Origin of the sequence: Amycolatopsis sp. NPDC047767 (assembly GCF_040704195.1) — a bacterium.
Classification (GTDB): domain Bacteria; phylum Actinomycetota; class Actinomycetes; order Mycobacteriales; family Pseudonocardiaceae; genus Amycolatopsis.
On record NZ_JBEYSJ010000015.1, the window covers coordinates 1 to 57,671 of the forward strand.

A 57,671-nucleotide genomic window follows, 5' to 3' on the forward strand; every position below is an offset into this window, starting at 1 on the left:
CTCGGTCAGCACCTCGAAGCCCGTCGGCCGGGGTCGACGAACGGCTCGGCCTGACGGTCGCGGTGTGCGCGGTTTCGTCCTCTTCGTGTTCACCGGTGGCGGCCCTCTGCCGGATGCCCATGTTGTTGCCCAGCGGGAAAGGGCCAGCGGCAGCCGGCGGCGCAGCACGTCGCGGGGCAGGTTCTCCCGGGTGGCCACCGAGGCGAACTCGCCGGTGAACTCGGTGAGGAAGTCGGTGTTCTTCAGGATGTCGAGCAGGTCGATCGTGCCCCACCGGCGGGCCACCTCGGCCTTCGGAGCAGCCAGATTGGACGGTTCGCCGCCGGCCCTGGGCCACGGGGTGTCCAGCAGGCCGATTCCGCTGGGATAGTGCGGTGATGCGCCAGTGTCCAGAATGCGGAGCCCCGGTCCTTCCGCACTCGTGCGACACGCTGTTCCAGAGGTTGCTGGCGCTGGATCATTCCCGGCAGGCGCCCTGGGGCCCGCTGCACGGCGTCGCGGTGGCCTGCTTCTTCCTTCAGCATCCGTCCCGCCAGCCCGCCTCGGCTCGGCCGGTGTACTGGGGAATGCTGCACGTCTACCTCCGGGACGGGCCGGCTGGGCTGGCTGCTCTGACCCAACGAGCCCGCCGGCTCAACTCCCACCGCGGCGGGGGAAGAACGCCCCGCGTCAGCGACTTCCCGGACACCCCACCGATCCCCGACATCGACCCGCCCTCGACCTTCGACACCACCATCGTCGACGTTGCCGGGGACGGCACATTCCGCGCCGAGCACTACGCGGACTCGGTCCGCGCCTGGGTGACCGACACCGTGAAAACCTGGACGCAACCGAGCTGACGACCGCCAGGCTCGGCCGGCGAAAACGCTCGAGTTGAACTACCTGGTGGTCACCGTCGCGCTGCTGATGCTCGTGCGGACGTGGGCCTGGCGACGTTCCATCGCCAGGTGCTCCGTGATCCACCCACGCAACGGAACCGGTTGTGGCAAACCGATTTCAGCGGGTTCGAGACGACCGGAGGCGGGATCTGGCGGATCTGCGAACCGATTGTGACCACGTCGAGGTCACCGGATCAGCCGGCGAGGTGATCGGTAAAGCGGCGGTGCCGATCGCGGTGGTCTCCGACAACGCCACCACGAGCGGATGAACCGCCAGTAAGTCACAGCCGAAGACGTTGTAGGAGGTCCCGTGGAGTCACCGGCACGACGTCGATACGACATCGTCCACTGTTCGGTCGTCGGCCACGCGCACTACGGTCTCCTGGTCGAGTCCCAGGACGGTGAACGCGGTTTTGTGGACCGCGCACACATCACCGACAAGCCCGGCGAACCGTGGCCGGCGACGGGGCGGCAGCTGCGGTGCGTGGTCCTGGGATACACCAAGGACAACAGGCTCCGAGCAGCGGCGACACCCTCCTACGTCGAAACGGTAGCCGCAGCAGACGACCCTGCCGCAGCGGCGAACGCTGGGAGTCGATGAACGTACGGGCCACCACGAGGCGAGTGAATCCGGCGTCGGTCGGGATGCCGCCTGCAACGCTGGGTTGGGAACTCGACCACCTACCTTGCAGGGCCTCCAAGGCGGCCAAGATCTCGACGCAGGACGAATCAGGTCTGCCGACCGGCCCGATGCTTGTGACGGTGATCTTTATCTGTCACTGGTGAGCGGTATCCGTCACCAGCTCGGCACTTGTCCCGAGGGACGTGCCGCGATGGGCAGGAACTTGTGCAAGCAGGTGGTAAAGCGTAGACACTGGGGATGGGCACAGGCGGGGCCCTACCGGGCCGCGATCCGCCCGACGCGGTCCTGCTGCACCAGAGCACGCGCGCTCGGGTGACCCGAGTGTCCCCGCCGGAGGGCGGTGCTGTCGTTCGCAAGGAGCCGCTGGGGCCGGATGCGCGGCGGCGGCTGCGGCACGAGGTGGCGATCCTGGAGCGGCTGCGCGGTGTCGAGGGCGTCGCGCAGCTGCTGGATGCGCCGCGGTACCCGGGATCGATCGTGCTGGTGGACGCCGGTGACACCACTCTTTCCGGGCCGGCCGAGCCGCCGGCCATCGATGAGCTGATCCGGCTGGCGGCCAAACTGGCCCACGCGGTCGCGGGAATGCACCGCCGCGGAGTGCTGCACCGCGACATCACCCCGGCCAACATCGTCGTCTCCCGGGGCGGGGACCCGTGCCTGGTGGACTTCGCGCTGGCGACGTCGGTCGCCGAGATCCGTCCCGAGTTCACCCACCATAGTGAGATCGTCGGGTCGCTCGCCTACCTCGCCCCCGAGCAGACCGGGCGCACCGGCCGTTCGGTCGACCAGCGCGCGGACCTGTATGCGTTGGGTGCGACGCTTTACGAGCTGGCCACGGGCCGGCCGCCGTTCGGTTCCGGCGACCCGCTGCGCCTGACCCACGATCACCTGGCGCGGGTGCCAGTACCGCCGGCCCAGCTGAACCCGGCGATCCCCGCTCCGCTGTCCGAGATCGTGATGCGGCTGCTGGAAAAGGAACCCGACCACCGCTACCAATCCGCCGAGGGCCTGGCGCACGACCTGCACCAGGTCCGCGACGTCCAGGCGCATCCGGCGGCTCGGGTACGCATCGGCGAGCACGACGTTCCGCAGCGGCTGCTGCCGCCCTCACGGCTGGTGGGACGCGATGCCGAGGTGGCAGCGCTGGAGGTGGCGTTCGAGGAGGCGCTGGCCGGTCGGTGTCAGGGTGTGCTGGTCGGCGGGGCGCCGGGAGTGGGCAAGACCGCGCTGGTCGATCAGCTGCGGTCGGTGGTGACGGGCCGGGACGGCTGGTTCGTGGCCGGCAAGTTCGACCAGTACCGGCGGGATATCGAGTTCAACGCGGGATATCAGGCGTTCCGGGCGTTGGGCCGGCTGTTGCTGGCCGAGCCGGAGGACGTGCTCGCCGCGATTCGTGAACGGATCGTCGATTCGGTCGGGGCGGCCGCGGGTCTGTTGAGCGCGGTGGTGCCGGAGTTCGCCGTGCTGCTGGGGGTGCCGCCGTATGCGGGGGATCCGCTGACCGCGCAGGCGCGCATGCAGCAAGCCGGTGTGCAGGGGCTGCGGGCGATCGCGTCGCGGAACCGGCCGGTGGTGGTGTTCCTCGATGACTTGCAGTGGGGCGGGCGCACCCCGCTCGGTTTCGTCGATCTCGTGCTGTCGGAGGAACCGGTGGAAGGCCTGTTGCTGGTCGGCGCCTACCGTGACGTCGAGGTGGACGCGGCGCATCCGCTGACCGCGCTGATGTCGCGGTGGCGCGAGCAGGCCGGCGTGCGCTGGCTGGGGTTGGAAAATCTGGCGGTGCCGAGCCTGGTCGCCATGGTGGCGGAGATGCTGCGCGCGGATCGCGCGACCGTGGCGGGACTGGCCGAGATGATCAGCGAGCGCACGTCCGGCAACCTGTACGAGACGGTGGAGCTGCTCAACGCGCTGCAGCGGGAGGGCGTGCTCGCGGCGACCGCCGCCGGGTGGCGGTGGGATGACGCGGCGGTGCGGGCTCGGCTGGGCCAGTCCGAAGTGGCCGGGCTGCTGGCGGCGCGGGTCGCGGCGCTGCCGCCGTCCTCGCGGGCGCTGGTCGAGGCGATGGCGTGCCTGGGCGGGCGAGCCGAGGTGAGTCTGCTGCAGACCGCCACCGCCGCGCAGGCGGGCGCGGTGGACCAGCAGCTGGCGCCCGCCCTCGACGAGGGCGTCCTGGTGGTCGAGCCGGGACTGCGGGAGGCCGTGCGGTTTCGCCACGACCGCACCCGTGAAGTCATCCTGAGCGAGCTGGACCCGCCTCGGCGCGGCGCCCTGCAGCTGGCGATCGCGCGACGGTTGGCCGGGGTACCGGAGCTGTTCGCGGTGGCGGCCGAGCAGTACCTGCCGGTGATCGACGCCGTCACCGACGCGGCGGAGCGCCGGCAGGTGGTGGGGCTGCTGCGCCGCGCCGCCGACCAAGCGGCGTTGATCGGCGAGTACACGCTGGTGAACGCGCTGCTGGTCGCCGCGCTACGACTGATCGGCCCGGCCGAGACCGCCACACTGATCGAGGTGCGCACCGGCCGCCACGCCGCCCTCTACAGCCTCGGGAGGCTGGACGAGGCGGACGCGGAGTACCACACGATCGCGCGGCTGTGTCCCGACGCGATCCGACGCGCCGACGCGACAGCGGTGCAGGTGCGCAGCCTGACCCACCGCAAACGCTTCACTGAGGCGATCGATCTGGGCCTGAAGTCGCTGGGCGCGTGCGGCATCACCATCCCGGCCGCCGACCAGCTCGCCGCCGATCTCGACCACCAGTACGAGTACCTGTACCGGTGGCTGGAAACCGACACCGCCGAGGATCTGGTCCGGCCGGAGATCACCGACCCCACGCTGCTCGCTGCTGCCCGCCTCCTCGACGCGACCCTGCCGCCGGTCTCTTTCCTCGCCGACCACACCAGGCTCGCCTGGCTGACCCTGGAAGCCCTGCGGATCTGGCTCGAGCACGGACCCGGACGTACCCTGGTCTGCCCCGCCTGCTTCGCCTCGTACTACACCGTGGTGCAGCGCGGCGACAGCGCCGGATATCGGGCGTTGCGGCGGCTCCGGGCATGGGGCGAAGCCCGCGGCTACGAGCCCGAGACCTCGTACGCGCACTACTACTTCGCCATCCTCAGTTGCTGGTTCGAGCCCCTCGAAAACGGTCTCCACGCCATGCTGCGTGCCCGCGAGGGACTGATCGCAGGTGGCGACCTGGCGTACACCGGCTACACCTATCACTCGATCGAGTACTTCTTGCTCGACTGCCCGCCAACCCTCGACCACCTCGTCGAACAGCTGGAGGCGGGCGTCGCCTTTGCCCGGCGCACCGGCAACGAACAGATCGGCCAGGTGCTCGACGGTCACCGATGGCTGGCCGGTGTGCTGCGTGGCGGAAGCCCGGACGCGATCGGTACGGCGGATCCCACCGACAGGTACGCCGACAATCCGATGGCGCTTTTGTACGCGCATCTCAGCCGGGCGCTCGCCACCGCCGTCTTCGGCGATCCATCCGGCCTGGCACAGCACACCGCGGCGGCGATGCCGCTACTGCCGGCCATCCTGGGCCACTACACGACCGCCGTGGCCCGCCTGCTGCGTGGGTTGGCCCTGGCCGGGCAAGCCCGCAACACTGCCGGTGACGAGCGCGCCGCTCTGCTGGCCGAGCTGGACGAGACGACGCGGTGGCTGGCTGCACGTGCCGCAGCCGCGCCGGACAACTTCCTGCATCTGCAGCGGTGGCTGGAGGCCGAGCGGGCGTGGGTGGTGGGGGATGCCCGGGCCGCCGAGCTGGCGTTCGACGCCGCTCGCCGCGAGGTCGCCGGCCGTGCGCGGCCCTGGCACCGGGCGTTGATCACCGAACGCGCAGCCCGCTTCTACCTGGCCCGCGGCCTGGACCGCGTCGGCGGTGAGCTGCTCGCCCAGGCCCGCCAGACCTATGCCGCCTGGGGCGCGAGCGCGAAGGTCGACCAACTCGACTGGGCCTACCCCAGACTGCGGCCACACTCCGACGTGACCACTGGGCCGAGCGGAGATCCGCCCGCTCATCTGGCGCAGCAAACCGGCCCGGTCACCACCGGCACCCTGGACCTGCTGGGCATCCTGGCCGCCTCCCAGGCCCTGAGCTCCGAGACCAGCATCGAACGCCTGCGAACTCGCGTCATCGAGGTCCTCAGCGCGCTGACCGGCGCCACCGGTGTGCAGCTGCTGCTGTGGAACCCCGAACGCGACGACTGGCTGCTCCCCGCTCCCGACAGCGAGACCGGCACCACCGAGAGCCAAGACACCACTCAGATCGGACGCACCGCCCCGAGCGCCGCCGGGGAACCCATGGTCCCGCTGTCTGTGCTCCGCTATGTCCAACGCCTCGGCGAATCGGTGCTGGTCGCCGACGCCACCGAGGACGACCGCTTCGCCCGTGACCCGTACTTCTCCGACTTCGACCGCTGCGCCCTCCTGGCCGTGCCCATCCTCAGCCGCGGCAGCCTGCGGGCGGTGTTGCTGCTGGAGAACCGGCTGATCCGCGCCGCGTTCACTGCCGAGCGGCTCGACGCGGTCAGCCTCATCGCCGGGCAACTGGCCGTCTCGCTGGACAACGCGCAGCTCTACGCCGAGCTGACAACCTCACGCGCCCGCGTCGTCACCACCGCCGACCAGATCCGCCGCCGCATCGAGCGCGATCTTCACGACGGCGCGCAACAACGGCTGGTCTCCCTCGCTCTCCACGCCCGCACGGCACAAGCATCAGCACGTCTCGACGACACCGACCTCCGAGCCCAGCTGGACAATCTCGCCACCGAAGCGATCACCGCACTCGACGAACTGCGCGAGCTCGCCCGCGGCATCCACCCGGCCGTCCTCGCCAACGGTGGGCTGCACTCCGCGCTCAAAGCCCTGTCCCGCCGCTCGTCGGTCCCGGTCGAGCTGGACGTGACCATCCCGCAGCGGCTGCCCGAACAATTCGAGATCGCCGCCTACTACCTGGTCGCGGAAGCTCTGACCAACACCGCCAAGCACGCGCACGCCACCACTGTCGGCGTCACGATCGACACCACCGACCACGAGACCGGCGACGTCCTGCGCGTCCGCGTCCGCGATGACGGCCGCGGCGGCGCCGACCTCACCCGCGGCACCGGCCTCGTCGGGCTCAAGGACCGGGCCGAAGCACTCGGCGGCCGACTGGTGATCCACAGCGCCTCCGGCGCAGGCACCACCCTGCATGCCGAACTCCCGTTGCCACACGCCCACAAGGCCCGGGACCACCGAAGATGACCTGAGCCGCAAGGTCGGGGCTTCTCGCTGTCAGATCGGGGTGCGAACGGTCCCGGCAGGACCTGCTGGGCGGTGACAGAAACCATGCGCACCAGGTGAAACCTGTCGCCCACACGACGACCAAACCGCGACGTCGCTGTCGTCGCATGATGACATGGCGTGTCTCGCCGCAAATTCGGGTTATGGTCTGTGTCCGAGGCCGATCTTGCACCCTAACCACAACGCTCCCGATCCCGAGCTGACCTGCAGGTTCTCACCCGCCGACCCCGAAGGTGCCCCACGCCCCATGGGGGTAAAGGTCCACTGCGCGGTCGAGATAGGCGAGCTCGCCTGAACAAGTGAATTTCTGCCGCAAGGCGTCGCTCAAGACGGCGGTCGCGGCGGCCGGCCGATGCTGTCGTCCGGGCCGGGATCGGCCAGTGGGCGGAGTAGCGCGATCGCTCGTCGATGGCGCGTTCGTTCCGGCTTAGCTCGAAACAAATTATGAGAGCGAAGGCGAGCAGGTTGGCGCTCGTCGGATCCGCCGCGTCGCGCTCCCGATCCTACGGTCTCTCGCACCACGACGATCCATCTTTCGAGGGCGAGCGCTAGCCAAATCAGGCGACCGATGCGGTCCGCGGCACCCTGCCGAGCCGCGTCGGCAACCTGTTCCCCGGCGTCGACAAGGTCGTCCAGAACCAAAGTGTCGCCGGGTGGCCGAGTGCGCGGGCCGAGCCGTCTGCACCAGGCAGAAAAGCACAGCTTGCCTCGACGAGCCGGACTTCATGCTGAATATTTCGGTTCACCGCTTGAATCTACCGCGAACTGCAAACCTGGAGCTCAACATCCTTTGGTGGTTGATTGATTGCGGGCGGGATGATCAGCGACAAGCACTCTAGGACACGAACTGATACTCGCCTCCCGATGGAACTCTTCAAGAATGCAAGGATTCAGGTATGTCGACTAGACTAAACCAGTCCCAACACCTCACTGCTCCACCCCAGTGACTGCGGTGAATGCCACGCAGGACGCTCACCTTTAATGGCGAGTTGACGTCCTTCATTGAAGTATTTACGGTGCATTTCTCCGAGTGCAAGAACTCGCTGAATCAGTGACCTAGCCTCCTCCAAGAGACCTCGACTAACGAGAAATTCCACCAAGTCCTGCGCAAATTCTGTCGGGCTAAGGAGATCGTCCGAAATGGCAGTCGCCAGACGCTCAGGGCTTTCGGACGATCCAAACCACGGCAACGCGACTTCTTTCACTTGCCCATACAGCCGATCGACTGCCTCAACCCTGCCGACAGGAACCGTGATGATCGCCCTGTAATCCCGGCAGATATCAAGGAAGCTAGTGGCACATAAAATTCCTTCCATCGCCCCTGGACGTTGCGCAGTACGGTCCGCATTCAACAGTCTCCATGCTCGAAGTTCATCATCGAAGACCTCCAAAGCGACGATTCCAAACGCGATGAATTTACCGGCCCTGTTCCAGTGACTAGGCTCGAGCTCCATACGCTCAAGTCGACCATCAAGTCGGCGCTCCAGACTGGTCCGACTTTTGCGCCAACGAAATCCGTCGGGCTCCAACCGATGGGCCATCCACTCGCCGGCAGCCAGGAAGACATCCCTGGGCCGATCCAGCCCAATCAGCCGCTCGGCAAGACGCGCAACCTGCTCATTAGTAGCCATCCCGCCACTATGCCGCATGCGCCAGAACTGACACACACAGGAGGAGTCGCCCACCCGAAGGAATAATGCTCTTGAGCAGCATCGCGAAGCACGCATGAGAACTTGATTCATCAAGGGTTACACACGCCACACCGCCAATGATCGATCTCGACCGGCATCCTCATCGTAGTGCCCTGCTCAATTCCATATTTCCGCAATTTGCTTGCGTCAAGAACTGCCCCACTCCGGGAAACCTCTGGATATCCGACCGCTTGATGATCGGTCATAGCGCCAGTTCCCAATTTGGATTCAACTGAAAACCAGTTACCATTTGCGTCTTTTACGACGAAGTCCGCGATGAAAACATCGCCATTGCTGTTCTTGAATCGCATCGCGCTGACCGCGCCGGTTCGGTGGAGGTGACCGCCCCGCGAGTCACCGGCAGGCGCGTCGACCCTGAAACGAGCAGACGCCAGCGGTTCGCCTCGGCGACCTGCCGTGCCGAGGCTGGCTGTCGGCGAAGGCAAACTGGCGTTCTACGACAATCCCGCCGAGCCCTGGGGTCATCTACGCACAGCCACCCCGGTCGAGCTGGCGTTCACCACGGTGCGGCCCGCACGAACATCACCAAGGGCCCGGCTTCATGGGCGGCAGGGTTGGCAATCGGGTTCAACCTCATCGAGTCTGCCCAGGCCCGTCGCCGGCTCCGGCTATGTGGCCAATGCGCGTGACCGCAAGGGTCTTGAACCCCCACACCGCTGAGCAGCGCATCTTCTCACCACAAGCTACAGCTTGCAGACAAAACTCCTGGTCAGAGAACTGCCGATGTGTCCGAGGCCGGACACCTCCTGGGCACAGAGTTCGAGCGCGTGTCGGGGACGGCTGGGCCGGGGTCCGAGGAACGTGTCCCACCCGTCCCAACCGTTGTTTTCGCAGCTGGAATCTCAGTGCGAGGCGTCCCGCTGCTGGGACGGGCCGGGACGGCTGGGCCGGGTTCGCCCAGGTCACATATATGTCAACAAACGACACTCCGCCTCGGGGGCCAGGACCAGTTCATTCCGCGCTCGGATGTTGCGGTGGTGGAAGCGGCGGTGGCTTCGCATCCAGGGGCAGAGATCCACGTGTAGGAGGACGCCGGGCACGCGTTACACAACCGGGTGGCGCCGATGTTCCACCGACCTGAGGCGGCCGCCCGGGCGTGGGAGCTGACAATGGAGTTCCTGCAGCGGGCTCTGCCGGGCAAGCCTCCGACTGCGTCACGACTGGAACGAGGTACCGCCGGCCCTCGAGTGGCGATGGGACGGGAGGATCACGGCCCGACCACACTTCCCCACTCGCCCTCTGAACAGAGCGAAGCCCCCGCCGACCGTAAGATCATCGCCCTGGGGAGCCCGCCGATAAGCAGGAACCTGGTGGTCGTCGGCGCCGGAATCGTCGGCGCGTCGGTGGCGTATCACGCCGCTCGGGCCGGTGCTGGCGTGACGCTGGTCGACGGTGGGTGGGTGGGCGCCGGTGTGACGGCGGAATCGTTCGCCTGGATCGGAGCGGCGGGGGTGCGCACCGGTCCGGCCGCCGGGCTGCGGGTGACCGCGGCGGCGGAGTACCGCCGGCTCGGGGCCGAGCTGCCGGGACTCCCCGTGACCTGGTCCGGCTCACTGTCCTGGGGCGCGGCGGACACCGCGCCGGAGGCCGGGCCTGGGCAGGAGATCGTGGACGCGGAGACGGTGGCGACACTCGAGCCCACCCTGCGCCGGCCCCCGGAGTGGGCCGTCTGGGCGCCCGGTGACGGTGCCGCCGACCCGGTGGGCGTGACCGAGCGGCTGGTCGCGGGCGCCCGCGACCACGGTGCCCGGGTTCATCCGGACACGCCGGTCATCGCCGTCCGGCGGGACGCCGCGGGGCGGGTTGCCGGGGTCGAGACGGCCGCGGGACCCCTCGCCGGCGCGACCGTGGTGCTCGCGGCCGGAGTGGCCACGGCCGCGCTGGCCGCGCCGCTCGGCATTCGCGTCCCGGTCGAACCGTCGCCGGCGACGCTCTTCCGGCTCCGCGCCCCGGCCGGGCTGGTCCGCACCGTGGTCCACAACGGGGACTTCGATCTCCGGCAGGTCGCCGCGCACCGGCTCCACGCCGCCGCGGACTCGCCCAAGCGGACGCTCGCCGCCGTCCGCTCCACCTTCCGCGGCGCCGCGGACGTCGAGCTGCTCAGCGCACGCGTCGGAGTGCGCCCCATGCCGGCCGACGGCGAGCCGATCATCGGCCCGGTCCCCGAAGTGCCCGGCCTCTACCTGGCGGTGATGCACTCGGCGGTCACGCTCGCCGCGGCCGTGGGCCGCCTGGTCGCGCAGGAGCTGGTCGACGCAACCGTCGAGCCTGCGCTGGCGGGCTGCCGCCTCGACCGCTTCTAGTGTCTGCGTGCTCTCGTCGATCAAGTCCTGGAATTCCTTGAGGGAAACGGAATTCGCGCCTGGACTTCAACGGCCGCGGCGGTGGGAGTCCGTCGCGCCAGGTGAACAAAGCTCGGTGGCGTCCGGATGTCGCCATGATCGAGACAGCGGTGGGCTCGCATCCGATGTTCAGCCGCTGCCCGTGCGGGAGCTGACGGTGGAGTTCTTACGTCGAACGTTGCCGGCCTGAAGGCAGGTTCAACCGGCCGCGGATCGCTCCAGGTTCGCCTGGTGCGGGCGCGCGAGCCAGTCCTGTTCGAGCCGCACGTCCACCGGCTCCTCGCCTCGCCGCAGAGCCTCGAGATACGCACGGTCGGCGGCAAAGCGGGCCGCCACCTCAGGCCCCGAAGCGACGGCTCCGTGGCCGGGCACCACGACGTCGACGTGGCGAGCCGCCTCGTCGAGCCGGTCGAGGGCCGCCGCGTAGGCGGCCGGCTGGCCGGGGCGGCGGGGGTCCAGCAGGGGGATCAGGACGTCGGACAGCATGTCGCCGGCGAGGAGGACGCCGCGGTCCGCGAGGAGAACCGCGGCGTGGCCGGGGGCGTGCGCGTCGTGCTCGACGAGGGCGCCCGGCAGCGGGCCCCCGTCCGCGGGCAGCGCGGTGACCAGCGCGACCAGGTCGAGCGGGACGCCCGACGTGCTCTCCGCCGCCATCGCCTGCGCGCGCTCGCGGGCACCGCTCGCGACCTCGGCGCAGGCGGCCGTGGCGTAGCGCGGCACGTCGCCGAAACGGGAGTGCCAGAGCAGGTGGTCCCAATGGGGATGCGTCGCGAAGCCGGCAACGACCGGAATCCCGAGCCGCGCCACGTCATCGGCGAGCTCGTCCAGCTCGGCGCCGCTGATGCCGGGGTCGACGAGGACCAGCCCGCCGTCCCCGCGCACGACCGTCGCGTTGCTCCAGACCCACTCGCTCTGCCGCACCCAGACGCCGTCGGCCACCTGATTCAGCATCGGTCCACTGTGTCAGGTGCCCAGTCCGGAAGCGAGGGTGAAGCCGGCCGTCAGGGTGGAGACTTCCGGAGTGGACATGGCTGACGTCGGAGCCCGCTTGGCGGAGCGGTTCGGTCCCGCGGCCGCGGATTGGCTCGCTGAGGTTCCGGCACTCGCCGCGCGGCTGTCCTCCCGGTGGGGCCTCGCGCTCGGAGAGTTTTTCGCGAGCGGCGCCTCCTCAGTGGTCATGCGCTGCCGATGGCCCGACGGGACGCCGGCGGTTCTCAAGCTCAGCCCGGATCGGGCGCTGCTGACCAAACAGGTGCGGATGCTGCGCGTGTTCGCGCCATCGGGTCGGGTGCCGGTCGTCTTGGCCGCAGACGGCGAAGCCGGGGCGATGGTCATGGAGGAGGTCGTGCCCGGCACCGAGGCCGAAAGCCTGCCTCGGCAAGCGATGCCGCAGCGGTGGGGCGAATTGCTTGCCGCGCTGCACGCCGTGGCCCCGCCCGCGGACTGGCCGTGGGACCTGCATGGCCGGTGTGACGAGGCCTTCGCCCGGATCGGCCGGAAGCTGTCCGACCCGGCCGTCGGTGCGCGGATCGATCAGGACACCTGGCAGCGCGCGGTTCGGCGCGGCGAGACGCTGCTGGCCACGCAGACCAGGCTCGTGTTGGTGCACGGCGACCTGCATCTCGGCAACGTCCTCGACGGCGGCCCGTCGCGGGGACTGGTCGCGATCGACCCGAAGGCGTGCGTCGGCGATCCGTGCTTCGATGCCGTCGACTACGTGGTGGCCGGGTGCCGGGCACGAGGGTGTCGCGGTCCGTTGCCGCCAGGTCGCGGCCGCGTGCGGGCTCGACGAAAACCGGCTGTACGCCTGGAGCCAGGTGATCGCACCGATGGCAGCCATCGCGCGCCTCACCCGAGGCGGTCCGGAGCCGGAGATCGAGGCACTGCTCGCCCTGGCCCGTTGATCAAGACAGGACGTTCACAACCAGCCGCGGCGTTCGGCCAGGCTGCCGGCCTGAAAGCGGGTCGACGCGCCCAGCTCGGTCATCAGGCGTTGGAGCCGGCGGTAGGTCGTGCGGGTGCTCCAGCCGTTCACGCGGGCGATGGCCGTGTCGGTCAAGCCCGCCATCATCATCGTGAGCAGGGCGCGCGTTTCGTCGTCCGGGCGGGGACCGCCGCCGAACGGGCCCGGTGTCACGGCGGACGCGTCGAGCGGCGCGGCCTGGGCCCACTCACCCTCGAAGAGGGCCTCCAGCGCCGTGAGGAGGGGGGAGCGGCGGACGAGGTAGGCGACCTGCAGGCCGCTGTGGCTGAGGTCGAAGGGGATGAGGGCGTCCTGGTCGTCGCGGATGATGAGTTTGATGGGGAGGGTGCGGCGGGTCCGGGCTTCTTCGCCGCCGCGGACGGCGGGCAGGATGTCGGTCTCCAGTTTCTGGGGCCAGGCCACCGCGTCGAGGCTGTAGATCACGCGGTGCGCGACGCCGTCGTTCTGGTGGCGGGCGATCTGCGCCTGGGTGTTGCGGGCGGCGCCCTCGCCGCCGGGCGGCTCGTAGTAGGGCGGCGTGTCGAACACGCGGACCTGGTGCAGCGCCTCGGATTCCAGGTGCGCGACGGCCGCGGCGATCGTTTCGCGGTCGGTGAGCTGCTCGATCACGAGCTCGGGGCTCGTCCGGTGCGCGCTGCGGTGGATCTCCGACAGCGAGTGCACCTTCGCGCGCGCCGCGCTCAGTTCGCGTTCCCGCTGCTGCACGAGCTGGTTGATCGCGATGTCCGGCGGAGCGGCCAGGTACCGCGCCGGGTTGCCGCTCGCGGCCACCAGGTGCTTGTCGACGAGGGCGTCGAGCGTCCGCTGCAACGGGCCGGCCGGGCTCGACAGGTGGTCGGCGAGCGCGGCGACCGTCGACCCGGGCAGGGCGACGAGCGCTTCATAGACCCGTTCCTCGTCGGCGGACAACCCCAGGACCCCGAGCTCCATGCGAATGTCCTACCCGAGTTGTCGAGATTGTGCCAGGTGGCAGTGAGCAGCCACGCAGGGATCTTGTGACGGGTTCCGGCGGCTGGCACTGTTCGGCCGTTCCGGTGTGGCAAGTGCGCTCGCCGGTCTGCCCCTGCGCAGAAAGGAATCCCCTCGTTGAGAACTTCACGCAAGCGTCGGGCCGTCGCGGCGGCCGCGTGCCTCGCGTCGTCGCTCAGCACGATCCTGGTCGCCGGCCCGGCCTCGGCCGCCGCCGGCAGATCGTCGGGGCCCACGGCCCCGTCAACCCACACCGTCACCCTGGTCACCGGTGATGTCGTCACGGTGAACACGACCGGCGACGCCGGTGACAGCGGGGGGACGATCTCGGTCAAGGGCCCGGACGGCGGCCCCTCCGACGCGCGGATCCTCGAGTCGGCGGGCGACGTGTACGTCTACCCGTCCTCGGCGATGTCCTACCTCGCCAAGGGAATCCTCGACCGGCGCCTCTTCGACGTCACGGACCTGATCGCCGCCGGCTACGACGACGCGCACCGCGCCGACCTGCCCCTGATCGTCTCGTACACCAACACTTCCCCGGGATTCCGCGCGAACACCGCGCCCCGCGGCTCGGCCCTGGTGCGGCCGCTGGCGAGCGTCGACGGCGCCGCCGTCACCGAGAACCACGCGCAGGCGCGGGACTTCTGGACCGCGGTGACAGGGGGTGCGTCATCTTCCTTCGCGGCCGCACCGGCGTTCGCCGGCGGCATCAAGCAGATCTGGCTCGACGGCAAGGTCTACGCCGACCTGGCCGAGTCGACCGCGCAGATCGGCGCGCCCGAGGTCTGGACCGGTGGCGACACCGGCCAGGGCGTCGACGTCGCGGTGCTCGACACCGGCGTGGACGAGGGCCACCCCGACCTGGCCGGACGCATCGTCGACACGCGCAGCTTCGTTCCCGGCGAGGACGTCAAGGACCTCCACGGCCACGGCACCCACGTCGCCTCCACCATCGCCGGCACGGGCGCCGCGTCCGGCGGCACCGAAAAGGGTGTCGCCCCGGGCGCTCGGCTGCACATCGGCAAGGTGCTCGCGAACTCCGGTTCCGGCAGCGACTCCGAGATCCTCGCCGGCATGGAGTGGGCGGCCGTCGACGAGCACGCCAAGATCATCAACATGAGCCTGGGCACGCAGGAGCCCTCCGACGGCACAGACCCGATGTCCCAGGCGGTGGACCGGCTCAGCGCGCAGACCGGCGCGCTGTTCGTGATCGCCGCGGGCAACACCTCCGGCGCCGGCACCGTCAGCTCGCCCGGCGCCGCCGACGCGGCGCTGACCGTGGGCGCCGTGGACAGCACCGACCACCTCGCCGACTTCTCGAGCCAGGGCCCCCGCGTCGGCGACGGCGCGCTCAAGCCGGAGATCACCGCCCCCGGCGTCGACATCCTCGCCGCGCGGTCGCAGTACGCGGCCGAAGGCGAGGGCTTCTACCAAACGCTCAGCGGCACGTCGATGTCCACGCCGCACGTGGTCGGCGCCGCCGCGCTGCTCGCCGCGGAGCACCCCGAGCTCACCGGCGCCCAGCTGAAGGACCTGCTGACCAGCACCTCGAAGCAGACGCCCGACTACACCGCGTTCCAGGCCGGCAGCGGCCGCGTGGACGTCGCGGCCGCCGCCCGCGCCGGGATCTTCGCCTCCGCCACCGCGTACGCCGGGCAGAACGGCTCGGACGCGGTCAGCCGCCCGGTGACGTACACGAATTTCGGTGCCACGCCGGTGAACCTCGCCCTGTCGGTCGCCGCGCCCGGCGTGCCGAAGGGCCTGTTCACGCTGTCGGCCGACCACGTCACCGTGCCCGCGCACGGCACCGCCGCGGTCACCGTGACCATCGACCCGCACGCCGCGCCCACCGGGTCCGACGGCTTCACCGGCCAGATCCTGGCCACCGGTCCCGACGGCGCCGTCGCCGCGCACACCGCCGTCTCGCTCGGCGCGCTGACGCACCTGCTGACCATCAACGTGAAGGACTCCGCCGGACAACCCGCGTCGGCCTTCGTCATCGTGCTCCGCGCGGGCGACCCGAACCCGATCCCGGTGCCGGTCGACGGCAGCGTCAGCTTCTACACGCCCGACGACCAGTACTCGGCGCTCGGTTTCCTGACCGTGCCGGGTGTCCACGGGCCGAACTCCCAGGGCGTGGCGCTGCTCGGCGATCCCGACTTCACGTTCGATGGGGACCGCACGATCACCCTCGACGCCGGCCACGTGCGGCTGGTCGACGAGACCACCCCGCAGCCCGGCGTCCCCAGCTACCTGCGGCTCGAGTACTCACGGATGCTCAACCAGGACGGCCGCTGGCACGACTTCGGCCTCGCCGACGCGGGCGTCGACAGCCTGTGGATCCAGCCGCAGGGCAAGGTGACACACGGCGACTTCGTCGTCGGCGCGCGGTGGCGCAAGGAACAGCCGGCGCTCACGGTTTCTGCGCGGGGCACCGACTACACCGACGTCCTGCGGCAGGCGGGAGTCACCCCGCTGCCCGACGGAACCCGGAACCTGCCGCTCGTCTTCGCGGGCAACGGCGCGCCGTCGGACTACGCCGGCCTCAACGCACGGGGCAAGGCGGTGGTCATCCGGCGTACCGCGTCGGCGAACCCGGCCGGGCTGGCCCAGGCCGCGGCCGACGCCGGCGCCAAGCTGCTGCTGGTGGCCAACGACCGGCCCGGGCGCCAGAGCCTGTTCTTCGGCACGGACTCGCTGCACCCGAGCCCCGTCGACGTCGGGCTCCTCAGCCTCGACGAGGGCACCAAGCTGATCGCGCAGGCGAAGCAGCGCAACGCGACGCTGCGGACGGAGTCGCACCCGGCGCCGGGGTACCTCTACGACCTCATGCACACGTGGGACAACGACCTGCCCAAGGACATGGTCGTCCACGCGACGGGCAAGAACCTCGCGCGCGTCGACGAGACGTTCGCGGGTGCCGTCCCCAGCGGCGGCGGTGAGGAGTGGCGGTACGACTTCCCGTCGTACTCCGAGTGGGGCATCGGGACCTACGTCGCGATGGCCGCCAGCGGCCACCGCACCGACTGGGTCACCACCGACGGCGCGAACCGCTGGGGCCACGAGGTGACCGACGGCGTGCTGGGCGAGTGGGGCGTCGCGCGGACGTACCGGCCCGGCACCGTGACCGACGACGACTGGTTCACCCCGATCCAGCGGCCGTACCTGAACAACAACTACCTCGGCCCGACGCGCACCGGCGACCAGATGCGGATCGACGTGCCGGGCTACGGCAACGCCGACCACGTCGGCGCGATCTCCGACGCACAGCACTCGAGCCAGACCGTGACGCTGTTCCAGGGCGACACGAAGCTGGGCGAATCCGACAACGGGCTCATCATGTATCCCACCGCACCCAGCTCCGGGCCGCGGCAGTACCGCCTCGTCGTGGCGAACCAGCGCGACGCGGCGCTGAGCCCCTACTCGTCCTCGACCACGACGGCGTGGACGTTCACCTCGGCCGCCCCGAAGGTCTCCGGTGAACAGGACCTGTTGCCGCTGCTGCAGATCCGCTACGACCTCGACGCCACCGGACCCGTGGCCCGCAACTCGAAGCTCGGCGTCACCGTCGAGCAGCGCACCCCGGTGTCCGTGGGCCTGACCCCGGTCTCGATCGCGGGCGGCGGCACCGTCCGCGCACCGCGCGTGGAGGTCTCCTACGACGACGGCACCACCTGGACCCGCCTCTCCGACGACCACCGAGGCGGTTACCGGCTGGACGCCCCGAAGAAGGCTCGGTTCGCCTCGCTGCGGGTGACCGGTTCGGATTCAGCGGGCAACTCCGTCACGCAGACGATCGTGCGGGCTTTCGGGCTTCGCTGACCGTTTTCCTGCGGCCCGCCCCTCGTTCGGGGCGGGCCGCAGGAGCGCGCTCGGGCTCCCCTGCGCCTAGGCTCGGGGGTCGACGCCGGACCCGGAGGTACCCATGCCCTACACCGTCGACTTCACCACCGTCTCCACCGACGGCCTGGCGTCCTCGCCGGTCGCCGCCGCCCTCGCCGGCCTGCGTGCGAACGAGGCCCGGTACTTCAAGAACAAGTACGACCACGTCTTCACCGTCGAGCCCGCCGCCGACGCCGCGGCGACCGTCGAGTGGGTCCACCGGATCCTTTCGGAGGAACGCGGCATCGTCATCGCCTCCCCGCCGCTGGAAGCGTCCGAGTTCCAGGTCGAGAACATCCGGATGGCCTACGTCTTCTACGAGAACGGGCTGTCGATCAACGTCATGTACACGATCGACGAGTCCGGCAAGCGGGCCGTCGGATTCAAGCTGTCCGACGGGATGGAGATTCCGGAGGAGCTCTCGGCGTTCAAGTTCGCCCGCCAGAAGTCCAAACTGGCGGGGACGATCCGCGGGTCTTACTTCGTGATCAAGAACGAGTACTGACCCGAGAGACGACCACTGTTCTCACCGCGCGCCGGATCGGTCTCAGCCGGTCCTCCGCCGACCGATCAGCGGAGGACCAAGGTCAACTGCGGTCCGAAGTCCAGCCCCCTGAAGTCCACCGGACCGCGCAGCGTCGGAAGGAAGCGGACGGTGGTGCCGGTGGTGCCGTCATCGCGGATCGGGGTCAGATCGGTCGTGGGGACGCCGTGCTCGTAGCGCTGCCTCCACGATCCGTTCGCGCGGCGGTTCACGTGCTCGAGCCATTCGCTCAGCGCTGCCACCACCGACATGCCCCGGCGCGGATGCCCGTCGGGCAGAGTGGCGGCCGCCGGGTGGTCGAAGAACCGCAGGTCCTTGGTGGCCATGACCGGCTTCTTGACTGTTCGCCCGGCTTTGTCGACGCGCGTGTCGGTGCCGCGGCCGTCGTCGGCTACAGAGATCGAACCATCTGCGTGCCCGGTGACCACGGCGATCCCGCCGCCGCGGGCCTCTGCCTCCTCCGCGGCGTAGGCCAAGACCTCAAGCACCAGATGCCGCGCACCGCCCGGGGCGAACTCGGCCGGCGCCGAGCGGATGGCGTCGAGATGTGCGGTGTCCACCGTGCCGGCCCAGTCGTGGGTGGTGTTGCGCAAGTCGACCACAGTTCAAGCGTATGGCGTCAGTTCCGATCATGTCGGCGCAGCGCCGAAACCCCGCGTCAGCGCTGGCTGCACAGGTCCTGCTCCCCCGCCGCGCACGCGTAGTACTCGAAGCCCGCCATCGCGTTGCGGGCCTCGGGCGTCAGCAGGTAGTCGCGGAACGCGGACGCCAGGGAGCCCGATTCCAAGGGGCCGCGGCTGAACACGTACTCGACCGTCCAAAAGGGATAGCCGCCGCGGATGTCGTCGAGGGTGGCGTCGCGGCCGTCGAGGCTGATCTTCTTCACGGCGGTCGACTGGGCGACGTCGGAGACGTCCGCGTAGCCGATGGCGTCGCCGAGGGTGGCGATGCGGTCGATGAGGTCACCGGTTGAGCCTTGTTCGCAGATGATCGGCGACGAGGCCGCGAGGCCGGGGCGCAGGTCGCGGCAGGAGTCGGACGTGGCGGGGGCCTGGCCGATCGGCGCGGAGGGCGTGCCGAGAAGGTACTTCTCCAGCGTGCGGCGCGTACCGGACGAAGTGGAACGGCCGGCGACGCGAATCACGCCCGTGTCGCGCGGGTTGCCGGTGATGTCGCTCCAGACGCGGGCGCCGCCGGTGAAGATCTTCCGCACGTCGGCGACCGACAGGCTGTCGACGGGCACGTTTTTGCTCACCACCAACGTGAACGGGACGATCGCGAGCTTCTGCGGCACGAACCGGGTGAAGTCGGGCTCGTCGAACTTGCCGTCGGACAGGGCGAGGTCGATGGTGCCGTCGTGCAGGCGCTGCAGGCCTTCGACGCTGCCGGGCGTGCCGACCTTCACGGCCGACCCCGGGCAGTACGCCTCGTACGAGCCGGCCAGCTCCGTCGCGGCCCGGCCGAACGCGCTGGACCCCTCCACGCTCAGCGAGCCCGCCTCGCACGCCACGCCCCGCGGCAGCTTGGTGAACGGCGCGACGTTGTTGAGCAGCAACACCACCGCGAGCGCGCCGGCGCAGATCGCCGTCAGGCCGCCCCACGCGAGCGTGCCCGGGCCGACCTTTTCCTTGCCCTCGCGGGTGGTGATCCGGCCGTCGCGCAGGACACCTTCGACGGCGATCTGGTGCTTCTCCCCCGGAATCGTCCCGGAGAGCACGATCACGAGCTTGTACGACGCTTCCCGTTCGAGCAGGACCTCCGGCAGCTGCACCCGGTCTTCGTCGATCGTGAACCCGGGCAGCTTGCTGATCACCCGCTGCAGCTCGACGGGCTCGAACTCGGTGGCGTCGACGGAGATCACCTGCCGCCCCGGGAAGTGCAGGGCGAGCGGGGACACGTAGTCCTCCGCCGCGATCGTCGAGCCGCCGGTGTTCTTCACCCGCACCACGACCACACCCGGGTCGCTCACCGCCGCGTGTTCGCCTTCCAGGCGCACGGTTTCGCCGATGTCGACGCCGAACGGCGCGTCGATCCGCACCCGGCACGACAGGATCTTCCGCCGGCGCACCCGCACGTAGCTCACGCTCGTGGCCAGCGCGGCCACCACCGCCGCGATGGACAGGCCGAGGATGCCGTCGCTGCTGATCGCGGTCTCGGCAACCCATTGCCGCTGCGTGATCCCGAGGACGACGGCCACGAGCACCACCACGGCCAAAACCACCGCGGCGGCGATGCGCGGCCCCCGGCTCGGCTTCGGCGCGGCGCGGTTGATCACCGCGTTGTCCAGCCGGCGGGCGCCGGGCGACGTCGAGGGGTCGGCCTGCTCCGCGCGGCTGATCCGCTCGACGGCCACCGACACCTGCTCCTCGACCCAGTCGGGATCGTCGGTCATCTCCGGGTAGGCCGTCCGGTACAGGCTGCGGGCGATCTCGTCGACGGTCTGCGGCGGCTGCGGGTCATGGGCGGGCATCGGTTTTCCCCTCCGCTTTCACCGCGGCCTCCTCGCACACCGGGCACTTTCCGGACATTCCGTCGAGCACGTAGGAGGCCTCCAGCACGGCCTGCCACATCGCCTGCCGCGGCCCGTGCGTGCGATCGGACTCCGCGGCGTTGAGGAACTTCTCGACGATGATCTCCCAGTGGTCCTGCGCGCGGGCCCAATCCCCGTCGTGGCGCAGGGCGAACCGGATGCCGAAGTAGTGCGGCACCTCGAACCCGTGCCGCCGGTACTGCAGGCGGTCGAGCAGCGGGATGAGCGCGATGCGGCGCGCGTTGCCGCGGCCGCGCATCCGCCCGATGTTGCGGTTGTCCGTCACCTCGGTCACCACGTAACCCGCGACGGCACCCGCGAACCCGGTCACCACGAGCCAGCCGGCGAGCGACAGCGGCAGGGCGAGCGCGGGGCTCGAGGTGTCCCACGGCGAGTCGATCTGCACGGTCACGTCGTAGGCGACCCGGCCGCCGATGACCACGGCGTTGACCACGAACAGGCCCGCGAACGCGGCGAGGAAGTAATAGCCCCGCACGCGCAGCCAGTACTGGATGCCCCGGAACCGGCCGACACCCCGGCGGCGGCGCCGAAGCAGCGCCCGGATCGACTCGCGCGGGAGCGGTGGATCGACGTTGGTCGTTTCGGTGAGTTGCCTGGTCATGTGCCGCGCGGCCACGCTCGAGCTGAGCGTGCGCCCCCTCCGCCACCCATGGTCGAAAATCTACCGGACGGCGGCGGTCAGTCAAAGAAGCGTGGCAGGAGGCTGCCACGCGGAAATACCGAGCAGGAATGGAGAAGCACTGGTCACGGGTGCGCGCCTACCGTTCCGGACATGACCTCAATCGACACGATCACCCTCGAAGTGACCGATCCCACCGCCGCCGAACGCTTCTACGCCGACGCCTTCGGGCTCGGCTCCCGCCTGCGGGTGCGGGCGTCGCACGAACCGTCCGACGGCTTCCGCGGCTTCACCCTCTCGCTCACGGTTTCCCAGCCCGCCAACGTCGACGCCCTCATCTCGTCGGCCCTCACCGCCGGCGCCACGACGCTCAAGGCGCCCGCGAAATCGATGTGGGGCTACGGCGGCGTCGTCCAGGCCCCCGACGGCACGATCTGGAAGGTCGCGACGTCCGCCAAGAAGGACACCGGCCCGGCCTCGCGGGAGTTCGACGCCATCGTGTTGCTGCTCGGCGTCGACGATGTGGTGGCGAGCAAGAAGTTCTACGCCTCGCGCGGGTTGACCGTGGGCAAGAGCTTCGGGCGCATGTACGTGGAGTTCGAGACCGGCCCGGTGAAGCTCGCCCTGTACCGCCGCCGCGCCCTGGCGAAGGACGCCGGCGTGGCCCCCGCCGGCACCGGCTCGCACCGCATCGCGGTGACCGGCGGAGTGGAAGCCTTCACGGACCCGGACGGTTTCGCGTGGGAAACCACCGCGTCGGCCGAGGTGCGGTGATGTGCCGTTATCGGCTGTACGCGATGGCTCAGCCGCCGGGGCGAGAGGGTGCCGAGGAAAGCTTGGCGGCGACCGGCCAGGGCAAGGAACCGAACCAGGCGAACTGTCCCGACAGGGAAGGGGAAATCCCGGACCGCGCGTCCGCTTTGGACGGTGTGCCGTCCTGACCGGCCTTCGATTCCGGGCACACGTCGGCGCCCGCAACCCGGCCCGGGGCCGAACCCCGAGCCGGGCACCCGGTCACTGCTCCACGAAATCCGCGAACATTCCCGCCTCGTACGACCCTCCCGGCATGCCCACGATGACGTTCATCCGGTTGGCCGCGTTGATCAGCCCGACGAGGCACACCAGCGCGGCGAGCTGCTCGTCGTCGAAGTGCTTGCGGGCGTGGGCCCACGTGTCGTCCGAGAGGCCGGTGGAGTCGGCGAGGCGGGTGGCCTCCTCGGTGAGCGCGAGGGCCGCGCGTTCGGCGTCGGTGTAGACCGTGGTTTCGCGCCAGGCCGCGACGAGGGCGAGGCGCACGGGGGTTTCGCCGGCCGCGACGGCGTCCTTGGTGTGCATGTCGAGGCAGAAGCCGCAGCCGTTGATCTGGCTGGCGCGGATCTTGACCAGCTCCTGCACCTCGCGGGGCAGCCGCGAGCGGTCGAGCAGCGAGCTGACACCGGCGAAGCGCTTGGCGAACTTGCCGCCGATCTCGGTGTCCATCGGGTTCATGCGGGTCATGGGGTCGTCCTCACTCGTCGTTTCGCGAATTGATGCCCACCAGATGCCGGCGACCCGGCCGTTGTGACATGTCACGAAACACAACCGGGCGGCATCTGGTGGGGGACACTGTCGAAACCGAAGGGGGAAGCGCATGGCCGACCGCAGCACGGAGCTGTTCCTCACGCACCGCAACCTGCTGTTCACCATCGCCTACGAGATGCTCGGCTCGGCCGCCGACGCGGAGGACGTGCTGCAGGAGACCTGGCTGCGGTGGGTCGACGTCGACTTCGACGGGGTGCAGAACCACCGCGCGTACCTCGTGCGCATCACCACGCGCCAGGCCCTGGGCCGGCTGCGGACGCTCGGGCGCCGCAAGGAGTCCTACGTCGGGCCGTGGCTGCCGGAGCCGCTGCTGACGGCGCCGGACGTCGCCGAGGACGTGGAGCTCGCCGACAGCGTGTCGATGGCCATGCTGCTCGTGCTGGAGACGCTCACGCCGACCGAACGCGCGGTGTTCGTGCTGCGCGAGGTGTTCGACCTGGGCTACGGCGAGATCGCCGACGCCGTCGGCAAGAGCGGCGCCGCCGTGCGGCAGATCGCGCACCGGGCGCGGGAGCACGTGGCCGCCCGCCGGCCGCGCGGGCCCGTCTCGCGCACCGCCACCCGCGACGCCCTCGACGCCTTCCAGCACGCCATCGAAACCGGCGACCTGCAGCACCTGCTCGACATCCTCTCCCCGGACGTCGTCTTCCTCGGCGACGGCGGCGGCGTCAAGCAGGCCGTCCTCAAGCCCGTCGTCGGCGCCGAACGCGTCGCGCGCATCCTGGGCGCCGGCCTGGGCCACCTCGCCACGGCCACCCGCCTGCCCACGCAGGTCAACGGCCACCCCGCCCTCACCGTCCACTTCGACGGCGCCCTCGACACGGTCCTGGCCCTGCGCATCGACGACGGGCTCGTCACCGGCATCTACGCGGTGCGGAACCCGGAGAAGCTGTCGCACATGGACCAGGAACAGAGCCTGCAGAGATGAGGTCGTGAACCATGGCCTGGGTCTACGCCCTGAACGCCGAATGCGGCCCCCACGAGGACCGCGCCCAGGCCCTCGCGCGCCATTTCGCCGACTGGCCGACGCGGGTCTTCCCGGACGGCGACGACTGGTGGTGCGGCGTGCTTCCCGAGGGGTTGAGCCGGTCTGGCGCCAAGTCCGCGGCCGAGGCGGAGGCCATGACCGCGGCCGGGCACGCGCTCTACGACCGGCTCCGGACCGCCCCGCCCGTGTGCCGTTTCGCCCTGGCCGGCGTCGAGACCGACCTGTTCCGGACCTTCGCGGAGCTGCGGGGCGAGGACCTGCGGCGGTTTCCCGGGCTCGTGGTCGACGATGACCTCTGGCGGCAGGAAGGCGCCCCGGCGGAGTTCGGCGAGTTCTCCCCCGGCTATCGCTGGCTCCCCTACCCGGGCGAGGTCCGGCCGTGAGCGAACCTTCGGCTTTTGTCGGTCCCCCCGGGTAAGTTCGATGACATGGCAACAATGGTGACGTTCCACGCCCACCCCGACGACGAGTGCATCGTGACCGGGGGCGTGATGCGCAAGGCCGCCGACGACGGGCACCGCGTGGTGCTGGTGGTCGCGACGCGAGGTGAGGTGGGCGAGGTGCCCGACGGGTTCCTCGCGGACGGCGAGCAGCTGTGGGAGCGCCGCGTGCGCGAGACCCACGCGGCGGCCGAGGTGCTCGGCGTCAAGCGCGTGGAGTTCCTGGGCTACCGCGACTCCGGGATGATGGGCGAGCCGACCAACGACGAGCCGGGCGCGTTCTGGCGGGCGTCGGTCGAGGAGGCGGCCCAGCGGCTGGCCGAGATCCTGCGTGAGGAAGAAGCCGAGGTCCTCACGGTGTACGACGACTACGGCAACTACGGCCACCCCGACCACATCCAGGTCCACCGCGTCGGCGTGCGGGCCGCCGAGCTGGCGGGCACGCCGCGGGTCTACCAGGCCACCACGAACCGCGACCACATGCGCCGCGGGCTGGAGCTGGCCGTGGAGATGGGGGCGATGCCGCGGGAGGAGGTGCCGGACGTCGACGCGCAGGAGAAGCTCGGCAAGCCCGAGGCGGAGATCACGGCGGCGGTCGACGTCAAGCCGTACCTCGCGGCGAAGCGCGCGGCCATGCGGGCGCACCCGAGCCAGATCAGCGAGGAGTCGTGGTTCCTCGCGATGCCCGACGAGGCGTTCGGCCACGCGTTCGGCGTCGAGTGGTTCATCCGCGAGGGCCACGGACCCGGCGTCACGGAAACGGACCTGATGGCGGGCCTATGACACGGCGGCGGTGACGTCCAGCTCCACCAGCTGGCCCGGATAACCCAGGCACGTCACGCCCAGCAGCGTGCTCGCGGTGCTGAACGCCGGCCCGATCGCCGAGCCGGTGAACCGGTCCCACACGGCGGAGAGCACGGCGCGGTCGGCCGTGGCCACGTAAATCACCGTACGGACCACGTCGTCGGCCACCGCGCCGGCAGCCGCGAGCGCCGTGGCGGTGTTGGCGACGACCTGGTCCACCTGCGCGAGCACGTCACCGTCGACCACGGCGCCGTCCAGCCCGAGCGGACACTGGCCGGCGAGGTGCACGGTCGTGCGGCCCGAGACGGTGGTCACGTGGTGGTAGCCGGGCGTCGCGTGCAGGGCGGGCGGGTTCTGCCGTTGAATGGTCACGGGGCCGCATGGTGGTGCACCCGCCGCGCGGCCGGCCAGCGATTTTCGGGGCTCGGGAGGGCAGATGCGCAGGACCGTGGACTGGGCCGACGGCGCCGTCGTGATCATCGACCAGGTCGCGCTGCCGGGCGCGTACCGGACGCTGGAGCTGCGGACGGTCGACGACCTCGTCGACGCGATCCAGCGGCTCGCCGTGCGGGGCGCTCCCGCGCTGGGTGCCGCGGGGGCGCTGGGTGTCGCGCTGGCGGCGTTCGCCGGCGACAACGTGCAAGCCGAAGCCGAACGCCTCGCGACCGCCCGCCCGACGGCCGTCAACCTCCGCTGGGGCGTCACCCGCGCCCTCGGCAAGCTCGGCGAAGGCCCCGAAGCCGTCGTCGCCGAGGCGCTCGCGATGCTCGACGAGGACGAGCACCTCAACCGCACCGCGTCGGGCCACGCGGCGGACGTCGTGCTGCGCGAGACCACCCGCCGCCCGCTGCGGCTGCTGAGCCACTGCAACGCGGGCCACCTCGCCACCGTCGGGTGGGGCACGGCGCTCGGCGTCGTCTGGCACCTGCACGAACGGGGCCTCGTCGAGTCCGTGCTGGTCGACGAAACCCGGCCTCTGCTGCAGGGCTCCCGCCTCACCGCGTGGGAGCTCGCCCAGGCCGGCGTGCCCTACCGCGTCCAGCCTGACAGTGCCGCCGCTCTCGCTATGTCGCGCGGCCTCGTCGACTGCGTCCTCGTCGGCGCCGACCGCATCGCCGCGAACGGTGACGTCGCCAACAAGATCGGCACCTACGGCCTCGCGATCGCCGCCGCCCACCACGGCGTGCCGTTCGTCGTGGTCGCTCCGGAGTCCACTGTGGACGCCTCGATCGCCACGGGCGCGGACATCGAGATCGAGGAACGCCGGCCTTCGGAGCTCACCCGGTTCGGTGGCGTCCGAATCGCCCCCGACGGCGCCGAGGTCTTCAACCCGGCCTTCGACGTGACTCCCGCCGCACTCATCACGGCCGTGGTGACCGAAAACGGCGTCCGGACTCCTCAGCCGACGTCGTAGACCGCGACGGTTCCCTTTCCTGCCACGACGATTCGGCCCGGGCCGAGCATGTGCAGCCCCACGGCCCGGCCGGCCACACGGGTCCGCGTGAGACGGGTGCCGTCGGAGGCCCAGCGTTCGAGGTGGCCTGCGTTGTCGAGCGTCACCAGGCCGTCGGCCACCGCGACCGAGCCGACCAGGCGTTCGCCGCTCGTCGGGCGGGGGACGGCGGCCGCGGGTGCCGGGTGGGTACGCCACGAGGTGGGGTCCAGCGTGCGGCCGCCGACCACGGCACCGGACCGGGTCCACCGCAGCTCCCCCGTCGCGCGGTCCAGGGCGCGCAGCGGGGTGTCGCCGCGCCGGCCGCCGACGAGGACGAGGTTCGGGGAGGCCACGACGTGGCCCGCAGGCCACCCGACGTCGCGGGTCCAGCGCGGTTCGCCATTCGCCCAGGAGAGGCAGAACAGGCGGCCGGGCAGCTGGGGCAGGGCGAACACGTCGGGGCCGTCCACGACAACGGCGCGCGGCCACGTGCCGAGCGGTGCGTCCCAGCGGACCGTGCCGTCGGAGCCCGCGAGGCGGACGAGGCGAGTGGACCGTTCGTGCGCCAGAACGTCAGCGTCGGCGACGGCGAACCCCTCGGTCACGGGTCGCTGGTGCAGCGGCCGTTCCCACCTCAGCTTGAACACGGCCACATCGGACCAGCCGACCGACCGCCCGGCAAGGCAATTACCCCACGAGCGACCGGTACAGCTGCAGATGCGCCCGCGCCGCAGCCGCCCACGTGTGGCGCTCGGCCAAGGCCACCCCCGCCGCGCGGTCTTCCGTCCCGGAATCCAGCGCGGCCCGGATCGAGGCCGCGAAGCCGTGCGGCGTGGAGGCGAACCGCGCCACCCCACCGAAAACTTCGCGCAACACCGGCAGATCCCGCGTCACCAACGGAACTCCGGCGGCGAGGGCTTCCATCGCCGCCAGACCGAAGCCCTCCTTCGTCGAAGGAAAGGCGAAAACCGCCGCCGAACGCACCAGTGACGGCAGCACGTCATGCTCAACCGGCCCCAGCACCACCGGATCCACGCCCAGCTCGGCCGCCCGCTTGTCCCAGCGCTCGCGGTAGTCGCGGTAGTCGAAGAGCGTCTCGCCGCCCGCGATCACCAAGCGCACCGGAGGGTCGAGCAGCGCGACGGCCTCCAGCAGATCCAGCGAACCCTTGCGGGGCTCGATCCCGCCGACCGCGAGCACGTACCGGCCGAACCGTTCCCGCCAATCCCCGTACGGCGCCGAAGAAAACCGTGCGGCATCAACGCCGTTGGGGATCACCGTGGCCTCGATCCCCCAGCCCGCACGCACCTCCTCGGCCACCGACGCCGACACGCACACGTGCGCGAACGGCCGGGTGATCGCCCGCTCGTGACACGCGGCCAGCTCGGGCGTGGTGAACGTGTCGAGGTGATGCACCGTCCGCACGCAGCGGTCCACGGCGTTGGCCGAAATGCAGTCCTGCGCGTGCACGATGTCGTACGCACCGGCCGGAAAAGCCGCGCGCAACACCTCGATCGAGCGCACGATCCGCGCGCCCACCGACTCACCCGGCACGTCGGGAAGCGGCACCACCGCCGTCGTCACCCGCGGGTCCACCGGCCGGAAGAAGCCGCTGTCACCGCCGCGACCGAGCGTCCACACGGTCACGTCCTCACCCAGCGCGGCCAGTGCCTCGGCCAGCGCCAGCGTGTGCACCACGCCGCCGCGGGGTTTCGTCGAATAGCTCAGCAACGCGATGCGCAACGTCAGCCCTCCCGGTACGCGAAAGGTTTGCGTTCCCCCAGGTGGTGCAGCACGCGGCGGGCGTTCGCGACTTCCCCCGCCACGTCGACCTCGGCCACCGCGAGGCCCGCCTTCGACCAGGTGCGCGCGAGGATCTCGCCGCCGGGGCCGACGACCTTGGCCTGGCCGAGGAACCGCATGCCGCCCATCGCGCCGGTCTGGTTGGACGACACGAGCACGACCTGGTTCTCGGCGGCGCGCGCCTGGTCGTACAGGTCGAACAGCCGCGACTGGCGGTCCTGCGCCATCCGCGGAGCCCGGTCGGTGATGCTTGTCGGCCACGCCGAGAGGCACGCGACGATCTCCGCACCGTCCACCGCGAGCGAGCGCGCCGACTCCGGGAACGTCTTGTCGTAGTCGATCAGCATCCCGACGCGCCCGACCGGGGTGTCGAACGCGGCGAAGGAATCCCCCGCGTCGTACGCAACGCTTTCCCCCGGCGGCTGGTGCACCTTCCGGTGGTGGCCGAGCACGCCGTCGCCCGTCACGCACACGGCGGCGTTGTAGCGGCGCGCGCCGTCGGCCTCGCAGTAGCCCACGCACACGGTCATCTCCGCGGCCAGCGCCTGCACCGTTTTCAGCTCGGGGCACCCGGGTTCGAGCGCCGGCGGCAGCGCGTCCGGGTCGGGGTGGCGCAGGTCGGCGAGGTAGCCGCCGAGCGCCGCGTCGGGCAGCACCAGCAGGTCCGCGCCGCTCTGGCGCGCGTGGTCGATCAACGTGGCGATGCGCCGCAGGTCGAACTCGAGGTCACGCCCGAAGTGCGCGGCCACCGCGGCGATCCGGAGCCGGCCCATTCACCCGCCCACCGCATACGCGGCGGGCCGGCGGTCGGCCAGGTGCGCCATCGCGCGCCGCGCGCCCGCCAACGCGGCGGCGACGTCCACCTCGGCGATCGCCAGGCCTTCGGCCACGCCCGTGTCGGCCAGTACGTCACCACCCGGGTCGACGATCTTCGCGCTCGCCACGAACCGCAGGTCACCGAAGGTGCCCGACTGGTTCGCCGAGACCCACACGATCTGGTTCTCCAGCGCCCGCGCCCGGTCGAACAGGTCGAAGCGGCGCTTCCAGCGGTCCTCGGCGAGGTCGGCGCTCGGGTTGGTCCGGCTGCCCGGCCACGCCGACATGCAGACGACCACCTCGGCCCCGTCCAGGGCCAGCGCCCGCGCCGACTCCGGAAACGCCTTGTCGTAGCAGATCATCATGCCCAGCCGGCCCACCGGCGTGTCGAACGCGGCGAACCCGCTGCCCGCGCCGTAGCTCGCGTCCTCCGACAACGGCTGGTGCACCTTCCGGTGGTGCCCCAGCACGCCGTCGCCGGTCACGCACACGGCCGAGTTGTAGCGCCGGTCGCCGTCGCGCTCGCAGTACCCGGCCGTGACGACGAGGTCGCCCGCCAGCTCGGCCAGCCGGCGGATTTCCGGGCCCGCCGGGTCGAGCGCGGGCGGTCCCTCCGCGTCGCCGTCGAGGTTCGCGAGGTACCCGCCGAGCGCCGCCTCGGGCAGCGCCAGCAATCCGACGCCCTCGGCCCTGGCTTCCGCGATCAGCTTCTCGATCCGCGCGAAGTCGCTCTCGACATCGCGGTCGAAGGGGGCCGCCACCGCGGCCATCCGCACCGTGCTCATGTTCTCTCCTCGGTCATGCTGCCTCCCCCAACCCCGTGACCCCGCCGTCCACGACGGTCGTCACCTCGCCGTCCGGCCACCGCAGCCGCACGCCGGATCCCGCCACGAGCTCACCGCATCCGGCGGTGACGGCGGCGCGGGCCGGAGCGGGCGCCCCGGCCGTGAGCATCGCGAAGCCCGGGAAACACGTGAACCAGTCGCCCACCGTCGTCCCGGCCGGGCGTGGCACCTTCGCGACGTCGAGCACCGCACCGCAACCCGACGCCTCGGCGAGCATCCCGAGCGTGCCGGCGAGGCCCGCCATCGACACGTCCTTGGCCGCCGCGGGCCGCGCCCGGGCGACGGCGCCGAGCAGGTCCCGCAGCTCCGGCGTGCGCCGTGAGCTCGTCGAATCCCATTGCCGCCCGGTGTATCCGGGCCGCCAGCGGCCCTCGAGGTCGGCGGTCAGGTACACCGTCTGGCCGGGTTTCCCGCCGCCGCCCGGCACCGGCTCGGCCGCGCGGCCCAGCGCGGTCACGGCCAGCGAAGCCGGCACGCCGAACTGCGTGTGCCCGCCCAGCACCGGCACGCCGTACGCATTGCTCGCCTTCCGGAGTCCGGAAAGGACTCTCGCGGCGAACGACGCGTCCCGCGCACCCAGCGCGTCCAGCAGCGCAACGGGTTCCGCGCCCATCGCGGCCAGGTCGTTCACGTTCACCAGCACCGAGCACCAGCCGGCCCATTCCGGGTCGCGCTCGACCATCGACGGCACGATCGCGTCGCACGCCGCCACCAGGTCGCTGTCCGGAATCGGCACACCGTCGTCACCGAAGAACCCCGGGCTGCCGGTGAGCCCGGGCAGCAGTGTCCCCAGTGGACGTTTGGTGGCCTGCGCCAGCGCGGCCACGCGGCCGATGGGCCAGCGCATCAGCACGTGCTCCACACCCGCGACCGTCACCGGCCGGACGTTCTGCCAGCCCAGGCGCGTGAACATCCGCTCGTTCTGCACCTGCACGGTCGCCTCGAAGCGCAACGCGCCTTCCGTTTCGGCGCGGGCGCACGCGGCTCGCACGAGTGCGCGTCCGACACCGTGCGGGCTGCCCGGCGCGACGACCAGCCGCCCGCCGGTCCACCAGCCGAAGTCCGGACCGTCCTGTGCCGGGCCGAGCCGGACGCCGCCGAGCACGGTGCCGGCGGCGTCGCGCGCGACGAGCACCAGCGTCCGCGGGTCGGTGTCGCGGTCGTCGACGTCGTGGTGGTCGAACAGGCCTTGGCGCTCCACGAACGTCGCGTGCCGCAGCGCGCGGTAGGCCGTCAGTCCACCGTGGTCGGCCGGTTCGATCCGGAACGCGGGCGGGGCAACGGCGCTGCGAGAATCACCGAGCAACGCCAGGATGTCGTGGTCCACGTCAGCCTCCCGCCGCGCTCAGCACGCTGCACGCTCCGCAAGCCGCGCAGCCGGCGCCCTGGTCGGCCCCGACCATGCCCGCGGCCCGCAGCAGTTCCGCCACCCGGCGCGTCACGTCCCGCACCAGTGCGGGCGAGGGAGCCACCGCGCCGTCGCGCCGGGCGAGCGTGCCGAGCATCGGCCGCATCGGCACCACGAACGGGTACACGCCCCGCTCGATCAGCCGGCCGGCGCCGTCGACGAGCTCGTCCGGGTCCTCGCCCAGGCCGATCAGCAGGTACGTCGACACGCGGTTGGGGCCGAACACGCGCACGGCCTCGTCCCACGCCGCCTCGTACTCCGCCATCGGCACGCTCGACTTGCCGGGCATCCACCGCCGGCGCACGTCGTCGTCGAGCGACTCCACGTGGATGCCGATCGACGTCACGCCCGCCTCGTGCAGCTCGGTCAGCACGGCGAGGTCGCCGGGCGGCTCGATCTGCACCTGGATCGGCAGGCCGGGCACGGCTTCGAGCACCGCGCGGACGCAGCGCACGAGGTGGCGCGCGCCGCGATCCGGCCCGGCCGTGGTGCCGGTGGTGAGCACCATCTGCTTCACTCCGTCGAGCCGCACCGCCGCTTCCGCGACCTCGGCGAGCTGCGCCGGGGTCTTGGCCGCGACCGTCGAATCGGCGCGCAGCGACTCTTCGATGGTGCAGAACCGGCAGCGCTGGTCTTCGACGTAGCGGATGCACGTCTGCACGACCGTGCTCGCGAGCACGTCCTTCCCGTGCAGCAGCGCGATCTTGCGGTACGGCACGCCGTCCGCGGTGGACAGATCGTAGAACTTCGGCCGCGCCACGGGCTCGACGCTCAGGCCGAGGTCGAGCGAGCCACGGAAGACGCGGCCTTCCCTTACTCGGTAAGGACTTTCGTCGTTGAGCGGCAGCGTGGCGTTGGCACCGTCGACGACCAGGTGCCCGTCGTCACTCGGCCCGGCGCCTTTGCTGCGCTGCACGGGTGCGTCCATCCGCACCCCGCGGACGGCCATGTCGGCGCGGGTGTCCAGACTGTCTTCGGTGTCGATGTCAGTGGTGCCAACGCGCACGCCCGCCTCCTAGAACATGTACGTGGAGTTGATGATCGCGCCCTTGCGCGCGTAGTGGATCAACGCGTCCTGCACGTCGAGCGGGTGTGCCGGGATCACGCCTTCGATCAGGTCTTCTTCGCGCGCGCCGTGCAGCGAAAGCCCGAAGCGGCAGCAGTAGACCTTGCCACCCTCGGCGATGAACGTCTTGAGCTGGTCGTTGATGTTCAGCTCACCGGGGAACGCGGCGTTGCCGGTGGTGGGGAACCCGCGCGTGGCCAGGCAGTTGAGCGAACCCGGGCCGTAGAAGTAGATCGCGGTCTCGAAACCCTTGCGCAGCGCGCGGGTCGCCTGCAGGATCGCGACGAAGCTCACCGACGACTCGTGCGCGATGCCGTGCACGAGGGTGAAGTACGTCTCCCCGTTCTCCGCCTGGTAGTCGGGGAAGATCTTGGTGGCGCCGTAGAGGTTCGAACCCTGCGGCAAGGAGGGGTGCGGAATCTCGTCGAGGCTGGTCTTCTCGAGGTCGGTCAGCTCGGCCATCGGTCATTTCCCTTTCTTCGGTCCGTACAGCACCTCGAACGTGCTCCGGAAAACGTGGTCGGCCAGCTCGCCGTCGCCGACCACCGCGGTCAGCTTCGCGAGCTCGCCCTCGTAGTCGCCCCACGGCTGGTCGGAGGCGAAGAGCACGCGGTCGTGCCCGATGCCCCGCCGGGAGATCTCCTCGGCGAGCCAGCGCGGGGTGAAGCCGATCGCCCAGGACAGGTCGGTGTAGACCTGTTTGCCGGCGGCGATCCAGTCGAAGAAGCGGCCGCCGGCGAGCTTGATGTGCCCGCTCATCCCGCCGCCGAAGTGCACGAGGTGCAGCTTCGCGTCGTCGGCGTAGACGTCCACGAGCTTGCCCACTTCGTCCACATCGGACGCGGCGCCGGGCGAGGTGTGCACGTGGACGACGAGGTCGTGCTCGCGAGCGGTGGCGAAGATCTTGTCGAGCTGGGGTTTGCAATCCGGGTCGCTCGCGCGGCCGCCGAGGAGGAAGCTGAGCTTGAGCGCGCGGACACCGGGTTCACCGGCCAGCTTGAGCGCCTGGTCGGTTCTCGCGGCGTCTTCTTTTCGCGGCGACACCCACAGGGCCGCCGCGATCCGATCGTCCTTCTCGGACGCTTCGACGCAGAGCTCATTGAAGGAGAACGCGATCTCCGGGTCGGGCACCCCGTAGTTGGGGATCACGAGGGCGCGTTCGGTGCCTTCGCGGTCCAGATCGGACAGCAGCTCGTCGATGGTCGCCCGCGCACCGAGGTCCGGGGCGACGGGCGGGCCGCCGTAGAACGGGTACGCGGGCAGCACGCCGAGGTGGCGGTGGGCGTCGGCGATCCAGCGCATCACGCGACCGTCCTCGGGGCGACCCAGTCGTCGGCCGGCGCGGTGTTGCGGGGCGTGCCGGAGATCCAGCGGACGTCGGCCGCGCGCTCGCCCGCGACGATCCGGCGCGCCAGGTACTCCGCGTCGGCGCCGACGCCGCAGAAGCGGCCGGAGCCCCAGGTGTGCTGCCACGGCAGGCCGAGGAAGAACAGCCCCGGGCAGCTCGTGACGCCGCGGCGGTGCGTCGGGTAGCCCTTGCCGTCGAACACGGGGACGTCGATCCAGCGGTGGTCGCGGCCGAAACCGGTGCTCCAGACGACGGCGGAGATCCTGGTGGCGTCGAGGGTCCGCGGCTCGTCGTCCGGCTGCCAGACGGGGGTGTAGCGCGGTTCGGCCGGGGCGTCGATGTTCTTCTTGGTGAGGTAGGCGTCGATCGAGTCCTTGATGCCTTCGGACACGGCGTCGGCCGCGTCGAGGTTGCGGCGCAGATCGGGGGCGAAGGTCAGCGTGTGGTCGCGGACGTCGGTGAGGCGCCCGTAGAGCTGCATGCCCTCACGGGCGAAGGCGCGCAGGTCGATGTCGTGGCCGCCGTCGCGCCCGGTGACGTAGTGGTTGGCGCGGAACCGGACGGCGTCGGCGTCGGCGAACTCGTCGATTCCCCTGGCGTAGTAACCCATGTCGTCGAGCCAGGCCACCACGTCGCGGCCCCGGTAACGCCGCGCCACCCGAGGCGCCGACCCCACCGCGAGGTGCACACGGCGGCCGGCGAGGTGCAGGTCCTCGGCGATCTGGCAGCCGGACTGGCCGGTGCCCACCACGAGGATTTCGCCGTCGGGCAGCTGCTGCGGGTTGCGGTACTGGGAACTGTGCAGCTGCGTCGTGGCCGCCGGCAACCGCTCGGCCAGCCGCGGCGTCAGCGGCACCTGGTACGGGCCGGTCGCCACCACGACGTGGTCCGCCGTCAGCTCACCCTGCGTGGTGGCCACCCGGAACCCGCCCCCGGGCACCCTCGTCAGGCGCGTCGCCTCGACCCCCTCGACGATCGGCACGTCGAAGGATTTCTTGTAGTCTTCGAGGTAGGCGACGATGTCGTCGCGCACCATGAACCCGTCCGGATCATCACCCGGATAGGGGAAACCGGGAAGCCGGCACTGCCAGTTGGGCGTCACCAGGCAGAAGCTGTCCCACCGGCGGTCGCGCCACTCGTGCCCCGCGCTCTCGCGCTCGAGCACCACGTGCCCGACCCCGGCGGTCGTCAGGCACTGGGACATCGAGAGCCCCGCCTGTCCGCCGCCGACCACGATCACCGGCCGGTGCAGGCCGTCGAGCTGGAAGTTCATGCCGCACAGTGCACCGCCGGGCGAAGTCCGAACCGTTTCATCCGGAACACTGCCGTGTTACATGCGCCCCGCCGCGTTACGGTTCACCGGGGTGCGCGTTAACACGATTTCGGGCGGGGATAGGAAAAAGGGCCCCTCCGCAGCAAGCGGAAGGGCCCTTCACCGAGCTCACCTCAAGGCCGAGGGCCTACGACCTCCGCGCCGTCCGTGATGGTGATGGCCATGGCCGGGCAGGAGTCGGCGGCGTCGAGCGCCGTTTCGTCCGGGGCGATGGTGTCGGACAGCGGGTGGGCGACCGGGCCGTCCAGTTCGAAGAGCTCCGGCATCAGCGAGGCGCACATGCCGGAGCCGATGCACGTGTGTTCGTCGACTTCCACTTTCCAGGTCATCGTCACCACCCGATCGGCATGGAGCGTGGTCCGCGGACCAGCATCTGGGTCTTCCACACGATATCGCCGGCGAGGTGGAGAGTCGGCATTTCGCGCGTCAGAGCCTTCAGCGCCTCCTGCAGCTCCAGGCGGGCGAGCGGCGCGCCGAGGCAGTGGTGCACGCCGTGGCCGAAGCCGAGGTGGTGGGTGTCCTCGCGGTCGAACACGAGGGTGTCGGCGTCGGCGAACTGGAGGCGGTCGCGGTTGGCCGCGCCGATCGCGACGAGCACCGGTTCGCCCTCGCGGACGAGCACGTCGCCGACCTGCACGTCTTCGGTGGCGTAGCGCGCGAAGCCGGCGCCGGCGCCCAGCGGGACGAAGCGCAGCAGCTCCTCGACGGCGGCGTTGATCAGTGACGGGTCCTCGACGAGCCTCTTCCACTGCTCCGGCTGGTCGAGCAGCGCGTAGACGAAGTTCGGGATCTGGCTCGCCGTGGTCTCGTGGCCGGCGATCAGGATCCCGACACACAGGTCGACCAGCTCCAGCTCCGTGAGCCGGTCACGCACGTCGCGCGCCTCGATCAGCGCCGTCATCAAGTCGTCCTGCGGCTGCTCACGGTGCTGCGCGATCAGGCCCGACATGTACTCACGCAGCTCCGCGCGGTTGCGCTCGAACTCCTCGGCGGTCAGTCCGCTCGAGGTCAGCGCGGCGTCGCTCCACACGCGGAACTTCGCGCGGTCCTCGGTCGGCACGCCGAGCAGCTCGCAGATCACCGCGACGGGGATCGGCAGCGCGTACGCGTCGACCAGGTCGGCGGGCTGCCCGGCCGCCTTCATGTCCTCGATCAGCCCGGTCGCCAGCTCCTCGACACGCGGCCGCAGCAGCTCCACGCGCCGGACGGTGAACGCCTTCGCGACGAGCGTGCGAAGCCGCGTGTGGTCCGGCGGGTCCATGGTGAGGATGCCGCCCGAACGCCGGTGCGCGGCCATCCGCGGCTCGTCCTTCTGTTCCGACATCGCGCGCGAGAACCGCCGGTCGCCCAGCACGAGCCGGGCGTCGGCGAACCGCGTGGCGAGCCAGGCCGGCTCACCGTGCGGCATCTGCACGCGGATCATGCCCTCCGCGTCACGGGCGGCGGCATACGCCGCGTTGAGCGCGAGCCCCGCCTCTTCGTTGAACGGGTACGCAAGCGGCTCCGACTGCGTGGTGGTCATGCGGGGAACTCCCAATCTGACGGAAAGTCCGGTTTGTAAGCACCTGCTTACAAACAAGGTACCGAGTCGGCCCCGACTTGTCAGCCGCTGCGCAGCGGAAGATCGAAGTTCCGGTTCAGTCGTAGGAGACCCAGACCTGCAGCCAGTGGCTGCTCTCAGCGGCCTTGAGGATCTCGATGCTGACGTCGATCGGCCCGGTGTCGGGGTGCCGCAGCCGGGTGACGCCGGCCCGGCGATAGGCGACCGGGTGAGCAGTCCACCGGGTGCTGAAGTCCGGCACCGCGGTCAGCTCGTCGACCAACGCCGCGCCTGCAGCGTCGACGCCCTGGTCGGCCTGAATCGCCCGCAGCCAGCCGACCAGCTCGTCGGCGGTGCTCGCCCAATCCTCGCCGAAAACCCGGCGCGCACTCGGGTGCAGGAAGTGGTAGCGCAGCAGGTTGGGTGAATCGTGGTCGAGGAATCCCAACGGCCGGACGATCGACTCCCACGCGCCGTTCCAGGCGATCACGTCGCACGTCCCGCCGAGCAGGCACGCCGGGGTCTGACCGAGCCGGTCCAGCAGCACCCGCAGGCTCGGGCGGACTTCGTCTTCGGGCCGGTGCCGGGGCAGCAGGCCCTCCCCCTGACGCCGGACGGCCAGGGCAGCCAGATGCCGCTTCTCGTCCTCGGACAGGCGCAGCGCCTCGGCCAGCGCAGTCAGTATCCCGATGGACGGGTTGGTGTCGCGGCCCTGCTCCAGCCGCTCCAGGTACTCGACGCTGATGCCGGCGAGGGTGGCCAGCTCCTCGCGCCGCAGCCCGGGCGTCCGCCGCCGGCCGTGGGAGACCAGACCCACGTCCTCGGGTTTGATCTGTTCCCGCCGTGCCCGGAGGAATGCCGCCAACTCGGCCACGCCATCGACCATGGTCAGATGATGCCCGTCGACCTGCTCGGTCCGCACCAACCAAACGTGTGACGAAAGCGACCGCCCCGCAACGACATCGCCTTCTGCGGACTGGGGTTGCCGGATTTTCGAAGAACAATTTCCCGCGTCGTACCGGCCGTCGAAATCCCGGAGCCGAACAAGATCGGCCCCGGGATTTCGGAGACAGGCCGGAGTCTACGCGATCGCTCCGATCTGGATGTTCCATTCGCGGACCGCGACCGTAGCCTGCCCGGCGCGGACGATCGGGCTGTCCCGGTACCGCGTCTCCACTTCATCCGGTGACAGGCCGCGAAGCACTGCCATGCCGCCCACGCCGTCGGTGAACCCGCCGGTGAGGCCGAGTAGACCGTCGGCCCGCAGCCGCTCCAGGAATTCCTTCTGTGCACCGGCGACGTCCGGAGTGGGCGGACCGTCGACGAAGGTGAGGGTCACGACAACGTGCGCCATCATCGAACTCCTTCGGGCGAGCCGGAAGCCGCGGGAAATCGCGGAGTGAGCCAGTCGACGACCGTCTGCAGCGCCTTTTCGCGCTGCACGACCGGAAAACCGAAGTGGTCGCCGTCGTGAAACCGGATTGTCTTGTCCGCGGCCGGGCTGGCGTCGTACTGGGCCTGGGTGTCGTCCGGGAACCCGAGGTTGTCCCCGGTGAAACCGACGAGCAGCAACGGCACGTCCACCGACTTCAGCGACTCGACCAGCACGGCCCGGGTGGACAGTCCTGACCACGTGCTCAGCCACGCCCGCGGGGTGACCAGCCGGCCGAAGCCGCCGGGCGCGTAGTTGATCTCATCCGGTCGCGGGCCGAGGATCGAAGCCGCCCTCCGGGTGGACCGCTCGGCGTGCAGCCGCACGTCCAGGTACGCCGGGTCGGCCTCGGTCCGGTGCACGACCAGGTAGTGCCCGACGGTCGCGCGGCGGGTGATCCGGGTTCGTTCCTCGATCGGCAGGTCCGCGAAGCCGGGGGCGTCGCGCATCTCGCGGTAGCGCCGCTGCTCGGCGATCAACCCCCGAGCCCGGGCGTCCAACCGAGCCACCCGCGCCCGCTGGGCCGCGCGGTACCGCTGCAGGAACTCCTCCGAGTACGTGCTCGGCGCCGGGGGCTCGCGGTAGCCGTTCGCGGCGTTGTACATGTCCAGATCGGGATCGACGGCAAGCGGGTCCCCCTCGTCGATCACCGACGGGTCGATCGCCCTGAGCATGAACGAACCCTGACCGGGGTGGGCCCCGAGCAGGACGACGCCGTCCGCCTTCGGCATGGCGACCTCGTTGAGGTCCAGCGGTTCCCCCGCGGCGGTGTCACGCAGCCGATCGGGAGGCGGTGTGCTCGCCTGCTGCTGGTAAAACGCCATCAACGAACCGCCGCCGCTGTTGCCGAGGAGGATCACCCGGTCGAATCCGCGCTCGTCGCGCAGGTGGGTCAGCGCGGCGGCGAGGTCGAGGAGCAGCCGCTCGTGCTCGCAGTCGACGTCGTTGTTCAGCGTCCGGGTCTGGTGGGCGTAGAAGGCGTATCCCGCCTCCACGATCGCTGGTGCGGCGTAGAACCGGCTCAGGTCGCCGCGCGGGTGCGACACCACCATCACGGTTTTTTCGCCGCCCCGGGCGTAGAGCACGCCGCGCGAGGCGGCGCCGTCAGCGGCGCGGATGGGCACGACCGTCGACGCGGTACCGGCGGGCAGCCGGTCGAAGTCGACCACGCCGATGCCGACCGTGCCGACCCGGGGCTGCTCGTCGGCCGCGGAGGCCTCGCCGGAACCCGTCACTTGGCCGTCACCCCTTCGCGAATCTGGTCCCCGTCCCGCTTGAACCTCAGGGCACCCGGGTCCACGTGCAGCTGGCCCTTCGTGTCCACGATGATGTACTGCATGTCCACCGACCCCCCGCCGCCGCGGATGGTCTCGCGGGCCTTCTCGGCGACGTCGGCCGGGAGGCCGTGGTGCATGCCCTGCGGGGTCAGCGAAATGCTGGCCGGGGCGACCGGCAGGCCCATTGCCGTGCCGCCGTGGACGAAGATGAACTCGTCGTAGTCCATGTTGCGGTGGTACGGCGGCACCGGCTCGGCGTCCGGAGCGGTCTCGTACGGCCGCTGCACCATGTTGCCCACCAACGAGCTGGGCGAGGCGAAGATGCCGTACGCGCTCGGCATGATGTGGATCCGGTCGCTCATCACCGGCCGGTAGTCCCGGATGTTCATCTTCATCGGGAACAGATCGCCCTTCCACCCCTCCACATCGATGGGGTCGAAGTCGTAGAAGATGGAGGTGTACTCGTTGCGCAACTTGAGCCGCAGCGGGTACTCGCCCGCGTCGTTGCGGCCGTCGCCGAGCTCGTCGAGCTGCGGGGTCGGGACGACGAAAAGATCGGTGTCGAACGGCGCCCGGCGGCCGATCGGGCCGGCGTCGGCGAGCCCGAGTTCCTCGGTCGACTCGATGAGCAGCAGGTAGTTGTCGGAGGTCTCCGGGCGGATCCGGTAAGTGACGCCCTTGGGCACCAGCACCCAGTCTCCGGGCTCGTACGGCAGCGGCCCGAACTCGGTGTAGAAAGTGCCGGTTCCCCGATGGACGAAGTAGATCTCGTCGCCGTCGGCGTTGCGCACCGAGAACGGCATGTCGGCGCTTCGCCGGCTCACCCAGATCGACACCGCGTCGTTGTGGAACAACCGCATCGGGCCGCCCGCCGGGTCGGCCAGGTCCGTCGGCTCCAGCCGCGCGCCGTCGATGTCGACGTGGTTGGTGTTGCCTTCCACGCGCGTCCACTTCGTCGGCTCGTGGCGACGGTACAGCTGCGTGTCCCGGCCGGCGAAACCCTGCCGCGTCAGCATGTCCTCGTGCAGACCGTCGAGCGCGTCGTAACCGGTGATCGCTTGGCGCAGGACCGTGCCTCTGCGCTGCTGGATCCACGAGGTCATGGGTGTGTAGTTCACGAGCGGTCCTTCCGATCGGCTGGTTGATCGTCGAGAAGGACGATGACGCCGGCGCACAACACGGGACAACGCTCTGCGAATACCCGTACCTGCAGGGAGACCCTCGGGGCGGCCACGTCAGCATCTCCCCCCGGATACGACTATCGGCAGGGCGTTCCACCACGGGTCGATGAGCGGCATCGTCGAAATCCGGGCCGTCCCCGTGGCCCGTGACCCGAAGGAGCAATGAGCCCGGTGAGTGACTACCGCATCGGCCTGCTGGTGCCGAGTTCCAACACGACGATGGAGACCGAGGTCCCCGAGGTGTTGCGCCGGGTGGCGGCCGCGACCGGCGACCGGTTCACGTTCCACTCCAGCCGGATGCGCATGAACACGGTCAGCGCCGAGGAGCTGGCCAGGATGAACGCCGACGCGGACCGGGCGGTGGTCGAACTGGCCGACGCCCGCATGGATGTGATGGCCTACGCGTGCCTCGTCGCGATCATGGCCCAGGGCCGTGGCGCGCATCGGGAAATCGAGCAGCGCCTCACCCGTACCTCGGCCGAAGCCGGCGACGCCGTCGAGGTCGTGTCCAGCGCCGGAGCGCTGGTCGCCGGCCTGCATCGGCTCGGCGCGCGCAAGGTCTCGCTGATCACGCCCTACCTCAAGCCGCTGACCGCGCGAGTCGTCGACTACATCGAGGGCGAAGGCATCGAAGTGCAGGACGCGATCAGTCTCGAAGTCGACGACAACCTGGCCGTCGGACGCCTCGACCCGTCCCGGCTGCCGGAGATCGCGGGCAGGCTCGACACCCGTGGAGCGGACGCCGTCGTGCTGAGCGCGTGCGTGCAGATGCCCTCGCTGGCGGCGATTCCCGCCGCGGAGAAGGTGGTCGAGCTCCCGGTCGTCACCGCCGCGACCGCCACGTCGTGGCAGGTGCTGTCCGCGCTCGGCGTCCACGTCCCGGTGCCGGCGGCCGGCGCGCTGTTCCGCGACTGACCGAACCCGCACCGCACAAGCACCCGGCCCCGACGTGGGGTCCTCACGAGGAGAAGCGAACGATGACCACATCCCCCACCACGCAGATCCGAGACGGGGCCCCGGGCCGTCTCGGCGATCCCGCTCGGTCGCTCGCGACCGATCCCCGCGTCGACCCCCGGGTCGTCGCCGCACTGGCGCCGTTCGGGGCAGCAGAGCCGGCTTCGCCACCGCCGGTCGGCCCCAGCAGCTCGCGGGCCGAGCTGCTGGAGTTCGCGGAGGGCATGGAATCCGGAACAGAGGCCATGTTCGACGCGCTGATGACGGGGCTGCCCGAGGTCGAAGGCGTCGAGACCGAGACGCTGACGATCACCGCGACCGCCGGGCACACCATCGAGCTGTACGTGACTCGCCCGGTCGGCGTGTCGCACCCGCTGCCCTGCGTCTTCCACCTCCACGGCGGCGGCATGGTCATCGCGTCGGCCGCCAACTCCGCCCACGACCGGTGGCGCCGTGAGCTCGCCGCCACCGGGCTTGTCGTGGTCGGGGTCGAGTTCCGCAACGGCGCCGGCCGGCTCGGCCCACACCCGTTCCCGGCGGGGCTCGACGACTGTGCCGACGGCCTGCGCTGGGTGGCGTCCCGGACGGCGGAGCTGGGCATCTCCCACATCGTGGTGGCCGGTGAGTCCGGCGGTGCCAACCTGGCGCTGGCCCTGACCATCCGGGCCAAGCGGGAGGGTTTTCTCGCGGAGATCTCGGGAGTTCACGCCCAGTGCCCCCACATCCACGGGAAGTGGGGCGAGGACTCCCCGGCGCTGCCGTCGCTGGTGGAGAACGACGGCTACTTCATGAACCGAGCCGCCCTCGCCGCCCTCGCCGAGGTATACGACCCCGGCTTCGCGAACGCCGACGACGCCACGTGCTGGCCCGCCCGGGCCACCGCCGAAGATCTGGCGGGCCTGCCGCCGCACGTCATCTCGGTGAACGAGCTCGACCCGCTGCGAGACGAGGGAATCGCCTACCACCGCGCCCTCCTGGCGGCCGGCGTGCAGTCGCGGGCCTGGTTGAACCTGGGTCTGTGCCACACCGGCGAGACGTTGTTCCGCGCCACCATGCCCGACGTGTACGCCGCGACCATCGCCGGCATCAGCCGCTTCGCGTACCTCCTGCGCTGATCCGGGCGCTGCGCCCGGGACGCCGGCGCGAGCTACCGCGGGCCGTCCCCACGGGTGTGCCCGCCGGTGAAGTTCCCTGTCTCCGGGTCGAGGTGCCCGTGCAGCACCTGTTCGTGCACGCCCGGCGGGATGGCCGGCGGCTCGGGCGCGGTCCCGGTCCACTCCCCCAGGTCACCGCCGCCGGCGACGACCTCGTCCAGGAACTCCCGCACCGGCAGCGAAGACGGCGGGAGGAACGCCGGCAACCCGTTGCGCGGCACGGCGATCACGCTCGGGATGCACGCCTTGTCGAAGTCTCCGTCCTCGAGGAACGCCACGCTGTTGAACGGCACGATCCACGCCAGCTCGTGCTCCGACACGAACTCCTCTTCCACGACGAGCCGCCCCACCACGGGGTGGATCAGCTCCGGGCCGACCTGGTCGGCGATGAACCGCGTCGCGATCGCCACGGCGTCCTGTTTCTGCATCTGCTCCGCCTGTCCGAATCAGCCGTTGAAGTGCTGGTCTGCCCTGAGCCAGTCCTGGTAGACGTCGTCGACGCCGGTGCCCGCGCCCGGGTTCGGCCCGGGCACAGCCGGCGGCGGCGGGGCCGCCGGCGGCGCGGCCGGCGGGGGCGTCCACCCGGGCGGCGGGCCCTGCGCGCCGTGCACCGGCGGGTCGTAGCGGAAGTACTGCAGGTTGCGCGGGTCGGTGTCCAGCTTGCCGAGCTTGCCCGACTGCCCGTCGAGGAACACCACACCCTTGTCCGTGTTGATCACGTTCATCACGTGGGAGCTGCGGTCGTCGCGGTGGACGATCACGTAACCCTTGCTGCCAGGGTGCTCACTGGCCTTGTCGATGACCTGGTCCCAGCTGTCCAGGTCCTCCGGGCGCCCGGCGTTCGGGTTCTTCTGCCGCAACGGGTGGTTCGGCCCGACCGCGGTGCCGATCTGCTGGTCCTCGGGCAGCTTCGGCGCGGGTTTGACCTTGCCGCCGAGCATCTCGTCGACGGACGTGATGGCCAGCGTGCAGTTCTTGCCGTCCTTGGTCGGGTTCAGCTTGTTGAGGTTCGGGTAGTACTTGCTCGCGAAATTGCCCGCGCCGAGGGTGTCGGCGTTGATCGACGGCTTGGTCGTGCCACCCGGGCCGGCCGCGGCCTTCACCTTGTTGCCGGGGACGAAAACGCCGCCGACCTTGTTGAAGAACGAGCTGGTGGTGTCGCCGAGGCCGTGCACCGGGGAGTCGAGCGGGTCCGGGCTGCGGGGCGGCGCGGATTTCGGGGTGCCGCCGCCGGTGCCGGACGTGTGCGTGGTGTCGCCCGACTTCGGGGTGCCGCCGCCCGCGCTCGACTTCGCCGTGCCGCCGCCTCCGCCCGACTTCGCCGGCGGGGGCGTGAAGTCGGATCCCGAACCGCTGTAGCCCGAGCCACCCGGCGTGTCATCGCCCGCCTTCGCCGCGGGCGGCGGGGTGTAGTCCTTCGGCGCGCCTTCGTAGCCGGACGTCTTGGTCGAGTCGTCCGCGCCCGACTTGCCCGGGGGCGGGGTGTAGTCCTTCGGCGCGCCCTCGTAACCACCGCCCTTGGGCGTGCCGCCTCCGTCGCCACCGGCGGTTTTGACCGGCGGGGCCGTCGGGGTGCCGCTGAGATCCTTCGTCTTCGGCGGCGGGGCGACCTTGCCGCCCTTGAGGCCCTTCAGCGCCTTGCCCGCGTCTTCGAACAGCGTCCCGGCCTTCTTCAGCAGCGGGACCAGTGCTTTGAGGGCCTTGACCAGCTTCGTGACCAGGCCCGTGATCTGCGACGCCGTCTTCGCGACGGCACTCGCGACCTGCGGGACGACCCACGCCAGGCCGATGCCGAGCGTGAACACCACCTGCAGCGCCCAGCTGATCAAGTGCCCGATGAGCTCGGAGATGATGTCGCGCACGAGCGTCCGGACGGCGGCGACCACCTCACCCGCGGTCTTGACCCCGGACGACGCGCCCTCGGTCCCCTTCTGCGCCGACTGCAGCAGTGTGCCGATGTCCTGCGCGCGCTGCCGGTAGGCGTCCGACGCGGAGCCCGACCACGACTGCAGGTCGGCGTTCACGGCGTCGGTCAGGTCCGAGGCGACGCTGCCGAGCTCCTTGGCGACGTTCGCCCACGTCTCGGACTGGGCCTTGATCTGGTCGGCGTTGCCGGTGAGGCCGTTGAGCGCGTCCTTGAGCGGACCGACGTGCTCCATGAGCCACGACACACCCGCGGCCAGGATCGCGCCGAACGGGTCCATCGCCACCGACAACGCGTCGAGCGCGGTCCCCACCGCCCCCATCGCGACCGACGCCCAATCGCCCGACTCGATGGCCGTCGAGAGGTCGTTCGCGGTCTCCAGCAGGGAAATCCCCGAATACGCCTTGGTCGAATCCACGGTCGGCGCAATCAGCGGATTGCTCATGCGGTGTCTCCTCGTGCCCTGAACTCGATCTCATCCCATCACGGCCACGCGGGCGCCGTCGGTTCACCCACCCTGATGTGTCACCGCGCACAAACCCACCCCGAGGAGTGCACGATCGACCCGGCTCGCTCGTGTGCCGCGGCGCCGATGCGCCCTCATCGCGTGCACTGCGGTTAACCTCGTGCGCGAACGGGAGGCGCCATGACCGCAGAATCGCACGCCCGGAAGCGGGACGCCGCCGCGACGAAAGCGGCGCTGCTCGACGCCGCTGAACAGCTCTTCGCCGAGCGCGGCTTCGACCGCACCACCGTGCGCGACATCGCCGGCCGCGCGGGCGCGAACCAGGCGTTGCTGTTCCGCTACTTCGGCAGCAAAGAAGCCCTCTTCGAGTCCGTCATGGCCCGCGGCGGCTTCGCCCAGCTCGAAGCGACCCCGCCCGAGCACCTGTTCACCGAAGCGCTGCGCAGCCTCCTCAAGGACGACTCGGAACGCCGCGATCGCTCGCTGGAGACCTACCTGCGCTCCACCGGCACCGACAGCGCCGGCGCCGCCCTGCGCGACCAGCTCGGTGAGGAGTACGCCCGGGCGCTCGCCTCCCTCACCGACGAGCCCGACGCCGCGCTGCGCGCCGACCTGGCGCTGGCCTGGCTGCTCGGCATCGGCCTCGTCCGCGCGGTCACCCGCAAGGACCCCCTGGCGAGCGCCTCACCGGAAGACGTGGCCCGGCTGACGGGGCCGGCGGTGCGGACGTTGCTGGAGCGGAGCGAGTAGGCCCGGCGTCAGGACCGCGGCGAGCGGGTCCGGCACGATCGCGCGGCCGCGGTCGGCGCACCCGGCATCGCCGCCTCGGAGGCCTGCCGCCGGGACGCCTGCGTCGGCTGACCGAGTCGGTGCGGCGGATCAGGCGCCCTAAGTGGTGAGCCAGCTGTCGATGGTGCCGGTCGCCAGCGCGGCGGCGGGGCTGAGGGTGAGGGAGTGCGCGGCGCCCGGGATGGCGGCGGCGGTGAAGGACGCGGCGGAGGGGAAGAAGCCGCGCTCGGCCTGGGTGATGGCGGTGGCCGTGGTACAGGCGTGGCCGAGGGCGCCGGCGCAGAAAAGGGTGTCGGCGGCGCCGTTTGCGATGAGGACTGGGGCGGTGACGGCGAAGGAGTTGGTGACGGGCAGGACGCTGAGGGCTTGCACCGCGCCGTCGGCCTCGGTGGCGGAGAGGACCGACTTCGTGGCCTCGTCGTGGGCGACGGCGGAGGCGCTGGCGTTGTCGCCGTCGAAGAGGGTGCGGCGGTGGCCCGGCAGGGTCGTGAGCAGGCCCGCGTCGAGGCCGGCGGTGGGGCCGACCTGGGCATCGAGGATGGCCGGGTGGAGATGCCGGGTGAAGGTCTGCGCGAGGATGTCCGGCGACAGGTGATGGGTCATGCCGGTGAGGACGAGGTAGTCGACGTCGTGGTACGTGCCGGCCTCCGCCATCGTCTCGATGGAGCCGAGTGAGTGGCCGACGAGCGCGACGCGGTCGTACGCGTGCCCGCCGACGGCGCCGTGGCGCAGGGCCGTGATCACCTGGTGCAGCACGGCCGACTCGGTCTCCGCGGTGATCAGCACGGACGGCAGGTGAGCCGACTCGCCGTAGCCGAGCTTGTCGATCGCGAGGGTGGCGTAGCCGGCCGCGGCCGCGGCGGCGGGGACGTCGAACGCCTCGTCCCAGTAGTGCCGGTCGTAAGTCGCGCCGTGGACGAGCAGCTGCACCGTCCGGGGCTGCCGCCCGGCCGGCACGCAATAGGTGCCGTGCACGTGGGCCGACACGACGAGGTCGGCGGTCACCGCGAGGTCGACCTCCGTGCAGCTCTTGGCCGGCTCGGCGGCTGCGGGCGACACCACCACGGCCGTCGCGGCGAGCACCGCCGCGAGAACGAGGCTCACGCGACGGGCGGCGTTCATGAGAACCTTCTTCTGTTGCGCGACAAGGGATTCCAGCCACCCGAGCTTAAGCGGGGAACCCGTCGCGCGACCTGCGGCAGAGGACACAACGGCCGAGACGCTGCCCGGCTGTCACCGGCTCGACACGCCGAGGAATAAATCCGCGTGCCGCCCACGATCGGCTAACGCAGTGCCCGCCGCAGCAGTTCCGCCAGGTGCACGGCTTGGCGGCCGGACTCCTGCGCGATCTGCGTGCGGCAGCTGAACCCGTCGGACAGGACCACAGTGGACTCCGCGGCCTCCCGCACGGCCGGCAGCAAGCGGTCCTCCGCCACGGCCTTGGACACGTCGTAGTGCCCCTTCTCGAACCCGAAGTTGCCGGCCAGCCCGCAGCAGCCCGAGTCCAGCGTCGTGTTGCGCACGCCCGCCGCCGCCATGGCCGCTTCGTCGGCGGCGAAGCCGAGCACGGCGTGCTGGTGGCAGTGGACCTGCGTGATCGTCTCGACGTCGAGCGACACCTCCAGCGGCTTCGGCGCGTCGGCCAGCAGCTCGGCGAACGTCCGCGTCCGCGAGGCCAGCAGCTCGCCGACGGGGTCGCCGGGCAGCAGCGCCGCCAGGTCGCCGCGGAACAGCGCCGTGCAGCTCGGTTCCAGGCCCGCCACCTCGTAGCCGGCTTCGAGGTACGGCCGCAGCACGGTCAACGTCCGCTGCAGCACGCGTTTGGCCACGTCCAGCTGTCCCGTCGACACCCACGTCAGTCCACAGCAGACACCGCGGTCGGGCAGGACCACGTCGTAACCGGCCGCCGTGAGCACCTCGGTCGCGGCTTCGAGCACGTCCGGCGTGAGGTAGTTGTTGAACGAGTCCGGCCACAGCACCACCCGCCGCTCGCCCGTCGCCCAGCGGCGCAGGTCGCGGCGGGCCCGCGTGAACGGCACGGTCGCGAACGAAGGCAGGTCGCGTTCCGGCGCGATACCGCCGAGCTTCTTCAACGGCGTCGCGGCCCAGCGGCGGCGGGAGAAGAAGTTCGCCACCCGCGGCGCCAGCGACACCGCGCGCAGCCACATCGGCAGCCAGCCCATCGAGTAGTGCGACGCCGGCCGCCGTCGCCCGCGGTAGTGCTGGTGCAGGAATTCGGCCTTGTAGGTGGCCATGTCGACGTCCACCGGGCAGTCGGACAGGCAGCCCTTGCACGACAGGCACAGGTCGAGCGCCTCGGCGACCTCCTCCGACGCCCAGCCGTCCTTGATCACCTCGCCGTTCACCATCTCGGCCAGCAGATGTGCACGTCCGCGCGTGGAGTGCCGTTCTTCGCGCGTCGCGCGGTAGCTCGGGCACATCACGCCACCACCGCTGGTGTTGCGGCATTTCCCGACGCCGACGCAGCGGCGCATCGCCTGGCCGAAGCTGCCGCGGTCCTCGGGGTAACCGAGCACCGTCACGTCTTCGAGCGCCAGCGGCGCGCGGCGCACGCGCAGGTCCGCGTCCACCGGCCGCGGGTCCACGATGATGCCGGGGTTCATCCGGCCGTCCGGGTCGAAGATCCCCTTGAACCGAGCGAACAACGCCATCATCTCCGGGCTGTACATGCGGCCCAGCAATTCCGACCGCGCCTGCCCGTCGCCGTGTTCCCCCGACAGCGATCCGCCGTGCGCGGCGACGAGATCCGCGGCCTGCTCCAGGAACTTCCGGAACTGCGCCTTGCCCGGCGTGGAAAGCAGGTCGAAGTCGAGCCGCAGGTGCAGACAGCCCTCGCCGTAGTGGCCGTAGACCACACTGCGGCGACCGTGCTCACGCATCAGCTCCTTGAACCCCCGCAGGTACGAGCCGAGCTGCTCGGGCGGCACCGCGGCGTCCTCCCAGCCGGGCCAGGCTTCCGCGCCGTCGGCCAGCCGCGTGGCCAGCCCCGCGCCTTCCTCACGGATCCGCCACAGCCGGCGCTGCGCCGCGGGATCGTCCAGCACCACCGAACCCGTGAGCGCGCCGCCCAGCGAAGCCGCCAGCTCCCGCGCCCGCGCAGCCGCTTCGGCCGGCGACGAACCCGCCAGCTCCACGAAAAGCCATGCTCCGCCGGGAGGAAGTCCTTGCGCCCGCCCGGGTTCCAGCATCGCGACGAGCTCCGCGTCCACGCCCTCGACGGTCAGCGGCGACCACGGCAGGATCCCCGGCACCGCGTCGGCCGCGTCGATGTCGGACGGAAAACCCAGCACCGCCAGCACCCGGTGCTTCGGCAGCTCGGCGAGCGCCACGGTCGCCCCCAGCACCGTCACGCACGTGCCCTCGCTGCCGACCAGTGCCTTGGCGACGTCGAACCCGTTCTCCGGCAGCAGGTGCTCCAGCCCGTAACCGGACACCCGCCGGGAGAAGCTGGACAGCTCGGTGCGCAGCACGGCGAGGTTGTCGCGCACCAGCGAACGCAACTCGGTGAACACCCGTCCCTCGGTGCCCGGCCGCGCCGCTCGGGCGTCCACTTCGGACGGTGACGTCGGCCCGACCGTGAGCCGCGTGCCGTCGTACAGCAGCACGTCGAGCTCCCGCACGACGTCGACGGTCCGGCCCCACGCCACGGAGTGCGAACCGCAGGCGTTGTTGCCGATCATGCCGCCGATCGTGCACCGGCTGTGCGTGGACGGGTCCGGCCCGAACCGCAGCCCGTGCGGCGCGGCGACGGCCTGCAGGTCGTCGAGCACCGTGCCGGGCGCCACGCGCGCGAGCCGCGTTTCGGGATCGATCCACTCGACCCCGCGCACGTGCCGTGACGTGTCGACCACGATCCCCGGCCCGCACGAGTTGCCGGCGACACTCGTGCCCCCGCCGCGCGGCACCAGCGGCGCCCCGCGCTCCCGCGCGGCCGTCACGGCAGCGACCACTTCGTCCACCGTCTCCGGCAGCACCACGCCGAGCGGCACGTGGCGGTAGTTCGACGCGTCGGTGGTGTAGAGCGCCAGCGTGGCGGTGTCGCTGAGGATTCGCACGCCCTCCATTCAAGACAACGCCTCAGCCGGCGGTCGGACGCACCCCTGAAATCCGGCGCCGGGTCAGCGCGGCGGCCTCGGCGAGCGGAGTGGTGCCGTGCTCGGCGGAATCGGACAACAAGCGCGAGACCACGTCGCCGATCCCCGCCACCCGCGCGGCCGCCGCGGCGTGGTCGAGCCCCTCGATCTCGCGCGCCACCGTGTAGACGACCCCGCCGGCACTCGCGACGTAGTCGGGCACCCAGGTCACCCCCCGGGCCGCGAGCGCGTCGGCGACATCGTCGGACACGAGCTGGTTGTTGGCCGGGCCGACGACCAGCGGCGCCGCGAGCGGCGTGTCCGCGGCGAGAACCCCGCCCACGGCGGCGGGCACCACGACGTCGGCGGGGTGGGCCAGCGCCTCGCCCGGCTCGGCCCAGCCGTACCCGAGCCACCGGGCGTCCTCGCGGGCGCGCGGGTCGACGTCCGACACGACCACGTCCGCGCCGGCTTCCGCCAGCCCCAGGGCGAGGGGCCGGCCGACGGCACCGAAACCCGCCACGACAACGCGGCGGCGGGCCAGGTCCGCGGCGCCGAAAACCGCCGTCACCGCGGCTCGCAGCGCGGCGAGCACCCCGTCGGCGGTCGGGCCGCTCGACGAGCCGATGCCGCCGGCGGACTCGGGGAGGCAGAACACATGCCGGGTCCCCTCGCGCAGGACCAGCATGTCCTCGGGCCCGGTACCGACGTCGGGGCCGGCCAGGTAGGCGCCGTCGAGCGACTCGATCAGCTCGGCGTGGTCGAGCAGCACCGCGCGACGCTCGGCGGGGGTCAGGCGCTGCCCCGGCTCCAGCACGATCACGCTCTTGGCGCCGCCGATCGCCAGGCCCGCCACCGCGCACTTGGCCGACATCGCGGCCGAGAGCCGCAGGACGTCCCGCTCGGCCTCGTCGAGGCTCGGGTACTGCCGCATCCGGCAGCCGCCGGCGGCCGGGCCGAGCGCCGTCGAGTGGATCGCGACCATCGTGGTCACTCCGGAGCGGCGGCCACGCCGGACGGCGAGGCGTTCGTGGTCCCAGGGCAGCCGTTCGGTCATCACGGTTCCTTTCGGAGGAAGGTCACTGATCAGCGCCGAACGTAAGCTGATGAGCGCCGATCCGACCGGTCCGGCGAACGAAATTCGGCAGCCGAAGGGACGTGAGCGTGGTGGACGAACTTGATTCGGCGATCGTGCGGCACCTGCAGGAGGACGCTCGCCAGACCAACCGGGACATCGCCCGCAAAGTCGGGATCGCGCCGTCGACCTGCCTGGAGCGCACGCGGCTGCTGCGCGAACGCGGGGTGATCCGCGGCTACCACGCCGACGTCGACCTGCCGAGCCTCGGCCGCGGCGTGCAGGCGATGGTCTCGGCACAGGTCCGCCCGCTCAGCCGCACGGTGATCGACTCGTTCCAGCACTCGATGACGCGGCTGCCCGAGGTGCTCTCGGTGTTCGTCGCGGCCGGCAGCGACGATTTCCTCATCCACGTGGCGGTGCGCGACATCGACGAGCTGCACGCGTTCCTCACCGACCGGCTGGCGCTGCGCAAGGAAGTGGTCGGGTTCCGCTCGTCGATCATCTTCCGGCACCTGCGCAAGACCACTGTGGAGCCACTGCCGGTGACCCCTTGAAAGTCGCGACATCACCCCAGAGAACACGTGAAATGCACGACATCGGGCCTTCTCCGACGGAAACTGTCGGTGGTCCGGGTTCTACTGGAGCAGCGAAGGAAGGAGGCACCGCGATGCCGGATGAACAGTCGAGCGAGCTGAACCACCGCGAGCGGGCCACCCTGAGAGCCGTCGCATCGGGGCGGGCCGAGATCAGCTGCAGCTGCGAGCCAGACCTGTTCGTCGACGGGTTGAGCTGCTGCGACCAGGCCACCACCCGCCGCCTCGTGCGGCGCGGGTTCATCGAGGCCGCGGCCGAAGGGCCGTGCGGCGAACTGGTGCTGGCCGTGCTGACCGCGGCCGGGATGGTGGCGCTCAACGAAGCCACGCGCTCCGGAGCGGTCACGGCCGCCTGAGCCGGGTCGCGCACCGAGCGCGATTCCTGGCGCCCCACGGCGGTTCCGCACCGGAGGCGCCCGTCAGGAACGCACCCATTCCTCCCCGAGTTCGACAGCCTCCGCCGTCCCGCCGGTCAGATCGGCGAGCCAGGCGGCGAACGCCGGTTCCTCGCCGGGAGCCAGGCCGACCTCGAAGTGCGCCGACGCCTCGAACCGGGTGTCGTGCAACACATACGGCGAAGCACGCAGGTCGTTCTCCAGCCGGCCCGAGCGGGTGTAGTCCACCTCGACGTCGAACAGCAGCAGGCGCCGGTACTCGACCACGGACGCGGCGTCCAGCGCGTCGGACACCGCCTGGCCGTAGGCACGGATCAAACCTCCCGCACCGAGCAGCACGCCACCGAAGTGCCGCGACACCACGGCGACCGTGTCGGTCACCTCGCGGCGGCGCAGCACCTCCAGCATGGGGACGCCCGCGGTGCCGGCGGGTTCGCCGTCGTCGCTGGAGCGCTGGGTGCGGCCGTCCGCGCCGAGCACGAAGGCGTGGCAGTGGTGGCGCGCCGCCGGTTCGGCCTTGCGCCGGGCCGCGATCACGGCCCGCGCGGCGGCCTCGTCGCCCACCGGAGCGAGCGCGCAGAGGAACCGGGAGCGCTTGATCTCGATCTCGTGCAGTACCGGGCTCGCCACGGAGAGATAACGATCAGCCATCGACGGTTCGCCTCATCGGTCCAGTCAACCAGCTCCACCCGCGGCACAAGCCGCGACCCGCGCAGGCGTTTACGCAGGTCAGCGAGGCTACTGACCAGTGGCCGGGAGACGTGGCCCGACATATGGGCATACCCCGGGGGCCGTCAACGTAAGCGTGGCATTTCCCACCCGGGCGCAACGACATATGTCGAACACAGCGAATTCACACTATCGTCATAAGACCCGGAGAACCCGGGAGTAACACCACGCGCCCGGCCGGCCCCCCACCACACAGGCTGACCGAACGGCGCGTGCGCAGTCGCAGCGAACCGCTGCACCACCGAAAAGACTGCTGCACCGACGAGAACAACAGCGCTGCCCGTCAGAGATCACACTGGCGGAGAACGCAGCGCTGACGTAACTTGTGGCCGCCCAGTGCCGTGCGGCTGTATACCCGGAACCGCCCCTGCCGCAGCCCGGTCGATGTCGACCGAGCCGGCTTCCAGGGCGGTTCCCCCTTCTCGACTGACCATCGCGGTTCCGGACCACTTCGTTAACCGGTTCAGTGTCGAACCACCCGATGGAGTGAGTACCGGTCGCGCCAACGCCTTGGGAGGCGGCCAGCCGTGACCCACCGTTCCACTGCCGGTTCGACCGGTTTGTACGACCCCGCGTATGAGCACGACGCCTGCGGAGTCGCCTTCGTCGCCGATCTCGCCGGTCGCCGAGATCATCAGATCGTGGCGAAAGCCCTGGTCGCACTGCGGAACCTGGAGCATCGCGGGGCGCGCGGCGCCGAACCCGACACCGGCGACGGCGCCGGACTGCTGATCCAGGTGCCCGACGCGTTCTTCCGCGAGGTCGTGGACTTCCCGCTGCCCGAAGAGGGCGCGTACGCCGTCGGCACCGCCTTCCTGCCCCGCGACGAGAAGCGCCGCGGGCGGGCCATGACCACCATCGAGCGGATCGCCGCCGAGGAGGACATGCGCGTGGTCGGCTGGCGCGAGGTGCCCGTGGACACCGCGCACTGCGGGCCCACCGCCGCCGAGACGCGGCCGCACTTCACGCAGCTGTTCCTGGCCGGGCGCCGGCACAACCGCGACGGCCTCGGGCTGGAGCGGTCGGCCTTCTGCGTGCGCAAGCGCGCCGAGCACGAGCTGGCCGAGGACGACGTGTACTTCCCGTCGCTGTCCTCGCGCACGATCGTCTACAAAGGAATGCTCACCGAGGACCAGGTCGAGCGGTTCTTCCTCGACCTGACCGACGAGCGTGTGACGAGCGCCATCGGCCTCGTGCACTCCCGCTTCTCCACCAACACCTTCCCGTCGTGGCCGCTCGCGCACCCGTACCGCTACGTGGCGCACAACGGCGAGATCAACACCCTCAAGGGCAACCGCAACTGGATGGACGCCCGCGAGGCGCTGCTGGAGACGGACCTCATCCCCGGCGACCTCAAGCGCATCTACCCCGTCATCACGCGCGGCGCGAGCGACTCCGCCTCGTTCGACGAGGTGCTCGAACTGCTGCACCTCGGCGGCCGTTCGCTCCCGCACTCGGTCCTCATGATGATTCCCGAGGCCTGGGAGAACCACCAGGAAATGGACCCCGCGCGCCGCGCCTTCTACGAGTTCCACTCCACGCTCATGGAGCCGTGGGACGGACCGGCGCTGGTGGCGTTCACCGACGGCGCGCAGATCGGCGCGGTCCTCGACCGCAACGGCCTGCGCCCCGGCCGCTACTGGGTCACCGACGACGGCCTCGTCGTGCTCGCCTCCGAGGTCGGCGTGCTCGAACTGGACCAGTCGACGATCGTGCGCAAGGGCCGGCTGGAGCCGGGCCGCATGTTCCTCGTCGACACCGTCGAGGGCCGGATCATCGAGGACGAGGAGATCAAGGGCGAGCTCGCCACCGCGCACCCGTACGACGAGTGGGTGGAGAACGGCCTGCTGCGCCTGGAAGAACTCCCCGAGCGCGACCGCGAGGTGCCGCTGCACGCCGCGCTCGTACGGCGTCAGCAGTCCTTCGGCTACACCGAGGAAGAGCTCGAGACGATCCTCGAACCGATGGCCCGCACCGGCGCGGAGCCGATCGGCTCGATGGGCAACGACTCCCCGCTCGCACCGCTTTCGTCGGGCTCGCGGCCGCTGTTCGACTACTTCATCCAGCTCTTCGCGCAGGTGACGAACCCGCCGCTGGACTCGATCCGGGAAGAGCTGATCACGGCGCTCGGCACGCAGGTCGGCGCCGAACCGAACCTGCTCGTGGCCGACGCGGCGTCGTGCCGGCGCATCGTGCTGCCGTTCCCGGTGCTGGACAACGACCAGCTCGCGAAGCTGGTGCACGTCAACGACGACGGAAACCTGCCCGAGTTCCAGGCCGTCACGGTGCTCGGCCGCTACAACGTCCACGGTGGCGGCGAAGCGCTCGTGCAGCGGCTCGACGAGATCCGGGCCGAGGTATCGGAGGCCATCGAGGACGGCGCGCGGCTGATCGTGCTGTCCGACCGCGGTGTCGACGAAAACCACGCGGCCATCCCGTCGCTGCTGCTGACCGGTGCCGTGCACCACCACCTCGTGCGGGAGAAGACGCGTACGCAGGTGGGCCTCATCGTCGAGGCCGGCGACGCGCGCGAGGTGCACCACATCGCGCTGCTGGTCGGCTACGGCGCGGCCGCGGTCAACCCGTACCTCGCGATGGCGACGGTCGAGGAGATGGCCCACCAGGGCCTGATCCCGGGCGTCACGGCGAAGCAGGCGACCGCGAACCTGATCAAGGCGCTCGGCAAGGGCGTGCGCAAGACGATGTCCAAAATGGGCGTCTCGACGGTCGCGTCCTACACCGGTGCGCAGATCTTCGAAGCCGTCGGCCTGGGTGCCGACATCGTCGACACCTGTTTCACCGCCACCACCTCGCGGCTGGGCGGCGTCGGGTTCGACACCATCGCCGACGAGGTCGAGCAGCGCCACCGCCGCGCGTTCCCGGCCGACGGCGTACGCGCGACCCACCGGGAGCTGGAGACCGGCTCGGACTACCAGTGGCGCCGCGAAGGCGAGCCGCACCTGTTCAACCCGCAGACGGTGTTCAAGCTCCAGCACTCCACGCGCAGCGGGAAGTACGAGGTCTTCAAGGAGTACACGAAGGCCGTCAACGACCAGTCCGAGAAGCTGCAGACGCTGCGCGGGCTGTTCGACTTCAAGACCGGCGAACGCCCGCCCGTGCCGATCGAGGAGGTCGAACCGGTCTCGGAGATCGTGAAGCGCTTCGCGACCGGCGCCATCTCCTACGGCTCGATCTCGATGGAGATGCACCAGACGCTGGCGATCGCGATGAACCGCCTCGGCGGCAAGTCCAACACCGGCGAGGGCGGCGAGGACGCCGAACGGCTCTACGACCCCGAACGCCGCTCCGCGGTCAAGCAGGTCGCTTCCGGCCGCTTCGGTGTCACGAGCGAGTACCTCGTGAACGCCGACGACATCCAGATCAAGATGGCGCAGGGCGCGAAGCCCGGCGAGGGCGGGCAGCTGCCCGGCGCGAAGGTGTACCCGTGGATCGCGAAGACGCGGTACTCGACGCCGGGCGTCGGCCTCATTTCGCCGCCGCCGCACCACGACATCTACTCGATCGAGGACCTCGCCCAGCTGATCCACGACCTCAAGAACGCCAACCCGGCCGCGCGCATCCACGTGAAGCTCGTGTCCGAGGTCGGCGTCGGCACGGTCGCGGCGGGCGTGTCCAAGGCGCACGCCGACGTGGTGCTCATCTCGGGCCACGACGGCGGCACGGGTGCCTCGCCGCTGTCGTCGATCAAGCACGCGGGCGGTCCGTGGGAGCTGGGCCTGGCCGAGACACAGCAGACGCTGCTGGCCAACCGGCTGCGCGACCGCATCGTGGTGCAGACCGACGGCCAGCTCAAGACCGGCCGCGACGTCGTGATCGCCGCCCTGCTCGGCGCCGAGGAGTTCGGCTTCGCGACCGCGCCGCTGGTGGTTTCGGGCTGCATCATGATGCGCGTGTGCCACCTCGACACCTGCCCGGTGGGCGTCGCGACGCAGAACCCCAAGCTGCGCGAGAAGTTCAGCGGCAAGGCCGAGTACGTGGTGAACTTCTTCGAGTTCATCGCGCAGGAGGTGCGGGAGTACCTGGCGGAGCTGGGTTTCCGGTCCATCGCCGAGGCCGTGGGTCATGCCGAGATGCTCGACAAGCGCAAGGCCGTGGAGCACTGGAAGGCGGCCGGGCTCGACCTGTCGCCGATCTTCCACGTGCCCGAGCTGGCCCCGCGCGCGGCGCGCCACCAGACCGTGAAGCAGGACCACGGGCTCGACAAGGCATTGGACAACACGCTGATCCAGCTCGCGGAGGGCGCGCTTTCCTCGGGTGACAAGGTGCGGCTGGAACTGCCGGTGCGCAACGTCAACCGCACCGTCGGCACGATGCTGGGCTCGGAGCTCACGAAGAAGTGGGGCGGCGAGGGCCTGCCGGACGACACGATCGACGTGACGTTCACCGGGACCGCGGGCCAGTCCTTCGGCGCGTTCGTGCCGAAGGGCATCACGCTGCGGCTCATCGGCGACGGCAACGACTACGTCGGCAAGGGTCTCTCGGGCGGACGGCTGATCGTGCGGCCGCCGAAGGAGGTCTCGTTCGCGGCGGAGGAGCACATCATCGCGGGCAACGTGATCGCCTACGGCGCCACGAGCGGCGAGATCTTCATCCGCGGCAAGGTCGGCGAACGGTTCTGCGTGCGCAACTCGGGCGCGCTGGCCGTCGTCGAAGGCGTGGGCGACCACGGCGGTGAGTACATGACGGGCGGGCGCATGGTGGTGCTCGGCGGCGTCGGGCGCAACTTCGCGGCCGGTATGTCCGGCGGCATCGCCTACGTGCTCG

At 70.8% G+C, this 57,671-nt stretch carries 46 protein-coding genes and 3 pseudogenes (1 of these 49 running past the window's edge); 18 read left to right on the plus strand and 31 right to left on the minus strand.

Translation table 11 applies throughout. From position 1 onward, the window contains the following. Positions 1 to 285 (minus strand): hypothetical protein (locus AB0878_RS25735; RefSeq protein WP_366582798.1); only part of this gene is annotated, 285 nt, incomplete at its 3' end. A 92-nt stretch (positions 286 to 377) separates the two neighbouring features. Here AB0878_RS25735 and AB0878_RS25740 point away from each other — a divergent pair. Both AB0878_RS25740 and AB0878_RS25745 read left to right on the plus strand, forming a co-directional pair. After that, a complete protein-coding gene (locus tag AB0878_RS25740; RefSeq protein ID WP_366582799.1) occupies positions 378 to 839 on the plus strand; it encodes a DUF5946 family protein in 462 nt (153 codons plus the stop codon). 919 nt (positions 840 to 1,758) lie between these two features. Then, positions 1,759 to 6,771: an AAA family ATPase gene (locus tag AB0878_RS25745; protein ID WP_366582800.1), complete on the plus strand. Its 5,013-nt coding sequence runs from the start codon at positions 1,759 to 1,761 to the stop codon at positions 6,769 to 6,771. Positions 6,772 to 7,718: 947 nt separating this feature from the next. On the opposite strand, the gene AB0878_RS25750 is transcribed toward AB0878_RS25745, so the two are convergent. Continuing rightward, positions 7,719 to 8,441 (minus strand): hypothetical protein, encoded by a 723-nt coding sequence (locus AB0878_RS25750; RefSeq protein WP_366582801.1) that lies wholly within the window; start codon positions 8,439 to 8,441, stop codon positions 7,719 to 7,721. Between the two features lie 507 nt (positions 8,442 to 8,948). Here AB0878_RS25750 and AB0878_RS25755 point away from each other — a divergent pair. Then, positions 8,949 to 9,124, plus strand: a pseudogene (locus AB0878_RS25755) (IS256 family transposase); the annotation flags it as partial. A gap of 708 nt (positions 9,125 to 9,832) precedes the next feature. Further along, positions 9,833 to 10,825 (plus strand): FAD-dependent oxidoreductase, encoded by a 993-nt coding sequence (locus AB0878_RS25760; protein ID WP_366582802.1) that lies wholly within the window; start codon positions 9,833 to 9,835, stop codon positions 10,823 to 10,825. A 237-nt stretch (positions 10,826 to 11,062) separates the two neighbouring features. On the opposite strand, the gene AB0878_RS25765 is transcribed toward AB0878_RS25760, so the two are convergent. Beyond that, complete coding sequence (locus tag AB0878_RS25765; protein WP_366582803.1) at positions 11,063 to 11,815, minus strand: MBL fold metallo-hydrolase; 753 nt, start codon at positions 11,813 to 11,815, stop codon at positions 11,063 to 11,065. Between the two features lie 226 nt (positions 11,816 to 12,041). Here AB0878_RS25765 and AB0878_RS25770 point away from each other — a divergent pair. Then, positions 12,042 to 12,548 (plus strand): annotated as a pseudogene (locus tag AB0878_RS25770) (aminoglycoside phosphotransferase family protein); the annotation flags it as partial. Between the two features lie 234 nt (positions 12,549 to 12,782). Here the strand turns inward: AB0878_RS25770 and AB0878_RS25775 are convergent. Continuing rightward, positions 12,783 to 13,778, minus strand: coding sequence for a helix-turn-helix domain-containing protein (locus AB0878_RS25775; RefSeq protein WP_366582804.1), 996 nt, complete (start codon positions 13,776 to 13,778; stop codon positions 12,783 to 12,785). A 156-nt stretch (positions 13,779 to 13,934) separates the two neighbouring features. Between AB0878_RS25775 and AB0878_RS25780 the strand changes: the two genes are divergently transcribed. Beyond that, entirely contained in the window at positions 13,935 to 17,639 is a 3,705-nt protein-coding gene (locus AB0878_RS25780; protein ID WP_366582805.1) for a S8 family serine peptidase, read from the plus strand. A 103-nt stretch (positions 17,640 to 17,742) separates the two neighbouring features. Further along, complete coding sequence (locus AB0878_RS25785; RefSeq protein WP_366582806.1) at positions 17,743 to 18,204, plus strand: phage tail protein; 462 nt, start codon at positions 17,743 to 17,745, stop codon at positions 18,202 to 18,204. 65 nt (positions 18,205 to 18,269) lie between these two features. Here the strand turns inward: AB0878_RS25785 and AB0878_RS25790 are convergent, their stop codons facing one another. The 3 genes from AB0878_RS25790 to AB0878_RS25800 form a co-directional block, all read right to left on the minus strand. Next, positions 18,270 to 18,836: an ATP-binding protein gene (locus tag AB0878_RS25790; RefSeq protein ID WP_366582807.1), complete on the minus strand. Its 567-nt coding sequence runs from the start codon at positions 18,834 to 18,836 to the stop codon at positions 18,270 to 18,272. Positions 18,837 to 18,901: 65 nt separating this feature from the next. Beyond that, positions 18,902 to 20,713 (minus strand): substrate-binding domain-containing protein, encoded by a 1,812-nt coding sequence (locus tag AB0878_RS25795; RefSeq protein ID WP_366582808.1) that lies wholly within the window; start codon positions 20,711 to 20,713, stop codon positions 18,902 to 18,904. Beyond that, a complete protein-coding gene (locus AB0878_RS25800) occupies positions 20,700 to 21,395 on the minus strand; it encodes a DUF6313 family protein (protein WP_366582809.1) in 696 nt (231 codons plus the stop codon). The genes AB0878_RS25795 and AB0878_RS25800 overlap by 14 nt, the downstream gene beginning before the upstream one ends. Positions 21,396 to 21,566: 171 nt before the next feature. On the opposite strand from AB0878_RS25800, the gene AB0878_RS25805 reads away from it, so the two are divergent. Beyond that, positions 21,567 to 22,187: a glyoxalase gene (locus AB0878_RS25805; protein ID WP_366582810.1), complete on the plus strand. Its 621-nt coding sequence runs from the start codon at positions 21,567 to 21,569 to the stop codon at positions 22,185 to 22,187. 240 nt (positions 22,188 to 22,427) lie between these two features. On the opposite strand, the gene AB0878_RS25810 is transcribed toward AB0878_RS25805, so the two are convergent. Beyond that, complete coding sequence (locus AB0878_RS25810) at positions 22,428 to 22,910, minus strand: carboxymuconolactone decarboxylase family protein (protein WP_366582811.1); 483 nt, start codon at positions 22,908 to 22,910, stop codon at positions 22,428 to 22,430. Between the two features lie 133 nt (positions 22,911 to 23,043). Here AB0878_RS25810 and AB0878_RS25815 point away from each other — a divergent pair, with 133 nt between their 5' ends. The 3 genes from AB0878_RS25815 to AB0878_RS25825 are packed head-to-tail and all read left to right on the plus strand — an operon-like array spanning position 23,044 to position 25,205. Then, positions 23,044 to 23,922, plus strand: coding sequence for an RNA polymerase sigma-70 factor (locus AB0878_RS25815; protein ID WP_366582812.1), 879 nt, complete (start codon positions 23,044 to 23,046; stop codon positions 23,920 to 23,922). Between the two features lie 11 nt (positions 23,923 to 23,933). Further along, entirely contained in the window at positions 23,934 to 24,365 is a 432-nt protein-coding gene (locus tag AB0878_RS25820) for a hypothetical protein (protein WP_366582813.1), read from the plus strand. Positions 24,366 to 24,410: 45 nt separating this feature from the next. After that, on the plus strand, positions 24,411 to 25,205 hold the full coding sequence (locus AB0878_RS25825) for a PIG-L family deacetylase (RefSeq protein ID WP_366582814.1): 795 nt from the start codon (positions 24,411 to 24,413) through the stop codon (positions 25,203 to 25,205). Here AB0878_RS25825 and AB0878_RS25830 read toward each other — a convergent pair. Then, on the minus strand, positions 25,200 to 25,598 hold the full coding sequence (locus AB0878_RS25830; protein ID WP_366582815.1) for a RidA family protein: 399 nt from the start codon (positions 25,596 to 25,598) through the stop codon (positions 25,200 to 25,202). The genes AB0878_RS25825 and AB0878_RS25830 overlap by 6 nt on opposite strands. A gap of 64 nt (positions 25,599 to 25,662) precedes the next feature. On the opposite strand from AB0878_RS25830, the gene mtnA reads away from it, so the two are divergent. After that, on the plus strand, positions 25,663 to 26,640 hold the full coding sequence (mtnA, locus tag AB0878_RS25835) for an S-methyl-5-thioribose-1-phosphate isomerase (protein ID WP_366582816.1): 978 nt from the start codon (positions 25,663 to 25,665) through the stop codon (positions 26,638 to 26,640). Here mtnA and AB0878_RS25840 read toward each other — a convergent pair. The 15 genes from AB0878_RS25840 to AB0878_RS25910 all read right to left on the minus strand — a co-directional run bounded on the left by AB0878_RS25840 (position 26,625) and on the right by AB0878_RS25910 (position 40,647). Next, on the minus strand, positions 26,625 to 27,308 hold the full coding sequence (locus AB0878_RS25840) for a PQQ-binding-like beta-propeller repeat protein (RefSeq protein WP_366582817.1): 684 nt from the start codon (positions 27,306 to 27,308) through the stop codon (positions 26,625 to 26,627). The genes mtnA and AB0878_RS25840 overlap by 16 nt on opposite strands. A gap of 40 nt (positions 27,309 to 27,348) precedes the next feature. Beyond that, a complete protein-coding gene (locus tag AB0878_RS25845) occupies positions 27,349 to 28,404 on the minus strand; it encodes an MSMEG_0565 family glycosyltransferase (RefSeq protein ID WP_366582818.1) in 1,056 nt (351 codons plus the stop codon). Positions 28,405 to 28,406: 2 nt separating this feature from the next. Continuing rightward, positions 28,407 to 29,237, minus strand: coding sequence for a carbon-nitrogen hydrolase family protein (locus AB0878_RS25850; RefSeq protein ID WP_366582819.1), 831 nt, complete (start codon positions 29,235 to 29,237; stop codon positions 28,407 to 28,409). Continuing rightward, positions 29,238 to 30,065 (minus strand): carbon-nitrogen hydrolase family protein, encoded by an 828-nt coding sequence (locus AB0878_RS25855; protein WP_366582820.1) that lies wholly within the window; start codon positions 30,063 to 30,065, stop codon positions 29,238 to 29,240. It abuts the gene before it with no gap. Between the two features lie 13 nt (positions 30,066 to 30,078). Beyond that, positions 30,079 to 31,452 carry an MSMEG_0567/sll0787 family protein gene (locus tag AB0878_RS25860; protein WP_366582821.1) on the minus strand — a complete coding sequence of 458 codons (1,374 nt, stop codon included), beginning with the start codon at positions 31,450 to 31,452 and terminating at the stop codon, positions 30,079 to 30,081. Between the two features lies 1 nt (position 31,453). Continuing rightward, positions 31,454 to 32,539 (minus strand): MSMEG_0568 family radical SAM protein, encoded by a 1,086-nt coding sequence (locus tag AB0878_RS25865; protein ID WP_366582822.1) that lies wholly within the window; start codon positions 32,537 to 32,539, stop codon positions 31,454 to 31,456. Positions 32,540 to 32,548: 9 nt separating this feature from the next. Continuing rightward, complete coding sequence (locus tag AB0878_RS25870; RefSeq protein WP_220243137.1) at positions 32,549 to 33,061, minus strand: MSMEG_0572/Sll0783 family nitrogen starvation response protein; 513 nt, start codon at positions 33,059 to 33,061, stop codon at positions 32,549 to 32,551. Between the two features lie 3 nt (positions 33,062 to 33,064). Beyond that, on the minus strand, positions 33,065 to 33,901 hold the full coding sequence (locus AB0878_RS25875) for an amidohydrolase family protein (RefSeq protein WP_366582988.1): 837 nt from the start codon (positions 33,899 to 33,901) through the stop codon (positions 33,065 to 33,067). Further along, complete coding sequence (locus AB0878_RS25880; protein WP_366582823.1) at positions 33,901 to 35,220, minus strand: MSMEG_0569 family flavin-dependent oxidoreductase; 1,320 nt, start codon at positions 35,218 to 35,220, stop codon at positions 33,901 to 33,903. Before AB0878_RS25880 ends, AB0878_RS25875 begins: the two co-directional genes overlap by 1 nt. A 173-nt stretch (positions 35,221 to 35,393) precedes the next feature. After that, positions 35,394 to 35,609: a ferredoxin gene (locus tag AB0878_RS25885; RefSeq protein ID WP_366582824.1), complete on the minus strand. Its 216-nt coding sequence runs from the start codon at positions 35,607 to 35,609 to the stop codon at positions 35,394 to 35,396. A gap of 2 nt (positions 35,610 to 35,611) precedes the next feature. Next, positions 35,612 to 36,802 (minus strand): cytochrome P450, encoded by a 1,191-nt coding sequence (locus AB0878_RS25890; RefSeq protein ID WP_366582825.1) that lies wholly within the window; start codon positions 36,800 to 36,802, stop codon positions 35,612 to 35,614. 115 nt (positions 36,803 to 36,917) lie between these two features. Next, positions 36,918 to 37,742, minus strand: a complete 825-nt coding sequence (locus tag AB0878_RS25895) for a helix-turn-helix transcriptional regulator (protein WP_366582826.1) — start codon at positions 37,740 to 37,742, stop codon at positions 36,918 to 36,920. A 159-nt stretch (positions 37,743 to 37,901) separates the two neighbouring features. Next, complete coding sequence (locus AB0878_RS25900) at positions 37,902 to 38,174, minus strand: hypothetical protein (RefSeq protein ID WP_366582827.1); 273 nt, start codon at positions 38,172 to 38,174, stop codon at positions 37,902 to 37,904. Further along, positions 38,174 to 39,487, minus strand: coding sequence for an alpha/beta hydrolase (locus AB0878_RS25905; protein WP_366582828.1), 1,314 nt, complete (start codon positions 39,485 to 39,487; stop codon positions 38,174 to 38,176). The genes AB0878_RS25900 and AB0878_RS25905 overlap by 1 nt, the downstream gene beginning before the upstream one ends. Next, entirely contained in the window at positions 39,484 to 40,647 is a 1,164-nt protein-coding gene (locus AB0878_RS25910) for a homogentisate 1,2-dioxygenase (protein WP_366582829.1), read from the minus strand. Before AB0878_RS25910 ends, AB0878_RS25905 begins: the two co-directional genes overlap by 4 nt. A gap of 225 nt (positions 40,648 to 40,872) precedes the next feature. On the opposite strand from AB0878_RS25910, the gene AB0878_RS25915 reads away from it, so the two are divergent. Together AB0878_RS25915 and AB0878_RS25920 are read left to right on the plus strand one after the other, a co-directional pair. Then, on the plus strand, positions 40,873 to 41,625 hold the full coding sequence (locus AB0878_RS25915) for an Asp/Glu racemase (RefSeq protein ID WP_366582830.1): 753 nt from the start codon (positions 40,873 to 40,875) through the stop codon (positions 41,623 to 41,625). A 62-nt stretch (positions 41,626 to 41,687) separates the two neighbouring features. Further along, positions 41,688 to 42,779 (plus strand): alpha/beta hydrolase fold domain-containing protein, encoded by a 1,092-nt coding sequence (locus AB0878_RS25920; RefSeq protein WP_366582831.1) that lies wholly within the window; start codon positions 41,688 to 41,690, stop codon positions 42,777 to 42,779. A gap of 32 nt (positions 42,780 to 42,811) precedes the next feature. Here the strand turns inward: AB0878_RS25920 and AB0878_RS25925 are convergent, their stop codons facing one another. The 3 genes and pseudogenes from AB0878_RS25925 to AB0878_RS25935 form a co-directional block, all read right to left on the minus strand. Beyond that, positions 42,812 to 43,246, minus strand: a complete 435-nt coding sequence (locus AB0878_RS25925; protein ID WP_364056956.1) for a YrhB domain-containing protein — start codon at positions 43,244 to 43,246, stop codon at positions 42,812 to 42,814. 18 nt (positions 43,247 to 43,264) lie between these two features. After that, positions 43,265 to 43,993, minus strand: a complete 729-nt coding sequence (locus AB0878_RS25930; protein WP_366582989.1) for a toxin glutamine deamidase domain-containing protein — start codon at positions 43,991 to 43,993, stop codon at positions 43,265 to 43,267. Positions 43,994 to 44,140: 147 nt separating this feature from the next. Next, positions 44,141 to 45,187 (minus strand): annotated as a pseudogene (locus AB0878_RS25935) (RHS repeat protein); the annotation flags it as partial. 201 nt (positions 45,188 to 45,388) lie between these two features. Between AB0878_RS25935 and AB0878_RS25940 the strand changes: the two are divergent. Further along, positions 45,389 to 45,958: a TetR family transcriptional regulator gene (locus tag AB0878_RS25940; RefSeq protein ID WP_366582832.1), complete on the plus strand. Its 570-nt coding sequence runs from the start codon at positions 45,389 to 45,391 to the stop codon at positions 45,956 to 45,958. A 138-nt stretch (positions 45,959 to 46,096) separates the two neighbouring features. On the opposite strand, the gene AB0878_RS25945 is transcribed toward AB0878_RS25940, so the two are convergent. The 3 genes from AB0878_RS25945 to AB0878_RS25955 form a co-directional block, all read right to left on the minus strand. Further along, entirely contained in the window at positions 46,097 to 47,119 is a 1,023-nt protein-coding gene (locus AB0878_RS25945; RefSeq protein ID WP_366582833.1) for an alpha/beta fold hydrolase, read from the minus strand. Between the two features lie 161 nt (positions 47,120 to 47,280). Next, entirely contained in the window at positions 47,281 to 50,073 is a 2,793-nt protein-coding gene (locus AB0878_RS25950) for an FAD-binding and (Fe-S)-binding domain-containing protein (protein WP_366582834.1), read from the minus strand. A 22-nt stretch (positions 50,074 to 50,095) separates the two neighbouring features. Next, entirely contained in the window at positions 50,096 to 51,148 is a 1,053-nt protein-coding gene (locus tag AB0878_RS25955; protein ID WP_366582835.1) for a Glu/Leu/Phe/Val dehydrogenase dimerization domain-containing protein, read from the minus strand. Positions 51,149 to 51,258: 110 nt separating this feature from the next. Here AB0878_RS25955 and AB0878_RS25960 point away from each other — a divergent pair, with 110 nt between their 5' ends. After that, complete coding sequence (locus AB0878_RS25960; protein WP_366582990.1) at positions 51,259 to 51,723, plus strand: Lrp/AsnC family transcriptional regulator; 465 nt, start codon at positions 51,259 to 51,261, stop codon at positions 51,721 to 51,723. A gap of 113 nt (positions 51,724 to 51,836) precedes the next feature. Next, positions 51,837 to 52,118: a hypothetical protein gene (locus AB0878_RS25965; protein ID WP_366582836.1), complete on the plus strand. Its 282-nt coding sequence runs from the start codon at positions 51,837 to 51,839 to the stop codon at positions 52,116 to 52,118. A 63-nt stretch (positions 52,119 to 52,181) separates the two neighbouring features. On the opposite strand, the gene AB0878_RS25970 is transcribed toward AB0878_RS25965, so the two are convergent. Next, complete coding sequence (locus AB0878_RS25970; RefSeq protein WP_366582837.1) at positions 52,182 to 52,808, minus strand: YigZ family protein; 627 nt, start codon at positions 52,806 to 52,808, stop codon at positions 52,182 to 52,184. A gap of 605 nt (positions 52,809 to 53,413) precedes the next feature. Between AB0878_RS25970 and gltB the strand changes: the two genes are divergently transcribed. Continuing rightward, a protein-coding gene (gene gltB, locus AB0878_RS25975) for a glutamate synthase large subunit (protein ID WP_366582838.1) crosses the window boundary here: on the plus strand, positions 53,414 to 57,671 show its 5' portion. The gene runs 272 nt beyond the window's last position; the window shows 4,258 of its 4,530 coding nt (coding positions 1-4,258); it begins with the start codon at positions 53,414 to 53,416; its stop codon lies off the right edge, out of view.

What these genes read in the sequence shown, in the direction of transcription:
- AB0878_RS25740 (WP_366582799.1), top strand. Translation starts at nt 378, where the DNA reads ATGCGCCAGTGTCCAGAATGCGGAGCCCCGGTCCTTCCGCACTCGTGC.
- AB0878_RS25745 (WP_366582800.1), top strand. Translation starts at nt 1,759, where the DNA reads ATGGGCACAGGCGGGGCCCTACCGGGCCGCGATCCGCCCGACGCGGTC.
- AB0878_RS25750 (WP_366582801.1), bottom strand. Translation starts at nt 8,441, where the DNA reads ATGGCTACTAATGAGCAGGTTGCGCGTCTTGCCGAGCGGCTGATTGGG.
- AB0878_RS25765 (WP_366582803.1), bottom strand. Translation starts at nt 11,815, where the DNA reads ATGCTGAATCAGGTGGCCGACGGCGTCTGGGTGCGGCAGAGCGAGTGG.
- AB0878_RS25775 (WP_366582804.1), bottom strand. Translation starts at nt 13,778, where the DNA reads ATGGAGCTCGGGGTCCTGGGGTTGTCCGCCGACGAGGAACGGGTCTAT.
- AB0878_RS25785 (WP_366582806.1), top strand. Translation starts at nt 17,743, where the DNA reads ATGCCCTACACCGTCGACTTCACCACCGTCTCCACCGACGGCCTGGCG.
- AB0878_RS25795 (WP_366582808.1), bottom strand. Translation starts at nt 20,713, where the DNA reads ATGCCCGCCCATGACCCGCAGCCGCCGCAGACCGTCGACGAGATCGCC.
- AB0878_RS25800 (WP_366582809.1), bottom strand. Translation starts at nt 21,395, where the DNA reads ATGACCAGGCAACTCACCGAAACGACCAACGTCGATCCACCGCTCCCG.
- AB0878_RS25805 (WP_366582810.1), top strand. Translation starts at nt 21,567, where the DNA reads ATGACCTCAATCGACACGATCACCCTCGAAGTGACCGATCCCACCGCC.
- AB0878_RS25810 (WP_366582811.1), bottom strand. Translation starts at nt 22,910, where the DNA reads ATGACCCGCATGAACCCGATGGACACCGAGATCGGCGGCAAGTTCGCC.
- AB0878_RS25815 (WP_366582812.1), top strand. Translation starts at nt 23,044, where the DNA reads ATGGCCGACCGCAGCACGGAGCTGTTCCTCACGCACCGCAACCTGCTG.
- AB0878_RS25820 (WP_366582813.1), top strand. Translation starts at nt 23,934, where the DNA reads ATGGCCTGGGTCTACGCCCTGAACGCCGAATGCGGCCCCCACGAGGAC.
- AB0878_RS25825 (WP_366582814.1), top strand. Translation starts at nt 24,411, where the DNA reads ATGGCAACAATGGTGACGTTCCACGCCCACCCCGACGACGAGTGCATC.
- mtnA (WP_366582816.1), top strand. Translation starts at nt 25,663, where the DNA reads ATGCGCAGGACCGTGGACTGGGCCGACGGCGCCGTCGTGATCATCGAC.
- AB0878_RS25850 (WP_366582819.1), bottom strand. Translation starts at nt 29,237, where the DNA reads ATGGGCCGGCTCCGGATCGCCGCGGTGGCCGCGCACTTCGGGCGTGAC.
- AB0878_RS25855 (WP_366582820.1), bottom strand. Translation starts at nt 30,065, where the DNA reads ATGAGCACGGTGCGGATGGCCGCGGTGGCGGCCCCCTTCGACCGCGAT.
- AB0878_RS25870 (WP_220243137.1), bottom strand. Translation starts at nt 33,061, where the DNA reads ATGGCCGAGCTGACCGACCTCGAGAAGACCAGCCTCGACGAGATTCCG.
- AB0878_RS25875 (WP_366582988.1), bottom strand. Translation starts at nt 33,901, where the DNA reads ATGCGCTGGATCGCCGACGCCCACCGCCACCTCGGCGTGCTGCCCGCG.
- AB0878_RS25880 (WP_366582823.1), bottom strand. Translation starts at nt 35,220, where the DNA reads ATGAACTTCCAGCTCGACGGCCTGCACCGGCCGGTGATCGTGGTCGGC.
- AB0878_RS25885 (WP_366582824.1), bottom strand. Translation starts at nt 35,609, where the DNA reads ATGACCTGGAAAGTGGAAGTCGACGAACACACGTGCATCGGCTCCGGC.
- AB0878_RS25890 (WP_366582825.1), bottom strand. Translation starts at nt 36,802, where the DNA reads ATGACCACCACGCAGTCGGAGCCGCTTGCGTACCCGTTCAACGAAGAG.
- AB0878_RS25900 (WP_366582827.1), bottom strand. Translation starts at nt 38,174, where the DNA reads ATGGCGCACGTTGTCGTGACCCTCACCTTCGTCGACGGTCCGCCCACT.
- AB0878_RS25915 (WP_366582830.1), top strand. Translation starts at nt 40,873, where the DNA reads ATGAGCCCGGTGAGTGACTACCGCATCGGCCTGCTGGTGCCGAGTTCC.
- AB0878_RS25920 (WP_366582831.1), top strand. Translation starts at nt 41,688, where the DNA reads ATGACCACATCCCCCACCACGCAGATCCGAGACGGGGCCCCGGGCCGT.
- AB0878_RS25925 (WP_364056956.1), bottom strand. Translation starts at nt 43,246, where the DNA reads ATGCAGAAACAGGACGCCGTGGCGATCGCGACGCGGTTCATCGCCGAC.
- AB0878_RS25940 (WP_366582832.1), top strand. Translation starts at nt 45,389, where the DNA reads ATGACCGCAGAATCGCACGCCCGGAAGCGGGACGCCGCCGCGACGAAA.
- AB0878_RS25945 (WP_366582833.1), bottom strand. Translation starts at nt 47,119, where the DNA reads ATGAACGCCGCCCGTCGCGTGAGCCTCGTTCTCGCGGCGGTGCTCGCC.
- AB0878_RS25955 (WP_366582835.1), bottom strand. Translation starts at nt 51,148, where the DNA reads ATGACCGAACGGCTGCCCTGGGACCACGAACGCCTCGCCGTCCGGCGT.
- AB0878_RS25965 (WP_366582836.1), top strand. Translation starts at nt 51,837, where the DNA reads ATGCCGGATGAACAGTCGAGCGAGCTGAACCACCGCGAGCGGGCCACC.
- AB0878_RS25970 (WP_366582837.1), bottom strand. Translation starts at nt 52,808, where the DNA reads ATGGCTGATCGTTATCTCTCCGTGGCGAGCCCGGTACTGCACGAGATC.